Origin of the sequence: Marinomonas sp. CT5 (assembly GCF_018336975.1) — a bacterium.
Classification (GTDB): Bacteria; Pseudomonadota; Gammaproteobacteria; order Pseudomonadales; family Marinomonadaceae; genus Marinomonas.
The window spans coordinates 1,804,716-1,862,386 of record NZ_CP025572.1 but is presented as its reverse complement, the minus strand read 5'-3'; the positions used below and the strand labels follow the sequence as shown (position 1 = coordinate 1,862,386).

Sequence of the window (57,671 nt, the reverse complement as noted above, 5' to 3'; positions counted from 1 at the left end):
ACAGTTAAATATTTTTCAATACGCTAAAAAGTTTATGGAACGATTGTTGCTAAATAAAAAAACAGTGAAACAAGTGAGTCTTTAAGCCCTATTAATTGTATGGAGTATGTTTATGAAAGCGGCAAAGAAAACAGCAATTCGATTGACTCTTTTAGCCAGTATCATCTCAAGCACTTCTGTCATGGCGGCAGATCAGGTGACCTTCCAATTAGACTGGTTACCGGGTGGTGATAAAGCGCCAGTTTATGTTGGTATTCAACAAGGTTTCTTTGCTGACGAAGATTTGGAAGTCAAAATTGCCAGTGGTCGTGGATCGACTGATGCTTTGACCAAGATGGCAACAGGGCAATCGGATATTGGCAGCTCGGATATTGGTGCGTTAATGGCTGCTAAAGCGCAAGCTGATGTGCCTGTAGTCGCCGTTTATCCCTATTTCACCCAAGCGCCACATGCCTTTTTCGTACTCAAAAGCAGCGGCATTAAGTCCATTAAAGATTTGAAAGGCAAAAAAGTCGCTACCTCACCTTTCACCTCATCCAACGCATTTTTACCTTTGGTTTTAAAGCAAAACGGATTGAGCGAAAGCGATATTAAATTAGTGAAATCGGATCCGGGTGCCTTGGCTCCCATGATGATCACGGGTAATGCTGATGCCATTATTGCTTGGGTTACCAATACAGCACTTTATGACGCACAAGCAAAAGGAGCAGGCAAAGAACTCATCGAAATGCCTTGGTCAAACTCGGGTTTATCCCTGTATAGCTCATCTGTTTTGGCCTCTGAACGCTTTTTGAAAGAACGTCCAGACGTCGCAAAACGCTTCATTAAAGCCTTTGCCAAGTCCATTAAATTTACCTACGCGCATCCCGACCAAGCTGGGATCGATTTACATAAAATGGTGCCAGAAGTGGATGCCAGTATTGTCTCTGCCCAAATTAAGAGCATTTACAACTTGGTCTATAACGATGTCACCAAACAAGACGGCTTTGGTAATTTCACCGATGAGCGAATTCAAAAAACCTGGGAGTACGTGGCAGAAGCGAATGGTTTAAGCACAGACGCTATTGACCCCAAAACGGCCGTAAACAGCAGTTTCAAACCGGAGTAGTAAGATGCAAAACAGCGATACTAAAGCAGCTTACGTTAGTATGAAAAATGTGGGTCATAAATATGACCCACATCCAGATACCCCGATGGTTGTGCAAGACATAGATCTGGATATTCATCGTCACGAATTCGTGGCGGTGGTAGGGCCTTCTGGCTGCGGTAAATCAACCCTATTACGCATGGTGGCAGGATTATTGATTCCTTCCCACGGTGAAGTGTCAGTATTCAATTTACCAGTAACGGAACCTCGTGATGACGTGGGCATCGTTTTTCAAAAGGCCAACTTATTGCCTTGGCTAACAGTGCGTAAAAACGTGTTGTTTCCGCTCAAACACAAATACGGCAGCTACTCCGCCAGCGATGAAAAACGCGCCAACGAGTTGTTAGAAATGGCTGGTCTTACTCAGTTTGCCGACAAGATGCCAGACGAATTATCTGGTGGTATGCAACAACGCGTTGGCATTGTTCGCGCGCTCTTGCTCAACCCAGACATTCTTTTGATGGATGAGCCATTTTCGGCGCTGGATGCCTTAACACGAGAGCAAATCGGTTTTGACTTGCTCGATATTTGGAAAAAGAACCCAAAAACCGTGTTGTTTATCACTCACTCAATCAGCGAAGCCGTGTTGTTATCTGACCGTATTTTGGTCATGAGCAAACGTCCCGGCACGGTTTTAGATTTGATCGAGGTGGATTTACCACGCCCACGTTCTTCCAAAACCATTAACTCCCCTCGCTTTGCAGAGCTAACCGATTTAATTAGAGGCTATATTTATGAACCCAACGTACCAGCCTAAATCTTGGCTTACTCAACAGGCCAATCGCTTCGCTCCGGGTTTGTTCTTTATCGGTCTTGTGCTGGTGTGGGAATTAATCTGTCGCGCGGGCAATGTGCCAAATTACATTCTGCCCTCTCCATCCGCGATATTTATGGCGTTTTTTGATGTGGAATTTTCTCGCTGGCTAACACACCTTTGGGCCACGTTACGGGTTGCGCTAATGGGCTTTGCTCTGTCTATTCTCATTGCGATTCCCTTGTCTATTGGCATGATGCGTTCCGAATTGATGAACCGTGTTCTTTATCCCGCTTTGATCGTGATTCAATCGACGCCAGTGGTGGCCGTTGCGCCTTTGATCATTGTCTTGCTGGGCACAGAAGATCCATCTCGCGTGCTAATCACCTGCTTGATCACCTTCTTTCCTCTGGTGGTATCCACCACAACGGGCATGTTAGAAACCCCACCCGAAATGATCGAACTGAGCCAATCTTTACGCGCTCCACGCTACCGAGAAACTTGGCAGATTCGCATTCCTTATGCGATCCCTCATATTTTTAGTGGCCTTCGAGTATCCATCACTTTAGCCATCATTGGTGCTGTGGTAGCGGAATTTGTCGCCGCAGAGGAAGGGTTGGGCTATTTCATTCAGTTCTCCACGTCTTTCTTTAAAATTCCACAAGCTTTTGCTGGACTTATTTTCTTGTCGATTATCAGTTTATTGCTGTTTAAATCGATTCAATGGATTCAGGCGTGGTGGTTTCCGTGGAGCCTTCCTAAGAAGAAATAGTTTGCGATTATTGCGCTCATGACATCGTAAGAACCTCAACTATAGAGACAGATATGACATTAAACACTAAAGACACCGATTTTTTACGCCAAAGCTTTGCGCTTGCCGAGGAAGCCAAACAACAAGGTATTCATCCCTTTGCGGCGATTTTGGTAGACGATAAAGACAATGTACTGATGACCCAAGTCAACGGCTACTTGCCTGATTTCGATATGACAGGCCATGCAGAGCGCAAGTTAATGACGCGCGCAAGCAAAGCGTATCGCCCTGATTTTCTCGTAAAATGCACCATGTATGTTTCCGCAGAACCCTGTGCGATGTGCGCAGGCTCAGCTTATTGGGCGGGACTTGGGCGTCTGGTATACGGGCTAAGCGAAGACAGCTTAAAACAAATCACGGGCAATCACCCAGAAAACCCAACCTTGGCGTTACCTTGTCGAACCGTCTTTGAATCAGGCCAACGACAAGTTGAAGTCATTGGGCCTTGCCTTGAAGAAGAGGCCGCAAAATTGCATGAGGGGGTTTGGTAAATAAAAGCGTTAACCAATCAATAGCAATAACCGGAGTAGAAGCAGTCAGATGTTTTTCAAAAGAAATGCATCAGGTCATTGCTCCATTTTCCACTAGGCAAAACGCCTAGTTATTTTCAACCTAGGAGAATGGGAGAAAACCATGACACATTCATATTCACTTGAAGAACTACAACGCGAAACCACTTTTGGTGGTAAAGGGGAAGACACCAACGACCGAGAAATTCGCATCATAGATATGAGCGATTTTGAAAATCGTCGAGAAGAAATCACCGAACAACTTTGGCTAGCGGCCACGCAAATCGGCTTTTTCCAATTAAGTAATCACGGCATAGATCCGCAAGATATAGACGCCGCCTTCAAAGAATCAGAGCGTTTCTTTAACCTACCAGAAAGCATCAAGAGCCAATATCCTCGCCCCAAAAGCGTCAATGCAGGATGGGAAAGTCGCAGTCAAATCCGCCCTTCTACTGGCACCAAAGACCAAAAAGAATCTTATCAGATTACCCAATACCACATGGATAATTTGTGGCCGACTGAAGACGAGTTGCCAAACTTTCAAGCCAACACTCTACGCTTTGAAAAACAATGCTGGGAAGTGGGCATGAAAGTCCTATCCTGTTTTACAGACAAACTTGGCTTTGCTAGAGACTTTTTTACCCAAGCACACGACCCAAACCAAACCGACTACCAAAGCACATTACGCTTACTGCACTATTACCCAACAGAGGGCGTCAATGAGCAAGGTAATATTTGGCGCGCTGGTGCTCATACCGATTTCGATTGTTTAACGCTATTGTTCCAACACGAAGGCCATGGCGGCTTACAAGTTTGCCCAGGAGCAGAAGCCGATACGCAACGCTGGACCAGCATTCCACCCATTGCCAATGTGATCACCTGTAACATTGGTGATATGTTGATGCGATGGAGTGATGACCAGCTTAAATCCAACCTACATAGGGTTCGCTTGCCACGTATCAATGAATACTGCGGCAGTCGCCATTCTATTGCCTTCTTTTGCCAAGCCAATAAAACGCAGATCATCCAAGGCCCAGCCAAACGCTACCAACCCATCAGTGCAGCAGACTTTTTGACCCAACGTATTCAGGCTAATTTTGTAGATAAATAACCGCCAAGAGGCCATCATAAAATCCCTATGATGGCCTTTTTAAATAAGGTTTGATTCAAAATATCAAATAACAATATCTTCTTGGCTGTTGAATTGTATTAAGGCATTTTCAAACTCAGAAAGCGCATTTTCAAAATCAACTCTTGAATTAAAGCCACCTAAAGACACTCTAAAAGAATTAACCGAAGGTAAGGACGCAGTAGGACAACGAAACAAATCGGCGGTTCTGACTTTGATATTTTTTGATGCAAAAAAATTATTCAGTTGGTTCACATTAATATGACTTGGTAACGTCAACCAAGCATTCAAACCGCCAGTCCGAGAGCGCAAACCATGCTTTTCAACCAGTGCATGAAAAGCGTCTTGCCGATAACGCATCTCACCTTCTAGAAGGGACTGATTATGTTGAAAATTTTCACTTCTTAAGAAACGAGTGGCCAATTCGAAGTTTAGTGTCGATACCATCCAACACTGACTATGAATGCTCATATTAAAGGCTTGTTGCCATTGTTTAGGAACCAAACAAAAAGCAATTCTTAAACCACCCGCCACATATTTAGAGAGACTGGAAAGATAGAATATTCGATCTGGGGCTTGCTGCTGTAACGGCACTTTCCAATTTTCTGGTAGGCAATAATTCACATCATCTTCAATAATATAAAACTGATATTTCTCACTTAACTTAACTATTGCCCTTAGCTGCGTTTCTGAGTACTGAATATTAGTCGGATTTTGAATATTAGGTGTGATGTACAGCACTTTTGGGCGAAACTTCTGACAGTATTCTTCTAATACCACCAAATCCAACCCTTCCGCCGTTAGCGGCACACTTAACGGATTAACGCCGCGGGCTTCTGCTGCTCGAAATACCCCAGGGTATGCTAACTCTTCATGAAGAATGTAGTCATTTTCTTTGGTGAGAATTTGCAGGCAAGTATAAATCCCTTGTTGGGCACCTTGGGTGAAAGCAATGTCATCTTTATCAATTTGAATCTGCTTAGAAGCAAGCCAATCGCTGAATATTTGCCGATGCTTTCGTAAGCCATTTGGCGAATAAGTCATCACCTCTTCTATTGAAATAAGATCTTGCGCCAATTCGTTTAGCGCATTTTTCACCAACATTTGCTGACCTAACATAGGCTGCATACTGGAGGCAAAATCGTATTCCTTAATGGCTGGCACATCACTAGTCACAAAGGAGCTTGGAAGATTTACATAAGTGCCTGCTCCCAACTTTGCGTTCACCAAACCTTTCTTTTCCAGCAAATCATACGCTCTGGTCACCGTGCCATGAGTAATCTCAAGTTTGTCGGCTAACAACCTTTGCGCAGGCAACTTTTGTTTATCAGGTAATTCGCCTGATTGTATCGCCTGCTCAATTATATGAGCCAATGCCTTGTATTTTGGATGCGCCAAACAAGCTTGATCAAATGTATCTTTGCTAATGCCCATAATTGTATTCATAACAATAAATAAATTGCCCAAAATTGTATTCTATGTAAATCTAATTAAAGACAATACAACATAAATTGTATCAATACAATTTAAATCTAAAACTTTCTTTAAAGGAATGGAAATGATCAATAATGCCCTATTGGAAATCACCCCTGCGCTCATTCTTTTTTGCTTAATAAGCACCATAACACCAGGACCTAATAACATCCTATTAGCCAATTCAGGGGCCAATTTTGGTATTAAAAGAACACTACCTCACGTGCTTGGTATTCGCTTTGGCATGACACTACTGCATATACTGATTTTGTTTGGCTTGGGGGAAATGTTTAAGCATTGGCCTTATCTACATAAGGTGTTCGCTTTTGTTGCAGCAAGCTACATCGTTTACATGGCAATCAAAATTGCGCTTGCCAAAAGACACTCTGATAAAAAAGCACTTCAACCCATGGGGATTTTACAAGCCGCCTCATTTCAAGCAATTAACCCTAAATCGTGGGCAAGCCTAATGACAGCAAGTTCTGTGTTCACATTAACAGGGGATCTTTATTGGTCATCGGCTGTGCTGTGCATCATTATGTTTAATATTGCGACGCTACCCGGCACATTTATGTGGATTACCATAGGTAAGCTAGTCTCGAACAGGTTGCAAGAGCCGAAGTTTCACCGCTACTTTAGCGTATCCATGGGGCTGTTACTGCTCACTACCTTACCTATGATCTTTATTTAGAGATCCGATAATCTAAAACCTGCAATCTTATGAACTTCGCTCATGGCTCGGTCAAACTCAGTTTGCCAGTCATTGGGCATTCTGCTTTCGAAGCCCATTAGAATTTGCTCTTTAGTGGCGCCTTTCACGGCCATAATAAAAGGAAAACCAAACTTCTCTCGGTAGGTATCATTCAATTGCAGGAATTGGGTTAATTCTTCTGGTGTGCATTGATCCAGACCCGCTCCTGCTTGCTCGGAGGTGGACTCTTGTGTCAACTGCCCTGCTAGAGCAGCCTTACCGGCTAAATCTGGGTGGGCACGGAGTAAAATCAGCTTTTGCTCATCACTACTTTGTTCGACGATATCGGCCATCGCCAATCGTATCTTGTCGATGCTGTCGAGATAGGTCTCTGGATTCTGGGATTTTTGACGCCATAATGCTTCTGCCACCCATTCAGAATGTTCATAAATACGGCTAAATAACGCGATAAAATCCGCCTCTTCCATTTGGCTGATAACAACTAACGGGTCGTGCATGGTAAGACTCCAAATTCCAACAATTCTACAAAAACAATACTGACAAGTAAAAAACACTCATGGCACAAATATTGATACCCATGAAACACTATTTTCAGACACATTTCATTTATTACTGTGCTCCTTGCAAAAAACAGGCAAGATCACATCACCATAAAAAAATACAGTAAGGAAAAACAATGGGATACCTCACTACCCACATCCTCGACACGACAAAAGGCATTGCTGCTGCTGGCGTAAAAATACACCTTTACCAACTTAATGATGGCCAGCGACAACTTATTCATAGCACCATTTCCAACAATGATGGCCGCTGTGATCAGCCTTTACTGCAAGACGATCAGTTTTCTGTAGGGATTTATGAGCTGGAATTTGCTATCGACGAATACTTTGCTGATACGCTAGAAAACAATCAATCATCTGGGCCCAGCTTTTTAAACACAGTAATTATTCGCTTCGGCATCAATGACGAAAACGCCCATTATCATATCCCTTTGCTTGTCTCACCTTACTCTTACAGCACCTACCGAGGCAGTTAATCTTGCCAATTATACTGGCTTGAATATGAACCAGAATGAAGCAAATCCCATTTCACTCGCACCAAGTTAATCCATTTTCTGTCCTATCGGTCAAAGAAGAAATTTCGCCTTTGTCTTCTTTGACCCAATCCGATGAATAATGCGCCCCTCTAAAACAAAGGTTTCAATAAAAAATTAATAGGCTCACCTGTTTCATGGCACACAAATTGCCATTCATTCCTTTAACGAGACATTAAAAATGCGCGGTTATGCAACGCCATATCAGCGCAAGATTAAAGGAGAATAAGATGAAAGCACTTATTATTGGCGCAGGGATCGGTGGCATGTCTGCTGCTGCCGCACTCAAACATCAAGGCATCGAATGCGATATTTTTGAAGCGGTTAAAGAGATCAAGCCAGTGGGTGCCGCGCTCTCTATTTGGTCCAACGGTGTAAAATGCATGAACCATTTAGGCATGGGCAGCATCATGGATGAGCTAGGTGGCCCTATGCACAAAATGGCATACAACGATGGCATGACAGGCAGTGTGATGACGCAATTTAGCCTTGCTCCACTCGTGGATGCCGTCGGCGAACGCCCTTGCCCAGTGTCTCGTGCCGACCTACAAAGCCAAATGATTGAATGGTGGGGACAGGACCAGATTCAATTTAACAAGCGTATTGAAAAAGTTGAACAAAGCGACACGGAAGTGACTGCCTACTTTACTGATGGAACCACTGCCACAGGGGATTTTATGATAGCAGCGGATGGCACTCACTCCATTGTACGTGCCGATGTGATTGGTTATCAAACCGAGCGCCGCTATGCAGGTTATGTTAACTGGAATGGTTTAGTCGACATCGATGAAAGCCTTGCGCCTGGTGACCAGTGGACCACCTTTGTTGGTGAAGGCAAACGCGTTTCCATTATGCCCATTGCTGGCGGCCGTTTTTACTTCTTCTTTGATGTACCGTTACCAAAAGGTCTAGCCGAAGACAGAAGTACCCTGGTGTCCGACCTATCGCGTTATTTTGAAGGCTGGGCAGAACCTGTCCAAAAACTGATTGCTGCCATTAATCCAGAAACCACCAATCGTATTGAAATCCACGACATTGAGCCTTTTGATACCTTGGTCAAAGGCAATATAGCCCTGCTTGGTGATGCCGCGCACAGTACCACACCCGATATTGGTCAAGGTGGCTGTTCTGCCCTAGAAGATGCGGTTGTACTTGGACAATGCTTTGCTGATCAATTCAAAGAGAAAGACAAAACTGTTTCTGGAGTGTTGGCCGCTTTGAAACAATACGAAGAAGAACGCCGCTTTCGCGTGAAGGATCTTGTACTAAAAGCTCGTAAACGCTGCGATGTAACCCATGGCAAAGACATGCAAGAAACCCAAGCTTGGTACGATGAGCTAAGACAAGAAACCGGTGAAAATATTATTGCAGGGTTGCGTACAACGATTATAGGTGGGCCACTGGCCTAAAAAAACATCGCAATCATGACCGCTTTGTCATCTTGTAAAGCGGTCGTGACTTACTTTTATTCACATTCAATCAATAACTAAAACTTGATAAGAATCATAAATCTCGATATAAAGTCATCAATAGCCGGAGATGACGATGAGTAAAAAGTTCTTATTGCTAACCCCTGAGGATGGCGCGGACGTTCTAAAAAGCCTCGCGGCACCTGCCCGATTGGCTATATTGGCCTTGCTACATGAAAAAGGCCCAATGAATGTCAATGACATTGCCGATCTACTGGAACTCCCCCAATCCTCTACCTCTAGCCATTTGAACTCCCTCGAAAGCGCTGGCCTCATCACCACAGAAAGTCAAAAAGGCCGCAAAGGCAGCCAAAAAATTTGCCGCGCCACACATGAAGAAATCGTCTTATCTTTTAGCAATACCAAAAAAAATCAGAACAACGTCATCGAAGTGGCTATGCCGGTTGGCTTGTATTCTGAATTTGATGTCATGGCCCCATGTGGTTTGTGCTCAGAGACAGGCATAGTGGGTTTTCTTGATAGTCCAGATACCTATCTGTCTCCCGACCGCATGCGCGCTGGCTTATTGTGGTTCACCAAGGGCTATGTGGAATACCAATTCCCTAACAATGCACGCATTGCCGGTCAAACAGTGAAGGAACTAGACCTTATAATGGAACTGTCCTCAGAAGTGCCGGGCACCTCAGAAAACTGGCCTTCTGATATCCATGTGTCCATCAATGGTATCACTGTTGCCATCTGGACAGCGCCAGGGGACTATGGCGATCATCGTGGTAAATTCACCCCCGACTGGTGGAAATTAGCAGGCAGCCAATATGGCCACTTAAAAAGCTTTCGCGTCACAGAAGACGGCACTTACGTTGATGGTATAAGAGTTTCTAACGTCTCTTTAAAAGATCTCGCACTAGAAGAACATAGATCCATTCGCGTGCGAATCTCAGTTCCCAATGACGCAGAACACCCTGGTGGTATCAATATTTTTGGTAAGCAGTTCGGTAATTACGATCAAGATATCGTATTACGCCTTCAATCTTAATCTCACACAACATCCTGTTTTCTGATGTAGACTTTCTGTTGTTGAGTCCTCTCGCCCAAAAGCTCAATAAATTATATAAGTTTTAATAGCTTAGAGACTCGCTAACGATTTCCATCTTTCTTTTTTCGCATCATATCACGCTGATTCATACCAATTTTGGTATTTCATTGAGCAAAAAATAAACGTCTTATTGATTGACCTTAGGCTAAACATGATTTTAATATCCAAATATCCGATAAATAACAAAAATCAAAATACTTAATAAAATCTTAAACCTCTAAAAATAAAGATAAGAAAAAAGGAGTTTCCATGCGAGCCACCGTGACTGCACACAAAGACTATGTGATCGCCAAAATTGATCCCCGCCTATACGGCTCATTCATCGAACATCTGGGACGAGCTGTTTACAGCGGCATTTACGAACCAAGTCACGCAACGGCGGATAAAAACGGTTTTCGCCAAGATGTTATCGAACTCATTAAAGACATTGATGTTCCTGTTACTCGCTACCCTGGTGGCAATTTTGTATCCGCCTACAATTGGGAAGATGGCATTGGGCCAAAAGAGAACCGTCCTACTCGCCTTGATCTTGCTTGGCACACTTCAGAAAGCAATGAAATTGGTATTCACGAATTCGCAGAGTGGGCTGAACAAGCAGGCACAGAAATGATGCTCGCCGTTAACCTTGGTTCCCGAGGTTTGGATGAAGCACGCGCTTTCCTTGAGTATGTAAATCACCCTGGCGGCTCTTATTGGTCTGACCTTCGCAAACAGAATGGCCGAGAAAAGCCTTGGGATGTGAAGCTTTGGTGTCTGGGTAATGAAATGGATGGCCCTTGGCAAATCGGACAGAAAACCGCAGCGGAATATGGTCGAGTCGCGTTTGAAACCGCTAAAGCCATGCGAGCTTTCGACAAAAACATCGAGCTGGTTGTCTGTGGTTCGTCTTCTCCCAAAATGCCGACTTACCCTGAATGGGAAAGCACGGTGCTGGATTACACTTACGATACTGTCGACTACATCTCGCTGCACATGTATTTCGACAACCATGAAAAAAATACAGCGAATTACCTAGCCAAAGCCAGTTTGCTCGATAACTATATCGAGACCATCGCTGCGGTTATTAAAGCAACCAAAGCCAAAAAGCGCTCCAATCACGATGTGTATATTTCCTTCGATGAATGGAATGTCTGGTATCACTCCAACGAACAAGATAAAAAAATTCTCGAAGGCAATGATGGTTGGCCTCATGCACCGGCCCTACTCGAAGACATTTACGACTTTGCCGACACTCTACAAGTGGGCTGTATTTTAAATACCTTTATTCGCCACAGTGATGTGGTGAAAATTGGCTGTTTAGCGCAGTTGGTCAATGTAATCGCCCCGATTATGACGGTCAAAGACGGCCCAGCTTGGCGTCAGTCAACTTACTACCCTTACCTATTTGCATCCCAATACGGGCGTGGCACCGCCCTTAACCTTGCGGTGCAATGCCAAGGCTACACGACCGAATTTGCTGAAGATGTCTCCTATTTGGATATTTCTGCGGTGGAATCCGATAAAGATGGCGCACTGACCTTCTTTATCGTTAACCGTCACCCTGATGAAAACATTGAATTAGCACTCTCTCTGCAAGGTTTTACCCATAACAACATCATTATGGATAAAGAGATGGCAGGCCACGCACTTGACGCTAAAAATGGTCCAGATGCAGAGCAAGTAGTCCCCAAAGATGGACAAGGTGCATCAGTGTCACAACAGCAACTCACAGCAAGCATTGCTCCTATGAGCTATCGCATGATTCGTATTGGGGGTTAATTCCCCCAACAGTTATCCGTTTTAACATTGCTGAGTGAGGAAACTATGTCTGCATCTATCTCTATAAAAAATATAACAAAGCGATATGACAGTGTTAACGTATTAGACGACATCAACTTGCACATTGAAGATGGTGAATTTGTTGTCTTTCTTGGCCCATCCGGTTGCGGTAAATCTACCCTTTTGCGCATGATTGCTGGGTTGGAATCCATTACCGAAGGCACCATCGAAATTGGCCATGAACGCATTGATACCTTGCCGCCAGGTCAACGTGGCGTTGCCATGGTGTTTCAGTCCTACGCGCTCTACCCTCATATGACCACTCGCCAAAACATGGCGTTTGGTCTGGAAAACATCAAAGTCGCACAAGATGACATTGACCGTCGCGTGAATGACGCGGCCAAAATCCTCGAAATTGATCACCTGCTGGATCGCAAACCCGGACGATTATCAGGTGGCCAACGACAGCGTGTGGCCATCGGTCGTGCCATTGTCAAAGAACCCAAAGCCTTCTTGTTTGATGAACCTCTATCCAATTTAGATGCGGCATTACGTGGCCGAACCCGTTTGGAATTGGCTCAACTCCACCAGCGCCTTGGATCGACCATGATCTTTGTTACCCATGATCAAGTGGAGGCCATGACCCTAGCCGATCGCATCGTCATCATGCATAACCAAAAAATAGAGCAAATCGGCACGCCGATGGAGATTTACCAATATCCGGTGAGCCGTTTTGTTGCCGAATTTGTTGGTTCTCCCGCCATGTCGATGCTTCCCATTAGCGCGATTACTCCTGCTGCCGAAGGCGTTTGCGTAGAGGTAGACCAGGTCGGAAAAATAGCCACCAGCGTAACACTACCAGATGACTTTAACCCAAAAGGAGCGGTTCTTGGGGTTCGAGCAGAAGACACACAAGTGGTTGCAGCAACGGAAAATGGTCTCGACTTGACCATCAAAGTGGTGGAACGCCTAGGTGATAGAACCTTGCTTTATGGCACTTTGGCCAATGGAACAGAACTTATTGCAGAAGACTCTGGTCGCTCAAAAGCTAAGGCTGGCGATACCATTCGAATTGCCCTGTCTTCTAACGCCACGCACATTTTTGACGGTAATGGCTTGGCCTATCACGGTCAAAAGGAGGTGTAACATGGCAGAAAGTTATCGTCGTTCCCGTTGGTCAAACAGCTTGTTTGTCGTGCCATACCTGAGCTTTTTCGTCACTTTGTTGGTGTTTCCACTGGGTTGGGGAATTTGGCTTTCTCTTAATAAAGTTGACCTGTTTGGCGGTGAGCGCTTTATTGGTCTCAAAAACTACGCGCGACTTTTTAACGATCCTATTTTTGCACAAGCGGTTAAAAATACGCTGATTTTTGTTGGTGTGTCCGTGCCGACCTTGGTCGTACTCGGATTATTTTTAGCCTTAGCACTCAACAAAACCAGCAAAGGTTCTTCCTTTCTTAGAGGGTTGTTTTTCGCGTCTTCTATTTTGTCCGTCACTATCGTGACCTTAATCTGGCGGATTGTTTTCATCCCGAATGATGGCTTGATGTCATTGATATTTGAGTTCTTTGGCTGGGAGCCCATTGGCTTCCTATCGACCAAAGGCTGGTCTCTTTTCTCGGTGGGCGTCGCAACCGTTTGGTGGTGTATCGGCTTACCCATGATGCTTTTTTTAGCGGCCTTACAACAAATACCCAAGGATCTATACGAAGCCGCCGCGCTTGACAATGCCTCTCGTTGGCGAGTGTTAACTCGCATCACTCTACCATCTATTAAATCCACCATTATGCTCGTGGCTGTCATTCAGGTAGTGATGCAGTTTCAGTTATTTGGGCAAGCCCAACTTATGACCAATGGCGGTCCCGCTGGCTCATCTCGGCCAATTGTCATGTACATATATGAAGTTGGTTTCTTACGCTGGGATATTGGTATGGGGGCAGCGGCATCACAAATTCTGTTCTTAATCATTCTTTGCGCCGCCATGTTGCAGTATTGGATCAGCACTCGTAAAGAGGGGTCAGACACATGAAAACGATGAAGTATTCACCTGAACATTTGACCAGCAACCGTCGTCTGTTTTGGATTGCCGCGGCTCTGGGTGTGATCATGATGGCTCCCGTAGCTTGGATAGTCGGCCTCTCATTGAAAGACAATGGGGAATTACTCAGAGGTACTGAGGCGGTGTTTAATATGCCTTATACCTTGGTCAATTATGCCAATATTCTCGAATCCTCCAGCGTATTTGGTTGGTTTATGAATTCCATGATTGTGGCGGTTGGTCAAACCTTTGGGGTCTTGTTGCTGTCGTCACTTGCAGGGTATGCCTTTGCTAGGCTTGAGTTTCCCTTTCGCAAAACGCTTTTCATCATTGTGTTGTTTGGCCTCGCTGTACCAGAACAAGCGGTGATCATTGCCCGTCATCAAATGTTCAACTGGTTTGACTTGCATAACACGCACATTGGTTTGATTTTGCCCAATTTATCCTCGGCGTTTGGGGTATTTCTCATGACACAGTTTTTCCGTGCCATTCCCAAAGAAATCGATGAAGCCGCCATGCTGGACAATACCTCGACCTTCCGCATTTTTTGGAAAGTCTTGTTACCTCTCACTTTGCCTGCGCAGGCGACCTTGGGCATCTTCACTTTCTTGCAAGCGTGGAACGATTATTGGTGGCCGCTGATCTCGGCGACGAAAGCCGATATGTACACCCTAACGATTGGCATTGCGTCCTCACAATCCAACTTTGCGCAATCTGAAGGTTTAGGCTTTTTAGGCGCGCAAGCGGTCTTCGCGTCTTTACCAGTACTTATCGTGTACATCTTTTTTCAGCGTCACATTGTCACTGCGGTCTCAGGAGGAGCCGTCAAATAGCATTCGTTGAATTATTAATAAGCGTAAGAATAAAACGAGATAGAAAACAAAAATAAAAACGAACAAGGAGAAAAATAATGAAACAGTTACTTCTCGGAACTGCAACAGCAGGTCTTTTGGCATTATCACCGCTTGCCAACGCTACTACGATCGAACTACAGCGTTTCTTTGGTGCGTGTGAAGCCGAATATGGCAATAACACAGATGTGTCTTCAGCAGTTGGCGAATGCGGCATCATTACCTCGTTGGTTAACAAGTTCGAGGCAGACAACCCAGATATTGACGTAAACGTCACCACAGTCGAATGGCCAGGCTATGATCAACTTAATGCCCAACTGGCCTCACGGTCTGCACCAGATGTTGTTTCTATGCATTACTCGGCCATTTCAGATTATCAATCTCGTGGTTTGTTAGTTCCCCTCGATAAGCTTTTAAAAGATCAGAACATCAAGCCTAATGACTTTACAGAAGCAGGCATTTCCAGTGTCACCAAAGAAGATGGCATATACGCTCTACCCTTTGATAACTGGACCATGTTGTTTCATGTAAACAACAACCTTATGAAGCAAGCAGGGTTACTCAAAAAAGATGGCACGCCTATTTTACCAACCAGCCGTGAAGAACTATTTTCTCAAGGCAAACAGTTTCAAGAAGCCACAGGGAAACCCTATCTAATTCAGGTATCAGCTAATGAAACCGCCAGCTTTGCACGCATGTTTTATACCTTGATGATGCAACAGAACAGCGCTTTTTTTGATGACCCTAAACAAATTGACTTAACAGGCGAAGACGCCAAGAAAACACTCACCTTCATGAAAGATATGTTAGATGTCACCGCAAAAAATCTGGACTATGCCGCCGCCGTTTCAGGTTTTTCCAGTGGTGACGCCGGTATTTCTGTCAATGGAACATGGTTAATTGGGTCATATGATAACCAATCCAAAGAGAGTAATAATGCCTTGTCAGGGGGTTACAGTGTGTATCCTATCCCGCAGTTCTTTGATAAGAAAGATGTAACCTATACAGATGGGCATGGTTGGGCTGTTCCTCGTGGCAAGCGTAGTGATGAAAAAATGGCCGCCATTGGTAAATTGTTCAAATTCTTTTATGACAATAACTATCAATGGGCAAGAACGGGTCACTTACCCGTCGTAAAAGCCGTCATCAATAGCGAGAAATTCAAATCACTTCCTCATCGTAGTGATATCGCTAAAATTGCCAAAACAGGTCAAGCTTTGCCTTCAGCCGTGTTAAGACAATTTGCCATTCAAGATATTCTTGGTGAAGAGTTAAGCTCTGCGGTTAATGGCGACAAATCGATAGACGATGCGTTAGAAACAGCGCAATATCGTATTAATGACTTACTAGACAATATCTAATTTATTTATGCAGCTAAGCTTTCTGGGGGCTTTGGCCCCCTTTTATTTGAAAAGGATACTTTCGTGAACCTCGCACCAGATTTAAACCAAGTACAATCGATTACTCTGCAAAACACACACCTTAAAGTGTCTATTTTGACATTGGGCGCGACGATTCAATCCGTTTACTTAAATGGCTATGAGCACTCACTGTTTTTAGGGTCTCCAAAACTAAGCGACTACCTTCAAGGGGCAAAATACTTTGGTGCTGTGGTTGGGCGCGTTGCTAATCGAACCAATAAAGGTCATGCAGTCATAGGTGGAAAAACTTACCAATTACCGCCAACCATACCTGAAGCTCATCATTTGCACGGTGGGCCAAATGGTACCGGCAGCAAAAACTGGTCTATCATCAAGCAAACGAATGACATGGTTCAATTACAAACCACTCTAGCCGATGGTGAAATGGGCTACCCAGGAAACATGGAAGTGAATGTTTTTTATCGCTTAATAGACAGCGCATTAGAAATGGAAATCACTGCGACGACCGATCAACTGACCATTTGTAACTTCGCTGGCCACAGTTATATAAACCTTGATGGTCAAGGCTCGATTCTGGATCATCAACTGAGCATCCAAGCAGACCATTATTTACCTGTGGATGATGGCCTTATCCCAACCGGTGAAGTGACTCAGACCGCTGGCAGTGCCTTTGATTTTCATGAGCTTAGAACCATAGGTCGTGATGATTATCCGGGGTTGGATACAAACTTTTGTCTTTCTCTTATCAGTCATCGACCTCTACAAACGGTCGCCACACTGAAAGCCCCTATCACTGGACTCACACTACATTATCAAACAACCGAACCGGGACTACAGGTCTATGACGGTCGTCATATTCAATTGGAACCCGAATCTAATATTAACCAAGGTGCATTAGAAGCTTACGCGGGTCTTGCTCTCGAAGCCCAACATTGGCCAGATGCAATAAACCAGCCTCATTTTCCGCCAATATTATTAGCCCCCGAAGAGACCTACCAGCAAATCACTCGGTATGAATTTATTTAATGAAAGACATAAGAGCGAAACCTTAAAAACAAAAGCTAAAAACAACAACGCCAGAACCTATTACCGTTCTGGCGTTGTTGTTTAAAATACTGGCTAAAATGCACCTACATATTATTGTTCATTTGCTCTTGAGACTCTTCTGCACTAGAAACGGTCCTTTTCAAGTCTGTAATATGACCATTATCAATACTGTAACACCAACCGTGAACATGTAGCTCTTGTCCATTTTTCCATGCATTTTGTACGATACTGCTTTGGCAAACATTAGCTACTTGCTCGACCACATTGAGCTCACACATGCGATCAAATCGAACATGCTCATCCGCTATTGCATCAAGTTCAACACGATGTAAACGGTAAACATCTTTGATATGACGTAGCCAATTATCGATCATGCCATGCTCTTCGGTGCCCATGGCCGCCTTAATACCACCACAGCCATAATGACCCACCACCATGATGTGCTTTACTTTTAACACATCAACTGCAAACTGAATAACTGATAAACAGTTTAAGTCGGTATGCACTACGACATTAGCGATATTGCGATGAACAAACACTTCACCTGGTAATAAATCAACAATTTGATTGGCTGGAACACGGCTATCAGCACAACCAATCCACAAATACTCTGGTTTTTGTTGCTTAGAAAGGGTCGAAAAAAACTCTGGATCTTCCGCGGTAACCTTAGCAGCCCACTCTCTATTCTTATTAAAAAGGTCATCTAAATGGCTAGACATGACTCACTTCCTTTACATTCTTCCGATACCAGCGAAGCTTTATGTCCGCAGTGAGAGTAATAGAGTCGAACTGCTTTAGAGCTTCTCGACCATCATATGAGGCTTTATGAATATGAGGCGTCATACTTAATAAATCTTGAATTTTTTCCTGCGAATCGAGGGTAAAGGAAAAAGTTTCTTCTTGCTCAGAAACTAAATCAAAGCCAGCGATTCCATCAGAAAAAGTTTGCTTATAGTCATGAATGGATGGGTAGAGTATTTTGCGCAATTCAATAAGATGATTAGGGCCAGACTCAACAAGTAGCATCAAACCATCATCAGTCAATACTCTTGAAAATTCATTAAATACGGGAAAGCCAAATAAACACAATACCGCATCGTAGCGCTCATCGGGGACAGGTAAACTGGCATTACTCCCTACCACCCAACTCACCATTTTATCACGTTTACTGGCAGCAACGATGGCCCATTTTGAAATATCAAGACCGGTAAGTTCTGCTTCAATGTCTTGCTCAGCTAACGACTTTCCCATTTCATTTAAGTAATAACCTTCCCCACAACCTGCATCAAGAATTCGCATTCCATTAACTAAATGCTCTCTCGGCCAGGACGCAAATATCGCGTTAACAATAGGAAAGTAGTGCTGTTGATTCAAAAAGTTTTGCCTTGCGATCACCATTTCTTTGCTATCGCCAGGGTCTTTAGAACGCTTATTTTGCACTGGAAGAAGATTAACATAGCCTGTTTTAGCTAAATCATAAGTATGTCCATATTCGCACGTTAAGCTTCGTTGATCACGCGTTAACGGCGCAGCATCTATAGGACAAGAAAGGTTTTCGAGCGTCGACACAATGTACCTTTAATTTATTAATGGGCGCTTTAGCGAGAAGAATACCGCAATAGTAACAAGCAAAACATTAAAAACTCCTTCACCATAACGAATTCTGCGTTTTAAGCCTCTTCTAAGCTGCGTTCACTCAAATAAACCACAAAATCTTCATTGCTTAAGGGCTTTGAAAAAAGATAGCCTTGCACTTCTTGGCATTGGTACTTATTAAGCACAGCGACTTGTGATCGGTTTTCTACGCCTTCCGCTATGACCTTCAAATTCAAACTACTCGCCATCGCAATGGTGGCTTTAACAATGGCATCATTATCACTGTCTAGCCCCAAATCATTAATAAAAGACCGGTCTATTTTTAATGTTTGTATTGGGAATTTTTTCAAATAAGCGAGTGACGAATAACCTGTGCCAAAATCGTCGATGGAAAGTGTGACACCTAACTCTCTAAAGCTGTGTAGCTTTTCTATCGATTGTTGTGCATCTGCCATTAACATACTTTCCGTTAATTCAAGCTCAAGATATTCTGGATCAACACCTGTTTCTTTTAGCACTCGTTCAACCATATCGACCAAATCTGATTGCATGAATTGGCGACTAGATAAATTAACCGATAATTTAACTGGCGATAAGCCGAGTTCTCGCCACTCTTTTAATTGGCGACAAGCACGGTGAATTACCCATTCTCCCAAAGGAAGAATCAAGCCACTTTCTTCAGCTAAAGGAATGAATTGATCGGGTCTGATCATACCAAGTTCAGGGTGAACCCAACGAATCAAGGCTTCAGCTCCAACGACCTTCTCATCTGGAAGACTGATTTTAGGCTGATAATGCAGAATAAACTGTTCTTCCTCTATCGCCTTACGCAATCCACCACCTAAAGTAAGATGGGCATTAATATTATCTGCCATATAATTTTCGTAGACACAAAATAAATTATGTCCCATCGATTTTGCTCGATACATAGCAGCATCAGCATTTTTCAATAAATTATCCACGTCTGCGGCGTGTTGAGGATAACTGGCAATGCCAATACTAGCCGTAATCATCATTTCCATTTTCGCAACCGGATAGGTTTCACTGGCATTTTGCATAATGCTTTGAGCAATATTCTCCAATTCCTTTACAGACTGAGTATTTTCTAGAACCACTACAAACTCATCGCCACCCAAACGGTATAAACATGAGTTCGGTGGAATACTATCCTGAATACGCTCCGCAACGCGCTGAATCAACTCATCGCCAACACGATGACCAAAGTTATCATTAATGACTTTAAAACCATCCAAATCTAAATACAAAAGACCAAACTGGCGATGGCGCTTACGTGCATTCACCAAGGCACTCTCTAATTGCTGATAAAGTAAGTTTCGATTGGGTAAGCTGGTTAGACTGTCGTAATTATTAAGGCGGTATAAAGCAACTTCATGATCTCTTTCTTCCTGAATATCATGGGTTAGCAAATACACCGTATTGCTGTCGTGTTGGTAGGAAACTTCTATTTTATGCCACCGCACACCATTTTCCGTAGTAAGGCGTATTTCTTGGGATAAATTCTGCTGCTCAGTCATACGGCGAATAAAGCTATTCGCCGCACCAGAAACAGCAAACAAATCACGAGCATGAGTAATATCACCAAATTGCGAGGCAAAATGCTTACTACCTTCAACAAAACGTCCGTTACTGTCAAAAATAGCGAAGGAAAGCGTTTTGAACTGCGTCAATAAATTCTTATCACGTTTATCTGTGACTGGAAACTGAGCTGCTACCTTAGAAATAGAAACGGGATGCGCTTCGACCGATATACCTTTACGACCTTCATCTAAAGAAATAACTGAGCCTTTTATATTGTACTTAACACCATCTGGTGCCTTAAAAAGCCATTTAAAGGGTAAACTTTTACCGTCTCTCTGGTTATTCAAATAAGCGGAAATACGCGACTTGAGCTCTTCCCCAATCACGCGTTGCCCAGATTTAATGCCACCTAAAGAATCAATCAATAGAGCTTCCGCTGCCACATTACACCATGGCACACTAGATTGCTCTATATCTATAACCCAAGCGGCAAGGGGCATTTTTGCTTGTAGCAATGTTGAGAAATCGGTCATTTATTTTAGATACTACTAATAGAATTCAGTTTATACATCTCGATCTTTTATTGTGTCGAACCTTTCACCATGTATCGGGAACAATAAACACATTGCGGTATATTTGATCTGTGGTATTAAAAGTCGGCTTCAAAAGAACATGTTTTGGTCGACTATCAAACAAGAATTCGCCCACAAGATTGTAGGCATATTGCAAAGAATTGAAAGGGAAATTATCACTTATGCATGGTACAGACAACCAATGAGGCTTTTGTAAAATAAAAAAGTCAGAAAAAAATGGCGCTAATAAAGCCACCTGAGACACTCGAATCCAACCACCATGCTCAATCTGATTTAGCCATTCAATCACTTTATCTTTACTATCTAAAGATACATATAAACGACCAAAAATCAGCAAACTCGCCTGTGGATTACGCCCTTCTGCAATAGCCTCAATAGCCGCCGAACCTTCACTGGTTTGTAAAATGATCAACTGATGCTCTCTGGCTCGAGTGACTTTTTTTAACAAGCTGTCATTTTTATTTGGCCCTATCCAATCATGAGGAAAAAGATCCGGTCTTTCCAAATAAAACTTAATCGCTATCTCGAATTGATGAAGCTCACCATCTGGTGTTTCCACCAACATGTCCACTTCACCCAGAGTTTTGCCTTCGCTTTCAATCTGAAAATGTTCCAAGTGTATTTTCAAAACCGACAATTGCTCTATAGCAAAAGAAAACAAGGTTTCAAAATAACTACCAAGGAAATGCGACTTACACGCAGCAAGGGCACTAACAATAGCGTCTGGGTGTTTATCCAGCCATAACAAACGCTCATTCACATCATCGAGCCAATAGGGCTGAAGATCAAAATCACGCTCGATATAATGCCCTTCCACCAGCCAAGCTAGATCTTTAACCAATGGATGATGACATCGATCCGTTATCACAAATGACCACTCAAATGCTGATCAATACGATTCAAACAAGTGACTACGTTGCTGACTTTCGCGGCTGGCTTATCTTTGAACGCTTCCTCAGCCATAGGCGAAATATGACAGCGCACCGGTAAATCGCTTCCCGAGGCTAACATGGCTTTAAATCGTTCAATCATCACATACCTCAACCATTGCTCGAAATTCATCGTATCAATACAAAAGGGTTCTGTACTTTGCAACGCCTCTTCAGATGGCGCCTCACACTCCCAAACCTCGCAATCTTGCATTGCCATTTGCAAGTCCATCAATAAATCCGCCAACACATGATGGGCAGAAAAGGCTTCTTTCAACCTGATTTCTCCTTTGAAAAACGGTAAGATAGCGCAACGTTAAATCACAAATACAAGCATACCTATAACGGCATACACTAGCGCCCTTATCGGCAACAAGAGCCATAACTTTATCATGAACAAAATTGAATCTCTGTCTGACTTATTTGACATGGTCGGTTGTGATGTAAGCTACTATGACATTGGTCGCAACATCACCAAAATCACCCCGCAACAAGCGATCCAATTCGACCGCAAACAACAAACCTACCCATTTCCATTTCGTCAACACGCTTGGTTGGCGTGCCTACTCAACATGGGAAGTGAACAAGGCAGTAAAGCCAAAAAAGAAGACATCATAGAACAAGGTGTTATCTGGTTTATCAAACTACCACTCGACGAAACGGGCTGCCTAAACCTTGGCACGCGAGATCACTTTATCAAAAGTATTGTCGATAAAATATTACACAAAGGCGAAGAAGCAGGCCTATCAGAAGCCCTTGAAGACAACCCTTACGCCTTCAAACCCGATCAAGAACGCATGGCAAGTTTACACGCCATTCTAGGCAAAGACCTTCACAAAGTGCCATCACACTACTTTGATGACGTGGTGACATACCTTTCTTCAGACTTAAATCAAGATGACGACAGCTGGCAAACACTGGGTCTACAAGGCATAGCCGAACTTGCTGCCAGAGTGGATGAAAACAAGTATCAGGCACTGATCCAAAAAGCCATTCAACAAGCGCCCAAACATGTTGTTAGCCCCCTTTGTCACGCCCTTGAACATGAAGTACTCGCTAGCCCGCTGCAAGATACCTTGATCGAGAAACTGCAAACCGAGCAAGATGCCTTGATGCAAGCCAGCTACCTACGTGCCTTATCTAGAGCAGACTTAAACGACCAACTGCTTTTACCCTTGTTTGGCCTACTTGGTAGCTTGACTGAATGCCGCGATGACGACCTTCACCCTATTGCAGCCCTCGCTGCAAAATGCCCCCATTGGTTAGGTCTTAACCCGCAGCTACTGCGCATCATCATGGAAAAACTGGCTCACCGAGAAGACGGCTACATTGCTTTCAAGCAAATCGCCGCAGAGCTAAGCCAGCACCCAGAAACCAAACAACCACTTTGGACACTGCTACGCAGCGGACACGTCAGCCCAAAATTGGCACAAGCCGTGAGTTACCTATTTACACAAACGTCAAGATCAGTACAGTGATTAGGAAGAGCTAGAAGAAGGATTGGAGTCTGAATCGCCTAAACAGACTCTGTTCTTTTTGGAGTGAATAAAGATGGTTTATTGCCACTCCATCTTGAGTTCACGGTGTGACTGCGCACAATCCCTTAAATACAAATTGTATTAAGCTTTGATAAGGAATACCCTTGTCATCCGCTAACGCCTTAAAATACTCAACAGTATCTTCATCAAGCCTTATCGTGACCTGCTTTTTAGCGTAAGGGTTTAATGAATTGGAGGCAGATAAAGAGTACGGGAAGGTTCACCAGATCGCATAGATTATTGTTCAGCCGCTAATATTCCCAATTCTTATATTCTTCATTGTCCAGTTTCATTGATTCATATAACCAAACCATACGATCCAAGTACCAGCTCTTCCCCAAATACGCCAGTGCCGTTCCGAGTATGGCTCCCCAAACGGAGTAATAGATAACCGCCCAAATTGAAAGAATCATTCCCGATGAGGAAATAATATTAAGCAAGGTATACAAGTGGGTTATATGAATACCTGGAATCTTTACTTTGTCTCGATTGAGATAAACTCTTTCTCCAAGTACGGCTTTAGAAGCCCAATTTTTTGTTGATTGGGGTTTATTGAAAAAAATCGGATTAAAGAACATCCATAAAATAGTAATTAAACCTGGAATTAGGCACCACCAGCCTATCCATACCCTACTCCAGAAAGCCAATATAATTAACGGTAAAACAGAATATCTCGTATATACACTCCACGGATTAGCATGTTTCATCCAATTTTCATCCGTTAACTGAAAGACTTTGGCTATTTTTCTTTCCAGTGTCATGTGACTTCCTTTAATGCAGTATGACGATGCGTGCCTTAAACACTAATAATTTATTCTAAAGCTGGCAACTATTCGTTTGTTGTATTTTTTTCATTCAGCTTGATTACAGTTTAGTTAGAAGCCCCTTAATAAGACATAAAGGGAGGGAATAATTCCTTTGGCGCATAAAAAAGGCCCCACTCCCTATGAAGGAAAAATGAGGCTAAGGTAGTAGCTATATCTCTATCGTCAATGACGGGTCTGTTTAGGATCATTCATTTCTCGCATACGTTTGCGATGTTCAACAAATTCGTCGCGGAACTAAGCCAGCACCCAGAAACCAAACAACCACTTTGGACACTGCTACGCGGCGGACACGTCAGCCCAAAATTGGCACAAGCCGTGAGTTACCTATTCACACAAACACCAAGATCAGTCCAGTGATTGGGAAGAGTTAGAAACAGAAGGATTGGAGTCTGAATCGCCTAAAATGGAACGAGACAGACTCCGTTCTTTTGGAGTGAATGAAGATGGTTTATTGCCACTCCATCTTCAGTTCAAGGTGTGACTGCGCACAATCCCTTAAATACAAATTAATTAAGCTTTGATAAGGAATGCCCTTGTCATCCGCTAACGCCTTAAAATACTCAACAGTATCTTCATCAAGCCTTATCGTGACCTGCTTCTTAAGCTTTTTAGCGTAAGGGTTTTTGACTGAATTTGAAAAATCATAATGATCACGCATAGCGAAAATCCTCATATATCTTACGCTCTTGTTTGCCTGCTTTACGTGCAGAAATGATACGAATGCTTTCTGTTTAACTGCTTACAAAACTAAAATCAGCGGGGTAAGAATGAAGGCCATCGAAATCCCCTTTACTCACCGCTAAACCCTTACTTTTAGCGATAGCGTAAACCATCCCCATATGAAAGAAGTAATTAGGCACTATGTATTGATGAATAAAATCTGACTGGCACAGCTGTATTTCTGAAAAACCAGCCTTATCCGTTATGACTTTACTATCATCAAAGTTATGAATTTCAGGAAGCGTGTCTAATAACGCTCTCGTGTCGATGATTTGGCGAATGACGGCGGCTTTGCCCTGCTCATCAGACATCAATGAAATTACCTCCTTCCCTAACAGCGGGTAATATCCCCTTAACACAAAATTGGCGGCTATTTTTGCGTTCACCTCAAGAGAAAACATACCATCAGCTAAAGATTCAGAGAACAACTCGGGGGGTACTTTATTAACAATCGTCTCTAACTGTAATAAATAGCCATTGAATAATTCTTTAATATTACTGCTCATTATCCCCTCTAAATCTCTATGATTAAGTATGATCAGACAAACATTCGCCCAACCGATCATTTAGGTCAGATATGACCAGGAACGAGACGCCATCCCAATTGGTACGCAGTGCTATTTAAAAGTAAACACTTTAATAAGATAAGCTTCTAGACATATTGATTCCCCACAAGGGCTGGCCCCCAATCCCGAGGATTAGAGACCTTAATTAGTGTGTTAACGGCCAAATCATGGAGTAGCAACACGCCTAAAAAGAAGTGAGGACAAAGCGTTTGAATACAACCTGACTGAGTTTAAAAAGCCTTATCGGCATAAATGCCGGCTTAAAAAAATAGGATGTCTGTTTGTCTCATTGTTCACAACAGAGGCTAGGAGTTTGATAACGAAAGAATGGCGTTAGCCCTTAAGCGTATCAAAGACGATGCGTTATTATCTGTTTCAACGAGTTCATTCGCTTGCTGTAATTCATTCAACAAAGCTTGTGTCAACTGTTCAATTTTTTCTGGAGTAGGTGAAGCAAGTAACCAACGATACAATCTACAAAACAAAATATGAATGGTGTCTCTCATAAGATCGTGACGAATTTTTTCTCGAATCAAATAATTATAGCGGTAGCAGGTATCCCAATAGGTATTGATGGAAAAATCTTTTGTAATCATTTTACTCATGTGCAACAAAGTTGCGAGTTCAATTCGGTCATTTGCATCAATTTCCTCAGAAGCCAAACCGGCCATCATCAAAGTTTGAGCTAAAATATTCTGATCGTCTTCAAAGCTTACTCTGTCTGTCGGAATAATGAGTGTGCCAATACCAGATTTCGTTTCCACAAAACGCTCTAGTGCTAATCGATGCAACACTTGGCGAATTGGCGTTCGACTTACTTCAAATTCTTTAGCGAGTTTTTCTTCATACAATGCTTGTCCATCGGCATACTCACCGACACAAATGCGTTTTCGTACCTCATTACATATGTGTTCAAGTCTATGAATATTGGTTGTTTTAGTCATATTTTGCCTTTGCGTTATTAAATCTACAATTGCTCAAATCTATTCTCTTCTGTGTAAGCGCTAAAAATAACTTAAACGTTACAATATAAGCAATGGATGATTTTTAATTCTGAGAAGGTTGCGAATGTTATCTAAATGGTATATAAAATTGATATTAACACACCTGTATACAAGTATATAGGTAATTTAACTCAATACATTCCTTAGGAAATACTATGCTGCATCTGTCTGAAAAAGGAACGAGAACTCTATTATATCAAGGGCTCATGATTGCCTTTATTCTCGTATTTTTTTATATCGCATGCGTCAATATTAATAATAACCTTGCCTCAGTAGGAATTCATATTGATTATGGTTTTTTATTCAGTGAGTCAGGTTTCGATGTAAATGAAAGCCTCATTGAGTACAGTTCTGAAAGCAGCTATATACAAGCACTTTTTGTTGGCTTCCTAAACACGGTTTCACTTTCACTGATTTGTATTATCGGGGCAACATTGTTAGGGGTTGCATTTGGCATACTTCGAGCGAGTCAAAACTGGTTAGGCAGTTCAATTTCCTTTCTCTACATTGAGTTAATGCGTAACCTTCCTAAACTATTAATATTACTAACTTTGTACATTTTATTTATTAATAGTTTGCCTCATGTTAGAGAGGCCTACCCCTTCCTTGGTGTTTTTCATATATCGAATCGAGCTTTATATTTCCCTACCTTAATTTGGCAGGAGCATATGAACACAGTGCTGTTGGCTTGTGTCGCAGCCATCGTTGTTGTGTTTATTTATCGTCGATATGTTCGCCATTATAAAGATAAGACAGGACAGGACTTACCATTCATATGGCCATCACTTCTGTTCATCTGCTTTGTTTTTTTTCTCACTTCTATGCTTCTCGGTGTTCAATACTCTTTTGATTTACCCGCTCTTCAAGGATTTAACTTTGCTGGTGGCGGCCAGGTTTCTGTCCAATTCTTTGTACTGGCATTTACTTTAAGCATTTATCACGGTGGGCAAATTGCTGAGTTAGTCCGTGGTGGTATTCAGTCAATATCAAAAGGTCAGGAAGAAGCCGCCCGAGCCATTGGCCTATCCTATTTACAGACCATGCGTTTGGTTGTGGTACCACAAGCGTTGAGGGTCATTATTCCATCAATGGGTAATCAATATCTCAATATCACAAAGAATACATCAATTGGTTTAGCGGTTGGCTTTTCAGATTTAGTCTCTGTGATGAATACCTCAATAAACCAAACTTTTCGACCGATTGAATTAATGTCCGTTTCCACTTTGATCTATCTCGCTATTTGTCTGGTCGTCTCCATTTTAATCAATGCTTACAACAACTACACACGTCTGGAGAAAGCATGAAAACGGAAGCAGAAAAAATAAACAATGAACTAACGCCAAGAACAACTGGCGCCATGTATAACATTGTCAAACTTGCCAGAAACGCTCGCCATTGGTGCTATTGTCGCTTATTCCGAACGCCTGTCGACATCCTGATTACATGTAGTATTTCTGTGTTACTTATTCAATTTGTGCCAAAAGTGTTTGCTTGGCTAACGTGGAACTCTGTGGTGTTTTGGGGGGACCCTCAATTATGTACAGACGAAGGAGCGTGTTGGCCATTTTTGCGTGAAAAAATACGATTGATTCTCTTTGGAACTTACCCCTTTAGTGAACAATGGCGCCCAGCGCTTGCTTGCATACTTTTATTAAGTTTAGTTGGGTTGAGTTTTACTCGTCTGTTGCGCTTACGATCGACCGTGGTTGTGTGGACCATTGGGAGCATAGCTTTCTTTGTATTAATGCGCGGTGGAAATCTGGGGTTAATTGAGGTGGATTCCATTCAATGGAATGGCTTACCCGTGCTTTTGATGTTATCGATTTTTAGTGTGATTGGCGCTTTTCCTATAGGCATCTTATTAGCACTAGGACGCTTTCAAAAAGAAGATCCCGTATTGAAATCCATGGCAGTGGGTTACATCGAAATTGTTCGCGGTGTACCCATGGTAATGGTGTTATTTATGGGGCTTTTTATTCTTCCTCTTATGCTGCCTAAAGGCATGAATTTGAATTCCCTTTATACCACCCTCATTGTACTCGTTTTTTTTCATGCTGCGTACTTTGCTGAAGGGATTCGAGGCGGTTTACAGGCGTTACCAAAAGGGCAATATGAAGCTGCGCAATCTCAAGGCCTAACCTATTGGCAGACAATGCGTTTCGTCATTTTGCCTCAAGCCTTAAAACGTTCGATGCCAGGAAACATGAACACCTTACTGGGCGCTTATAAAGATACCTCTTTAGTGGTTATTTTAGGGATTCACGACATTATGGCGACAGCCAAAATGGCTTACAGCGAACCCCAATGGCAACAGTATGGTGTCGAAGCCTATTTGTTGGTCGCACTTTGGTATTTTTGTACTTGCCTATGCCTTTCAACTTACAGCAGAAAACTGGAAACCACGGAATCTAAAATAGCGAAGTAATCATTAATTTAGCCAATGTATTAACTCAACTAGGAGCGTTCCCAATGAAAAATGCAGCAAAACTATGCGCGGTTGCAACCGCATTCACGATTACAGCAAGTCAAGTTCAAGCGGGTGCTGTTATGGATGAAATCAAAGCGAATGATGAAGTCATTTGTTTAGTAAACCCTAACTCCCTAGGCTTTTCTGTACCAGACAGCCAAGGTGTATTCCAAGGATTTAATACAGAGTTTTGCCGTATGACTGCAGCAGCTATTTTGGGCGATGCAGACAAAGCTAGCATTCGAGGCATTGGCTTCTCTGACAGTATGAAAACCATTGTCGCGCAAAAAGCCCACATGGCTTCTCGTAGTATCACAAGAACAGGAACACGTGATGCGAATCCAGGTATGAGCTTTGTTGTGACGACTTTCTACGATGGCCAAGGTTTTATGGTTCCAAAAAAACTTGGTGTAAAAAACGCAAGTGAGTTAAGCGGAGCGACGGTATGTGCCGAAGAAGGATCGACCACGTTATTGAATATTGCAGATTGGTTCACTGATAACAACTTGCAATATAAAGTCGAAAACATCAATGACAAAAGTGCTCGCATGCAGGCGTTTTTCTCTGGCAAATGCGATGTTTTGGCGAGCGATTTAACGGCATTAGCATCGGATCGTCAGTTAGCTAAAACGCCAAGTGATTATGCTTTGTTGCCTAACATCATTTCTAACGAACCCCTAACATTGGTTGCTCGTCCTGATAATGCATTTGAAACGGCTATTTTCTGGTCTTTCCAAGTAATGCTAAACGCAGAACATTTGGGCGTGACATCAAAGAATATTGACCAAGTCGTTGCCGATTTAGATAACCAACCTAAAGCCGTAAAACGTTTGTTTGGTAGCGATTCCGCAGCTAGTGAAATAGCGACGTCTTTAGGGTTAGTTGAGGATTGGAGCTATCAGATCATCAAACAAGTAGGCAACTATGGGGAAGTTTACGACAAACATTTAGGTTCGCACACTACATTGAATATCACTCGTGAAGGTACCTTTAATGCGTTAGTGAGTAATGGTGGCTTGTTGTACCCTTATCCTATTCGTTAATCCGAACACATGGCGAATGAAGCTGTGTGATGATTTTTTAACCACCACACAGCTTTTACCCCTTTATATATTCAATCATATCGTTTTTGAAAGCGAGATAAGCATGGCATTTTTTTCTTACGAAATAGACATTGAACGACCAACTCGTTGGACGCTTGTTGACACGCCTGACAAGAAAAAAGGTCATCTTGCTCTAATGGGGTTTCCGGGCTTATTAATTGGAGCTGACAGCCATAGTTACATCGATCCTGGCTGGCTAAGCAGTACGTTCAACAAGCTGTATGAAAATAATTGCCGTAGGTTTTATACCTTCGCGCATCCTGATGACCTACCTAATAGTGCTTACAAACAGGCACAGCAAGCGGCTATTTCGGCAGGTATCCATTTTCAAAGTTTGCCTATTCAGGACTTCGGTATACCAAACCTTTCAATAGCAAGTGAATGGAAAGAAAGCTTGCCTGAAATATTATCTGCTTTGGCAAGAGACGAGCTTATTGCGTTGAGCTGCTTATCTGGAATTGGACGCACAGGAATGATGGCAGCGGATTTATTAACCTACATGGGGATGAATTCGAAAGAAGCCATTCAATGGGTTCGCCAATCAAAACCAGAAGCAATTGAATCCACAGAACAAGAAAACTGGGTTGGAACAAAAACGCCATAAAACCGTTTGGAAGGAAAAAATATTATGACAAAACTTAAAAATGTAGAGGTTCCAGCGGCTAAATTAACGAATATGAATAAATGGTATGGACAATTCCATGCTTTAAACAATATCAACTTAACCGTAAAACCAGGTGAGCGAGTGGTGATTTGCGGCCCTTCTGGTTCAGGTAAATCAACACTGATTCGTTGCTTAAACCGATTAGAAGAGCATCAAAGCGGTCAAATTATCGTTGACGGTATTGAGTTAAATAACAACTTAAAAAACATAAACCAAGTACGTCAAGAGGTAGGGATGGTGTTCCAACACTTTAACTTATATCCACACCTGACCGTTCTTGAGAACTGCATACTTGCGCCTATGCATGTCAGAAAACAACCAAAAAGTGTTGCAATGGAAAATGCGATGACATTTCTCGAACGTGTGAAAATCAGTGAACAAGCGAATAAATACCCATCGCAATTGTCTGGCGGTCAGCAGCAGCGTGTTGCTATTGCTCGTACCTTGAGCATGGGACCAAAAACCATTCTTTTTGATGAACCGACTTCCGCTCTAGATCCAGAAATGATCAAAGAAGTATTGGATGTCATGGTGTCCCTTGTAGAAGAAAATATCACTATGATTTGCGTCACCCATGAAATGGGCTTCGCTAAACGCGTAGCAGACAGAGTTATCTTTATGGACGCTGGCGAAATCATCGAAGAAGGTCCACCTGATACTTTTTTCAATAACCCAAGATCAGCTAGAACTCAGCAATTCTTAAATCAAATTCTAGGTCATTAAATTATCAATATGCTATCCATTTTATTTATTTGCAGTGGCAATACCTGTCGCTCTCCAATGGCGGAAGCCGTGACAAAATCTTGGTTGAGTACAACCTTTAGAACAAACAAAATTAAAGTGTCATCTGCAGGCACCCAAGCCAAACCAAATACCCCTGCTTCACCTGAAGCAGTGATTGCTTTAGCAAGGCACAATATTCACCATAATGGAAAAAGCCAACGTTTAACCGCAGAACTAATCAAAGAACAGGATGTTATCTTTGTGATGACCAATGAACACCTACTCCATACTCAAGAAATCATAGCGAAAAGTAAAACAGATAAAATGCCAATGCTTATGACACTTCATCCTGTTTTAGACCTTCCTGATCCACTAGGCAAAGGCCAACAACCCTACGACGAGCTCGTCAATGAATTTGTTGTATTGATACCTGAAAGGCTAAAACCGTTTCTGACGTTATTGACGGAAAGTGCTTGAAAATGCCTGGGCAACTTCATGTCACTCTTGAAGCGACAGGAATTTATCAGAAAGGCATTGCTAACCATTTGCTCTAGGGTTTCAAGTTTGTGTTATTACCCAGCAAGGCTTAAAAAGTTTGACAAGGCAATTGGTGTGACTCACAAAATAGATAAAGCCAATAGCCTTTTTTTAGCTAAGTTTGGTTTTCAAATGGATTCAAAACGCTGGACATCAGAAGCACCAGAGGTACGTAAGCTGAAATAGCAGACAGCTCTTCTGTTATTAAATCAATAGACAACAATGTGTCGATGTTAGTAAAAGAGAAAGAGAGGCTGACTGAAGAGCTGGATACGCATATTGATAATCCCCCAACGCTGAAAAAGAAAAAACACCTTCTTGAAAGCATTCCCGGTGTTGGTTCTGTTGTATCAAAAGTTGGACCGCCTAATGTTAGAGCCAAAATCTATATGGCCGTTGTTGTCGTAAAACAGCACAACCCTGATGTAAAAGAGCATCTAAAAAGCCGTGGGCAGACTCACATGCAAGCACTTGGAGCAGCCATGAGAAAGCTTGTACAAATTTGTTTTGGTGTTGTAAAGCATCAAAGCGAATACAAGCCTCAAATAGTTTAAGTGACTAAAAAAGCTTGATTGGAAAGATGGTATCCCCCCCTTAGAGGACATAGAGGGAGGGAATAATTCCTTTGGCGCATAAAAAAGGCCCCACTCCCTATGAAGGAAAAATGAGGCCAAGGTAGTAGCTATATCTCTACCGTCAATGACGGGTCTGTTTAGGATCATTCATTTCGCGCATTCTTTTACGGTGTTCGATAAACTCATCGCTTAACATGTAATCGCCCTGCTCGGTATGAGCCAATGCACCACGGTTTACAAGTGCATCTAAGGTTTTCGGCAATACCTTCTGACGCCGCTCCCCTTTGATAAAATAATATTGGTCATCCAATTGGATCAATTTAAAACCTGATTCTAGATACCCAACACATAAGTTTTGAGTTGGCGTTAACTTGAGTTTCATTATTCACCTCACATTGGCTGCCGTCTCTTAAATTTGAATCGATTGATCATTTATCGTTCACATTAACTATAGACTATAGACAATTTTTTCAAGAACGGTAATTTTCTGCTATCAAGATTACAAAAAAATAAAAAAAGAAACCTTTGCCTCAAGTCAGTAACAGAGCGCGGTTAAATGCTTTCAAAAAGCCAAAAAAAAGGAAGGCATCAAGCCTTCCCTTTTCGAAGATCTGGCAGTGTTAACTTTATTCAGCAAATACGACAGTTTTGTTGCCGTGCACTAGAACACGATCTTCCAAGTGATAGCGTAGGCCACGAGACAACACGAGCTTTTCGATGTCTTTACCTAAACGAACCATGTCTTCTGCCGCATGACTATGGCGGACACGAATCACGTCTTGCTCGATAATTGGACCCGCATCTAGGTCTGCCGTCACATAGTGACAAGTCGCACCAATCAATTTCACACCACGAACCGCCGCTTGGTGATAAGGTTTAGCACCAATAAAAGACGGCAAGAAGCTGTGGTGAATGTTGATTACCTTGTGGCGATATTTTTCACATAGATATTCAGGGAAAATCTGCATGTAGCGCGCCAATACAATGGTGTCGGCTTCTGTCGAATCAATGCAGGCTTCAATTTCTTGGAAGGCTGGCATTTTGTTTTCTTTTGGCACGGGAATGCAAAAATAAGGAATTTTGTACCATTCAACCATAGAGCGAAGATCTTCGTGGTTGGCAATGACGCCAACGATGTCACAATTCAACTCGCCTGTGTGCCAACGATGCATGATGTCATTTAGGCAGTGAGACTCTTTCGTCGCTAGCAAAATAACTTTAGGTCGGTCTTCACTGTCCTTCACATACCAACGCATATTGTACTCTTCTGCGATTGGCGCAAATTCTTTACGGAAGGTTTCTACATCAATATTTAAACTTTCTGCATCAATATCGTGACGCATGAAGAACCATTTTTGCTCTAAATCCGTATGGTGACTCGCTTCGATAATCGAGCCCTGACGATCGTTCAAAAATTGACTTACCGCCGCAACAATCCCCACTCTATCGGGACAACTAATCACAAGTCGAAATGTTTTCTTTCTCATAGTAAAACTTATAAACCTTAAAAATCTAGAAGGCTAAACAACAGATTCAGCCTTAAAACGTCGGCGAATTATAATGAATTCGCTTTTTGAGTCACTTATTTATGTTTAATGATATAACACTGATGGATTTTGTCGTTTCGATCAAAATCTGGGTCCAAGGTCTCACGAGTGATATTTTGCACCTCGAACTCTTGCTCTAGCGCTTCGTCTAAAACAAAACGGCGATAGTTATTAGAGAAAATCAGTTCACCACCGTGGGCTAGTCGAGCCATTGCCAAGCGAACCAATTCACCGTGGTCACGCTGAATATCCAACACTTCGGCCATTTTCTTTGAATTAGAGAATGTCGGAGGGTCCATGAAAATCAAATCAAAAGTATCACGGCTTTGTTTTAGCCACTCAATACAGTCTGCACGTTCCACTTGGTGGTAACGGTCTGAAAACTCGTTCAGTTCAATATTACGACGTGCCCACTCAGTGTAAGTGTTTGACATGTCGACACTCAACGAACTGCGCGCACCACCTTGTCCAGCATGAACCGAAGCGGTTGCCGTATAACAAAATAGGTTTAGAAAGCGCACACCATCGGCTTTGTCTTGGATCAATTTACGCACTGGTCGATGATCAAGAAACAATCCAGTATCCAAGTAGTCCTTTAAGTTGACGATGAAATCACAGCCATACTCTTCTACTACCATTTCATGCTTAGACTGATCGAGCTTTTCATACTGCTCTTTACCTGACTGCCTTTGACGTTGCTTCAAGATCACATTGGACTCTGAAATATTCAATGCAGTAGGAATAGCAGACATCACTTCGAATAAGCGTTGCTTCGCTTTTTCTGGGTCTACACTTTTAGGTGCCTGATATTCTTGAACATGTGCCCAATCGCCATACACATCAATCGCAACCGCGTACTCAGGCATGTCGGCGTCATAGATGCGATAACATTGAATTTTATTTTTCGCGATCCACTTTTTCAGCCTCTTAGCATTCTTTTGCAGACGATTGGCAAACATTTGCGCACCAGGCGTCATGACAGATTGCGCCACCACATCTTCTTTGATGCTACCAGCCAATAACGGGAACAAATACGCGCGACATTCAATGCCACCATTGATCACTCGAGTGCTTTTTTCTGGCCTCACTGGGATTTGACGAGCCAAGTGATCGTTGCTGGTAAGCATCATAAACTGCCAACCACGTACGTTATTAACCACCCACTCGCCTAGCTGACGATACAAGGCAATCAATGCCATTTCATCACCAATACGCTCGCCATACGGTGGGTTGGTAATAAGTAGTCCAGGAGCATCAGGCGTAATATCAAATTCATGCTCTTGGAAGGGTGTCATGGACACATCAATCACGCCTGTTAATCCAGCACGCTTAATATTTTCGCGCGCTGCCGCTATGGCTTTTTGCTCTCGATCTGTCCCTTGGAATCGAATACCTAAGGTTGCAGGGTCTTTTTTACGATTCTTGGCAAAGTCCATCAGCTGTTGCCACAGACGGTGATCATGCTGCTTCCAACCTTTGAATCCCCAATATTGGCGACGCAAACCTGGAGCGATATCTAACGACATCAAAGCGGCTTCAACAAGAAAAGTACCAGAGCCGCACATCGGGTCGATTAATTGCGTCAGACCACAATCCGTTCCCCAACCAGCGCGAAGCAAAAGCCCCGCTGCTAAGTTTTCTTTCAGCGGTGCCATGCCACCATGCTGGCGGTAACCACGGCGATGCATACTTTCGCCAGATAAATCGATACTAACGGTGACTACTTCACGCTTGATGCGCAAAGCAATACGAACTTCGGGCTGTTCTTTTTCTACGTTAGGACGTTCGCCAGACAAGGCAACAAAGTAATCGGCAATGGCGTCTTTGGCGCGAACGGCACCGAATTGCGTGTTCCGAATGTGGTGATTCGTGCCATGACAATCAATCGCCATCGTATTGGTTGCTTTCATGTGGTCAGACCACTGGATCGCCTTGACGCCATCATATAGGTCGTCAGCAGACTCCATTTTAAAGCTGGCAATTGGCAACATAACGCGAGTGGCGACACGAGACCAAAGACATGCTTTGTACATACCTTCTAAATCAGTCGTCAACTTCACCTGGGCTTCGCCCAATCGAGTTTGCGTTAGGCCCTCACCATGTAGCTCTTTTTCTAAGACATTTTCTAACCCAAGAGGACAGGTTATTTCTAGTGCATAAACCTGACTTGCTGAATCAGTTGTCTGTAATATCGTGCTCATTTATAAATACTTTTTTAAATTTCAATGAATGTTTCGAAACGCATAAAGAGGGCGGGATTGTGTCCCGCCCTCTTTGTAAACAAGAGATCCAATTAGGTAGTATCTTGTTATCAATTCGATCTTTTAGAGACCAAGATCAAGCTCTCGGTAATAAGCGTCAGTGCTTGCTACGGCTTCCTTAATTAACTCTGGGCCGTGGTAAATAAAACCAGAATATATCTGTACCAAACGCGCGCCCGCTTGCAGTTTTTCGACGGCATCAGCACCACTGGAAATCCCTCCCACTCCAATAATAGGTAAGGTGTCTTTCAGATGTTCAGCTAGCACTCGAACAACATGCGTCGAAGCATCACGGACTGGTGCACCGCTTAAGCCACCGGCTTCATGTTCAAACTCATGACCAACAACAGCATCGCGAGACAAGGTTGTATTGGTAGCAATGATACCATCAATGCCTTGTTCAACCAGTGTATCCGCAACCATTTTAATTTCATCATCGGTCATATCTGGGGCGATTTTTACAGCTAGGGGAACACGCTTGCCATGTTCCGCTTCATAACGATCTCTGGCAGCAGACAATGGCGCGATTAATTGCGCCAAGCTTTCCCCAAACTGCAAACTACGAAGACCCGGCGTGTTAGGAGAACTGATGTTGGCCGTAATGTAATCTGCGTATGGAATAACCGATTCTAAGCAGGCTAAATAGTCAGCGGCCGCATCTTCAACCGACGTGGTGAGATTTTTGCCAATATTGACGCCTAATACACCTGGGTAGCGGTGAGATTTAATACGTGATACCAAATGATCCACGCCTTTGTTATTAAAGCCCATACGGTTAATAATGGCTTCATGTTCAGGCAAACGGAACAAACGTGGTTTTGGGTTACCTGCTTGACCTTTTGGTGTCACCGTTCCCACTTCAACAAAACCGAACCCTAATGCCCCTAGCGCTTCAAAAGCATCAGCATTTTTATCTAAGCCAGCCGCCAATCCAACCGCATTGGGAAAACGTAACCCCATGACATCAACAGGTTTGGTTGCAGGTAATCCACCTAGAAATTTGTTAATTCCCAACCGGCTACTTGCTGCAAGAAGATCCAATGACAATTCATGGGACACTTCTGGGTCCAATTTAAAAAGTAACGAGCGAGCAAGTTGGTACATAATTAAGGCTCCTAGGCTATTTTAAGTCAGGTAAATACTTTTCTCTGAGCTATTTTATCTAATTTTGTTCTATCTAATTTGAGTAACACCAACCAACTTGTTGGTGTCATCAAATTCTACTTCAAAAAAACCGTAAATCCCTTGGTGAGTCAGAAAGCGCTGAAAAGCTGACAAAGGCAGCTGAACTTTACGTCCATCTAAACTGCTCGCAACGAGATTTTTTGCCGCTCCAGAATACATAGCTTCATATTTAGATGCAGGCAAGGCCACATTTAATACAATTTTTGCCATTATTTCGCCCTGTACTTACATTACCCTTACAGAGTTCACTCTGTGCGTAAAGATTTGAATCCGATAAGATGAAGACTATTATATTGCGTTGACACTTTTAATGACAGAAGTATAAGGAACCTTGGTTCAATGGTAACTGTAATTGAGCAATTAAAAGATCATTTAAATCACGCCGTTGTTGGACAACCAGATTTAACCCACGAAATACTTGTCGCTTTAATCGCTAATGGTCATGTACTTCTAGAAGGTCCTCCGGGGATTGCCAAAACCACTGCCGCCAAAGCCCTTGCAGGCGCCATAGACAGCCGTTTCCAGCGCATACAATTCACGCCTGACCTACTACCGGGTGATGTGACTGGCTCCGATATTTATCAGCAAGAAACAGGAAAATTCAGTTTCATCCCAGGCCCAATTATGAATGACATTGTGCTTGCTGATGAGATAAACCGAGCACCGGCTAAGGTACAATCAGCACTGCTTGAAGCAATGGGAGAAGGCCAAGTCACCGTTGGTAATCACAGTTATCCTTTGTCTTCGCTGTTTTTTGTTATAGCGACACAAAACCCAATTGAGCAAGAAGGCACCTACCCATTACCAGAAGCTCAACTTGATCGCTTCATGATGAAAATCAACCTCGGATACCCAAGTGCTGCCAGCGAATTGGATGTGCTCAGATTAGTGCGTCAGCAAGACTTACACAAAACATCAGCTAGCAAACCGCAGCCTGTTTGCAAGCCTGAAGATATTCTCGCTCTCCAACATAAAGCGCTATCTATCTACATGTCTGAAAGCGTCGAGCAATATATAGTGCAACTGGTCATGGCAACTCGTCAGCCTGAGCTGTATTTAGGCGATGCAGGCAAAGGCACAAACCTCATTGAGTTTGGCGCCAGCCCTCGTGGCACATTGGCTCTAGATCGTTGCGCTCGCGCTAATGCATTACTAAATGGTCGAAATTTTGTGACCCCTGATGATGTTCGCGACATTGCTTTACCCGTATTGCGCCATCGTATCATTACGACTTTTGAAGCACAGGCCGCAGGATTATCCGTTGACGATCTATTAAAGCGATTAATTAGCCACGTTCCAGCACTGTAGTTCTTCCAATCGTCATACAAGGCAATAAGTACGATGAGCCCATTATTATCACCCGAATCCCCCGAGCTGGATGACGCCCATTTCGCTCTCTTGGCAAGTTATGCAAAGCATTTGGGGCGCGCTCCTAAAGCCATTCGCTTTGCCACCCATTCAGGAGAGCGGCGCTCACGTAAAAAAGGTCATGGTATGGAGATGCTCGAACTGCGGGCTTATCAAGCCAGTGACGACTTGCGGCATATTGATTGGCGAGTGACTGCACGAACAGGCCAAGCCCATACTCGTCTTTATGCGCAAGAAAATGACCATCAAAGATTATTGTTACTGGACCTTTCTAGCAGTGCTTACTTTGGCACCCGACACACTTTTATCGCGACACGATATGTTCAGCTTGCGGGCATTATTGCTTGGCGGTCTAAGCAGCAAGGTGACACCCTGTCTTATCAACTGGCCTATGGCAATCAAGCACACGCCAGCAATCAATCAAGCACCTCGGCCACATTGCCAACGTTATTAAGCCATTTAAAGGACGCAGCCAAGATAGAAAATAGAGCCAAAGGTCATAATACAAACAGCATTTGGACAAATAGCTTACTCACCAGCAAAGCCCATAATAAAGACGTGATCATACTAACGGACAAACAAACTTGGGAGCAAAACGAAGAAAATGCATTGCTGAAGCTTGCTGAACACAATTCCGTTCACTGGATACAGATCATTGATAGTAATAGCTTTAATTTACCAGCAGGCCAATACCAGATGGCGAATGAAAAGGGAGTTAAACCGGTCACTATTAGTAAACACAGCATGCAAAAAGCAAAAGCCGATTTTTTTACTCAAAACACATTAATGCGCAAAAAACTGGCTTCGTTCGGTATTCGCCATCAGATTTTTGATCTTACTGAGTCCCCTGAAAAAATTGCTCGTTACTTGTTGTCCCAAGGAGCACTCCATTAATGAATGCCCCACAAGCGCCACAGCAAACCATTGATCTACCAAACACCGCTTACATGCTGCCACAGTCCGTTCCTATGTGGCCACCAGCTTGGTGGACTTGGCTTGTTGTAGCCGCGATTGTCATCTTAATCATTGCGTTGATTTTTTTAGCCTTTAAGCGCCATAAAAAACGTGGTTATCGCCGCGAAGCTTTATCCAATATTAACAAGCATTCGCCCGAACTAACGGACAAAGACTGTATTGTACTGTGCCATGAAATGGTTCGACGCTGTCTTATTAGCGAAGACAAAACAGAAATGGCAGCTTTACCAACCAAAGTGTTGTTTGAAGAACTGGATAAGTCATTGCCTACCAAAAAGGCGTTTTCTGCACTTGGTAACAAGTTTGTTGATGGTCCCTACCGCAACCAAGTTGAGCTCACAACAGAACAACGCAGCACTATGATAAAAACCACCTGCTATTGGATAAGGAAACACCATGCTTGAACTTTCTTGGCCTTGGTTCCTTCTTCTCTTACCTGTGCCCTTTCTTATGTACTTTTTACCAAAAGCCAAGCCAAAGGGAGATGGTATTTGGTGGGGAAATACCGAACAGTTAGTTGATCACCAAGACCACAAGGCGATAACAAAGCGCCCAAGCCTACGCTACTTCAGCCTGCTAATATCTTGGATTCTAGTCGTCTTTGCGATGACCCAACCGGTTTGGCTGGGCGAGCCAACCAAGGTAACCCCATCAGGGCGAGACTTACTCATTGCGCTTGATTTATCTGGCAGTATGCAAGTCAGCGACATGGAATTGAATGGGCAACCAGCAAACCGTCTGGAAGCTGCGAAATCGGTCCTATCCGACTTTATCAAAGAGCGTCGCGGTGACCGCATTGGCATCATAGTGTTCGGTTCGAAAGCCTATTTGCAAGCCCCTCTCAGCTTTGATACGAAAACCATTAATCAATTGGTACAAGAGGCTCAGATAGGTTTTGCCGGTGAGCAAACCGCCATTGGTGATGCCATAGGGTTGGGAATAAAAAGACTTGAAGATAAACCGTCTGACAAAAAAGTACTCATTCTTATGACAGATGGTGCAAACACAGCAGGTCGAGTTCAACCACAACAAGCCGCTGCATTTGCCGCCTCGCAAAATGTAAAAATCCATACCATCGGTATTGGCGCAGACCGTATGATTGTACAGAGCTTCTTTGGCCCAAAAGCCATTAATCCATCAAGCGACCTTGATGAAACTTTATTGAAGAATATTGCCGCGAAAACAGGTGGTGAATATTTTCGTGCAAAAAGTACTGAAGACCTAAAAAACATTTATAAAACCCTTGATGCTTTAGAACCAACGCCCGCTGAAGACATTTGGCAACGACCTTTGACAAGTCTGTTCCATTGGCTTTGTTTTGCTTCACTTGTCTTTTTCGGGTTGGCATTACTGACGGGGAAAGAGCTCGACTTGAATATGCCTTTCAAACGTAAGCATAGACGCCACCAAGGAGGTCAATCATGATGCTGTTTGATTTGATTCATATTGACCGCCCCTATTGGCTTATTTTACTACCGATCATCTTGTTGCTGGCGTTTTTCGTTACAGCGAAAGGTTCAAGCAAGAGCGCGCTCAATAAAGTCGTTGATCAACACTTAATGCAGCATTTGGTTTATCAGAACAGCGCCTCTAATCTGAATAAATGGCTGGGCATACTGACAATATCACTATGCTGTATTGCTTTAGCTGGCATCAGTTGGACAAAAGCACCATCAACAATGTTTGAAAATACACAAAAGACTGTCTTGATTGTCGATCAATCATTATCTATGTATGCCACCGACATCCAACCAAATCGACAAACACAGCTAAAACAAACCATCCGTGACATATTGTCCCAAAGCAAAGAAGGTGACATTGCTTTAGTCGCGTTCGCTGGTGAAGGCTTTGTCATCAGCCCTTATAGCCAAGACAGAGAAACCATTACTCATTTCCTTCTCGCCTTAGACCCACTTATTATGCCGATGTATGGCAGCAACTTAACCAGCGGCCTTGAAACAGCGTTATCGCTCAGTAGTGGTGATACTTCACCCGTTCACTTTATCGTATTAACAGATGACCTTAGCGAACAGGACAAATCAGCCATTCCTACACTCTTAAAAGGCAAGAATATTCAATTAGATTTAGTAGCCATTGGCACCAAAAATGCCTCTCTCATCAAACTTCCGGATGGACAAATCCTCAGAAAAAATGGGCATAATGTAACTCCTATCACCCCTATTGAGGGCTTGAAAGCACTAACACAGTCTGTTGGAGGCAGGTTTCATCAAGGACGTTTAAGCCCTCAAGAACTTGCTCAAATCACCAATACCACATTAAGCGACAAACAAACTCAGAAAGCACAAAACAAAAGCATTCATTGGATAGAACAAGGCCAATGGCTCGCCTTACCTTTTCTGCTTTGGTTAGCTTTTCAGTTTCGCAAAGGCATGCTTTTTATGCTGCTGGTTAGCCTATTTTATTTTCCCTCCTCTAACTTACAAGCCTCGCCACTCGACTGGTTTTTAACGCCTGACCAAAAAGGTCAACAGGCCGTTGATCAAGGAAATTGGCAAACTGCGGATCAATACTTTCAGCAACCAAAATGGAAAGCGGCATCATCCTATGCATTAAAAAATTATCCAGAAACCATTCAACAACTGAGCAATGTGAATAGGAATGCAGCAGAAAATTATAATTTGGGTAATGCGTTAGCACTGTCTGGCGATACGGAAAAAGCCATAAAAGCATACGAAAAAGCACTGGAGCAAGATCCTTCCTTAAAGGAAGCTAAAGAGAACTTAGAGTATTTAAAAAAACAGCAAGACCAGCAAAAGAAAGAGCAACAACAAAAACAGCAGGACAAATCTAAGCAACAAGATAAAGACCAGAACCAAGACAAACAGTCTAACCAATCCGATTCGAATGATAAAAACGATTCAAAAGACCCATCTGACTCAAAAAAAGACAATAAAAAGAACGAAAAACAAGACAAAAACAAAACACCTGAGGATAATGAGCAAAACGGAAAAACAGACAAGCAAGAAAAGAAACAACCGGACAAGTCTCAACTAGATAAAGAAAAAACTCAGGCTCTCAATCAGTGGCTAAGACAAATTCAAGACGACCCGGGATTACTACTGAAACGCAAACTCTGGTATTTACACCAAGAAAAACGCAATGAAAATCGATTTTCCCAAGAGGATGGGCAAAACCCATGGTAATAAAGCAACACTTCCTTTCATTAATTTCGCAAAACAAGCTAACTCGCTTGTTTTTCTCACTAATGACCACTCTGCTTTTTATTACATTATCAAGCTCTCTTCACGCCGCAAGCGTCACAGCGTCCCTCGATAAAAATGTCACTACTGAAAACGAAGTTGTTCAGCTTACTTTACGAGCAGACTTTTCCGATACAGGAAATGGGCCAGATTTAACCCCGTTAAAAGACAACTTCGATATTTTAGGAAAGAGTCAAAACAGCCAATTTAGTTTCAATCTGGGTACAACGACAGCCTTAAATTTCTGGGTTGTTTCATTAATGCCAAAATCGGTTGGAACCATCGAAATTCCACCGATAAAAGTAGGTGACTATGCATCTCAGCCAATTAAGTTGGAAGTAAAAAGCTCTCCCCAACTGCTAGACAGCAACGGCAACCCTCCTGTTATGGTAAAGACCGATGTATCAGAAGTAGAACCTTACCTTCAGCAAGAAGTCATTCTAAATGTCAAACTTTATACCTCGGTAGCACTACAAAACGCGAACCGCTCTGTTCCCTCTCATCCAGACCTTGTGATTGAAAGACTTACCGACGATCAAATGAGCTACCAGACGATTAATGGCACTCAATATCAGGTCATTACACGAGAATATTTGGCATTCCCACAACGCAGCGGCCTAATAACGATTCCTCCACAGAACATCAAAGCAATGGTCAATACGTCAACGGGTAGACGCATGATTAAGGTTCAGAGTGAACCACTAAACCTACAAGTTTTACCCATTCCTGCAAGCTATTCCAGTGACACATGGCTGCCAAGCCAAAAAGTTACGGTATCCACTTCACTTAAAAAAACGAGTGAAGCACCAAGAATTGGTGACACACTCCTTTGGACTATTAACATCAAAGCTAAAGGGGCATTACCAGAACAAATCCCAACTCTCGATTTCAACAGCACACGTAATTACAAACTGTATCCAAAACCACCTAAATTCGATAGTCTAAAGACAGTTGATGGTGTAACTGGCGAACAAACCATAACTGTCGAAGTCGTTCCTACCGAAGAAGGCAAACTAACACTACCTGAAATCAATGTTAGCTATTGGAATACGGAATCAAGGACGCTGAATACTGCCAGCGCCACAACCCAAACCATTGATATTGCCCCACTGCCTAATACTTCGGGCCAAGTCAATAACATTAGCAACAACAAGTCTTCTATCAATGATCCGTTACCCGCTCAAACTCGTTCAGTTGCTCCCATATCCTTGGCTAAGCCTACTGCAAAAAAAGAGCCTGAATCGACACAAAACAACCAGATGAACATTGAGCTGACTCAGAACGATAATGGTTTTACTTTAAAACACTACCTTATTGCTGCCCTACTCGTTTTTGCTATTGTGATGCTTAGCACTTGGACTGTTATTAGAATTAAGCAGAAGAAAACACAAGCCGAGTCCAATTTACAGGTTCCAACACTTCAAGAGTTTGCTCCCCTTAGTACAGTTGATGAGCAAAGTGCCTACAAACTTCTCATTGAATGCTGCCTGCAAAATGATTTATCTTCTCTAAGATCTCGTTTGTTGGAATGGGCTCGTCACCGCTGGGGAGACAATGAAATTCACAGCATTGATGATATTAAACGTTTGACATCAGTTCATGTCACACAGCTGCTGATGGAAGCTGAGTTAATGCTGTACTCCAATAATCCATCACATGAATGGCAAGGTGCGCCGCTTGCAGAAGCCTTAGAAGAATACACCAGCGGCCAAGCAAAGCCTTCTCAAGAAAGCCAATTAAAGGCTCTTTACCCAAACTTCTAATTACCGATTAATAAGTAGGACCATTAGGATGACATTATTCCAATCAGGCATTATTGCAGAAGCCTCAAGCGATGCTCTTTTCATAACGCTCAATGTAAATAGAGCAGAAATGACAGCCTTTAAAAGCACTCTATCAGCTACCCCTCATTTAATTAAGCAATTACAACTCCAATTCCCTGATGCCAACCTACATGCAACATTAGGGCTCAGTAGCTTAATTTGGGACGAGCTAGACAGTAAACGACCAAAACACCTCAGCACCTTCCCACACATTGTTGGCAAAGAGACTGAAATCAAGCCAACGGATGTCGATTTTGTGTTACATATTCGCTCTTCCCGCCACGATGTTACCTATCAACTAGGTAATGTGTTGTTTAATGCCTTTGGTAACAGCGTATCATTAGTTGAAGAAGTAAGTTGCTTTAAATATTTAGACAACCGTGATTTAACCGGGTTTGTAGACGGAACAGAAAACCCTGAGGGCGAGCAAAGAAAAAAAGTTGCTCTTGTGAGCGCAGATGAAGACCCAAGCTTTGAGCATGGCTCTTACTTCAATTTAATGCGTTTTGTCCATGACCTAGAAAAATGGGAAAAAGAAGAGCTAAAAACTCAAGAAGATATCTTTGGAAGAACCAAACACACGAACCAGGAATACCCCTCAGCAGAGAAATCCGTACATGCTCACACCAAACGTACTTCTTTAAAAGATGACGACGGTAATTCGTTAGAAATTTTACGTCACAGCATGCCATTCGCTTCACTGACCGAAAAAGGCCTCATGTTTGCCAGCTACAGTAAAACACCAGAGATTTTTAATAAAATGTTAGAAAGCATGGTAAAAGGAGATGAAAATGGCAATACAGATCACCTCATGCGCTACACAAGAGCTACGTCTGGACAGGCCTTCTTTGTGCCATCAAACAAGTGGTTAACCTCATTAAAATAATCGCCCTTGATTAGCAACGAAGAAATCCACTACGAGTAGAAAAACAAAAAAGCCACTCCAAATTGAGTGGCTTTTTTAGCAAAAGCGATTTATTTCTCTATTTTTGCATTATTCTTCAAAAGATCTTGTTGAGCTCGAGTACTGAGTGTGGCCTGTGTCTGATTCAGATATCTCTCATAAGCCAATTTCTGATTTTCAGGTACTTCTGCATTTCCAGAATCAACTTTGTTCAAACGAATCAACACTAAGTCGCCATTTGATAAACCCTTAACCTCAACAACTGGCTTGCCTTCAGGGTGAGGTAAAGAGAAAGCCAACGATGTGATTTCATCTTGGCCTCGCTTCGCATCTTTAACTGATGTCCATACCGTAGAACTAGCATTTTCGGCTGCTTCTGCTTTCTCTCGAAGTGATTTAACCGCCTTTTCTTGAACTACAATAGAAGCAACTTGCTCTTTAGTTTCCTCATACGACTGAAGTGCTTCAGGCTTATGATCATTGAGATGAACCACCACAACTTTATCATCACCCAACTCAATCAAATTACTGTTCTGACCATCCTCAAGAACAGTAGGACCAAAAGCCGCCGCAATTACAGCGGGATTACTAGTCACTTCGTCAGACCCACCATCACGTCCGAAATAAGAGCTCTGAAGCACGTCTACGCCATATTCTTTTGCAATAGCGTCTAACTTATCGCTCGCATAGGCCAAATCAGTAATATCCTCATGGGCCGTCAATAAGGCATCTCTTGCTTTATCTTCCATGAGTTTCTGCTCCAACGCCTCTTTCTCAGAAGCAAAACTCGGAACATCTGGTTTTGAGATATCATCCAATTTAATCAAATGATAGCCATATTGATCTTTAATCGATTTGACTTCGCCTTTCTTCATTGAAAAAAGAGCATCATCAAAAGCATCACCCATTATGCCTTTCTGAATAAAACCTAATTTACCACCATCATTATTCGAACCAATATCATCAGAATACTGCTTCGCTAAGTCGGCGAATTTTTCACCTGATTTCAGTTTAGCTTTGACTTCATCAAGACGTTTTTGAGCCTGTTCATCAGAGCGATCTGAAGTATCAATTAAGATATGGGAAGCCGATCTTTCTTCTTTCGCTAGCGCAGATATTGATGCTTGATAAGCATCTTGCAATTCAGCATCTGTTACTTTCACTTTGTTATTAAAATCGGAAGACGAAATAACAACGTAATTCAGTTTAACTTGCTCAGGTGTCTTAAAGTCTTCAGCGTGTTCTTTATAATAGGCTTTCAACTCAGCATCCGACACACTAGTCTGCTCAGACTCTTTCGCTAAAGAAAAAGAAACATAATCATAAGTTCTTTCTTGTGACTGCAATTCAGCCACACTATTTACCTGATAAGGTAAAACAAACTCAGAGCCAGCAATGGCATTACGTGGCTGTTGAATTAGAACATCTTGTTTAATTCGTTGTTTGAAGGCAAGCGGAGTATAACCAAGAGATCGGATGAAATTTAAGTATTTATTTTGATCAAACTGACCATCTGTTTGAAACTGCTCAGCCTGTAATAAATACGCATCCACCTGAGCATCAGAAACCCCAAGTTCCAATTTTTTCGCTTCATTAGCCAACACAACGCGCTGAATAAGCTCATCAAGAGCTCGACGTTGCAATACATTATCTTCCAACAATCCAGGGTTAATTTGCCCTCCCATCATCGAAATAAGTTGACGACGCTGAGTCTCCGCGCCCTGCAACATTTGCGTTCTAGTTATATCAACCCCATCCACCTCTGCTACTGTGTCAGAAGAGTTAAAACTGGTAACCAAGGCGTCTACGCCAAATAGAGCAAAAGTCACGACGATAAAACCAACGATGATCTTTACCACAATGCCTTGTGACTTATCTCTTATATCCTGGAGCATTACTGCCTCCAAATGAGTTAATTAAATGACAAATAAAAAAGGTGCATTCCGCATGGAATACACCTTTTGTGTCTAATGGCGGAACAGACGGGACTCGAACCCGCGACCCCCTGCGTGACAGGCAGGTATTCTAACCAACTGAACTACTGCTCCAAAAACATTAGTTTACAGCGTCTTTAAGACCTTTACCGGCTTTAAAACCTGGAACCTTCGCTGCTTTAATTTGGATTTCCTCACCAGTTTGAGGATTACGACCTGTACGAGCCGCACGTTCTTTAACTGCAAAAGTACCAAAACCAACTAGTGTAACCTGGTCACCTTTTGCCAAAGCAGCTTCAATTGCTTTTAAAGTTGCGTCAAGAGCATTGCTTGCAGAAGCTTTAGATAAATCAGCAGACGCTGCAATAGCATCAATCAATTCAGATTTGTTCACGTTGTACCCCTTCAGTATTTTCGTGGTTCCTTAGATTTTTTTCGGCGCAGTAATTATGCCTACCGATAAAGCCGAGCGAGCAGTTATACAAGCCCAGCCTACTCCCTGTCAACACAGGATATGCCTTTAATGATGACTTACAGTTTCTTGTTCATCAACAGTTTTTTCACTTGAAGGCAATGTTTCTACCTTTTTTGGTGAAGGAATGTACTCCAAAGCAATATCAAGCACCTCATCGATCCATTTTACAGGTATGACGTCTATGTCGGCCTTGATATTATCAGGAATTTCTTTCAAATCACGAGCATTTTCTTGAGGAATAACGACCGTTTTTATCCCCCCCCTATGAGCCGCGAGAAGCTTCTCTTTCAGCCCACCTATAGGTAACACCTCACCACGCAGAGTAATCTCGCCAGTCATCGCCACAGAGGCCTTAACGGGGACCTTAGTTAGCACAGAAACAATAGCCGTACACATAGCAACGCCTGCACTTGGACCATCTTTGGGTGTAGCGCCCTCTGGCACATGCAAATGAAGGTCTGTTTTTTCATGAAAATCTTCATCAATTCCTAGTCCTGCCGCTCGACTTCTAACGACTGTTAAAGCAGCCTGAATGGACTCTTGCATGACATCCCCCAGCGAACCGGTCTTGACATGACGACCTTTACCACGGACTCCAGCAGCCTCAATGGTTAATAATTCACCACCAACTGAAGTCCACGCGAGCCCAGTAACCTGTCCAATTTGATTTTTTTCTTCTGCTTTTCCATAACTAAATTTATGAATACCAGAAAAATCTTCCAAATTTTCATTGGTAACTTCAACCGCTTTGGATGATTTTTTGCTACCTAGAGCCTGCTTTTTCACCACTCGCCGACAAATTTTACTTAACTCTCTCTCTAAACCGCGAACACCAGCTTCTTTAGTGTAGTAACGGATAACATCCATTAAAGCATCATCAGTAACTTGAATCTCAGTCTCTTTTAGACCAGCCAACTTAATTTGTTTTGGTAAAAGGTAACGCTTTGCAATATTCAGTTTTTCATCTTCGGTATAACCAGGAATGCGAATAACTTCCATACGATCCAAAAGAGGCCCTGGAATATTCATACTATTAGACGTACAAATGAACATTACATCTGATAAATCAAAATCCACTTCAAGATAATGGTCATTGAACGTATGATTTTGTTCGGGATCTAACACTTCCAACAATGCAGAAGCAGGATCACCTCGCTGGTCCATGCCCATCTTATCTATTTCATCCAATAAGAAGAGTGGATTTTTAACTTTCACCTTCGCCAATTTTTGTAGCAACTTACCAGGCATAGAACCAATATACGTTCTACGGTGACCGCGTATTTCAGCCTCATCACGCACACCACCAAGCGCCATCCGAACATACTTGCGGTTAACAGCTTTGGCAATAGATTGTCCCAACGATGTTTTACCAACCCCTGGAGGCCCAACCAAGCACAAAACAGGCCCTTTCACTTTTTTTACTCGCTGCTGCACAGCCAAGAACTCAAGAATACGCTCTTTAACATCTTGCAAACCATAATGATCTTGGTTTAACACTTTTTCAGCATAAGCAAGGTCATTTCTAACTTTACTACGTTTTTTCCATGGTAAAGATGTTAACCAATCAATATAACCTCGAACAACAGCCGCCTCAGCAGACATTGGAGACATCATACGAAGCTTTTTCAATTCAGCTTCAGCTTTATCTTTTGCCTCATCAGACATTCCAACTTCAGTGATTTTTTCTTGCAACTGGTCTAGCTCATTGCCACCATCTTCCATATCACCAAGCTCTTTCTGAATAGCTTTCATTTGCTCGTTCAGATAGTACTCACGTTGACTCTTTTCCATCTGCTTTTTAACGCGACTACGAATACTTTTTTCAAGATGAGCAATATCCAACTCCCCATCCATCAAACCAATTAAATACTCACCACGGCCAGTTAAAGAATCTATCTCTAACACTTTCTGCTTATCTTCAAGCTTAAGGCTCATGTGGCCAGTGATATTATCAATCAACTTAGCAAGGTCATCGATAGATTTTAAAGAAGCCACAACCTCAGCTGGGATGCGTTTACTTCCCGCAACATATTCATCAAGCTGTTTGAGCAGAGCATTACGAATAACGCCATGCTCGGCTTGATCTTCTTCTAGAAGCTCAAGCTCTACAACTTGGCCTAAAACCACTCCATCGGACTCTTCCATTTTTTCAAGACGTGCACGCTTACCGCCTTCGACAAGCACTTTAACTGTGCCATCAGGTAAACGTAGAAGCTGCATAACTTTCGCTGTTGTACCAATTGAGTAAAGATCTTCTAGCGCAGGATCATCTTTAGAAGCATCCTGTTGAGCGACAAGAAAAACTTGTTTATCGCTTTCCATCGCAGACTCTAAAGCCGCAATAGATTTAGCACGCCCTACAAATAAAGGCAGCACCATATGAGGATATACAACCACATCACGAAGAGGCAGCATTGGCAGGAGCAAGGAATCTGACATATTTTCTTCCAATCTGGGCGCATCACGTTAAGCGCACTTTAAATAATTCAACATTGATTAGGAAAGAGATAAGGGCAAAGCTCGAAATTACAAGCTTCTGATACATCTGAACTCAGTCTATACAGAATTAAAAAGCGATACATCATAAAAAAGGCCGAATTTAAGTATAAAAACTCAAAATCGGCCTATTCAACATCTTCAAACCATCTAAAACTAAGCTTTTTTAGCTAACTCTTCGTTTTCAAGTACCATGAGAGGAGCTGAATCACCACGAATTGAACCCGCATCCATCACTACTTTCGCAACATCACTACGAGTAGGAAGTTCATACATACAATCCAATAAAGAGGACTCTAAGATACTGCGCAAGCCACGAGCACCTGTTTTACGCTCCAAGGCAAGTTTAGCTGCTTCACGTAGAGACTCTGGTGTGAATTCCAGCTCAACACCTTCTAACTCAAAAAGATGTTGATATTGCTTAACCAAAGCATTCTTAGGTTGACTTAGAATTGTCATTAAGGCTTCTTCATCCAATTCTGAAAGCGTCGCAACAACTGGTAAACGACCAACAAACTCAGGAATCAAACCGAACTTAACCAAATCCTCCGTTTCTACACGATGAACCGCTTCAGAAAAGGTCTTACCCTCCTCCTTACTTTTCACAGTAGCAGAAAAGCCAATACTACTTTTCTCAGTCCTTTCACTAATAACACGCTCTAGACCAGCAAATGCACCACCACAAATAAACAAGATATTAGAAGTATCTACTTGTAAAAACTCTTGTTGAGGGTGCTTCCTTCCACCTTGCGGAGGCACAGAAGCAACAGTTCCTTCAATCAACTTGAGTAAGGCTTGTTGAACACCTTCACCAGAAACATCTCGAGTAATAGACGGATTATCAGATTTTCTAGAGATCTTGTCTATCTCATCAATATAAACAATGCCACGCTGCGCTTTTTCTACATCGTAATCACAGTTCTGTAATAGTTTCTGAATAATGTTCTCAACATCTTCACCTACATACCCAGCCTCTGTTAACGTGGTCGCATCAGCAATAGTAAAAGGTACATCCAAAACACGCGCTAAGGTCTGAGCTAATAATGTCTTACCACTACCAGTAGGACCAATAAGCAAAATATTGCTCTTACCGAGTTCAATACTGTTATCAGTCTTGCCCTGATGGCGCAATCGCTTATAGTGATTATAGACAGCAACCGCCAACACTCTTTTAGCTTTATCTTGACCAATAACATAATCATCAAGAGCCGCGCTTAATTTAGCTGGCGTCGGTAATTCATCACTTGACTCACCATCTTCACTAATCTGAGACAACTCTTGTGTAATAATGTTGTTACACAAATCAACACACTCATTGCATATATAAACAGAAGGACCTGCAATAAGCTTCTTTACTTCATCTTGGCTCTTTCCACAAAAAGAGCAATACAATAACCGATCGGAGTGGTCGCCACGGCTAAAATTATCATCCGACATTTATTCCACCCTTTATTTTAAACTGTTCGTTTCTGCAAAATATCATCAATCAAACCGTATTCTTTTGCCGTTTCCGGATTCATAAAGTTATCACGATCAGTATCAATAGCAACTTGTTCAATTGGTTTGCCTGTATGAAACGAAATAATTTCATTTAATTTATGCTTTATGCTTAATATCTCACGAGTATGAATCTCGATATCTGAGGCCTGCCCCTGATAACCACCTAAAGGTTGATGAATCATGACTCTAGAATTTGGCAAACAATAACGCTTACCGGCAGCACCAGCGGTTAACAACAAAGCTCCCATGCTAGCAGCCTGACCTATACACATGGTGCTAACATCTGGCTTAATAAACTGCATAGTATCATAAATTGACATACCAGCCGTGACAGAACCACCAGGAGAATTAATATACAAATGAATATCTTTATCTGGGTTTTCTGACTCTAAAAATAACAGTTGAGCCACCACCAAGTTAGCCATGTGATCTTCAACTTGACCAACTAAAAAAATCACTCGCTCCTTAAGCAAGCGTGAATAAATATCAAACGACCTTTCTCCACGAGCAGTTTGCTCTATTACCATTGGAACAAGGCCATTACTTGTGATTGCAACTGGACCGGTAGTTGGATTCGTCAAATTCATTTCACATTCCTTAAAATAAAAAGGTCGACATAGCATTCGCTATGTCGACCTTATTAAAAAAGATAAGACTTGTCTTATGCTTCTTCCCCAGCCTCTTCAGCTTGGGCATTTGGCTTAATAGCGTCTTCATACCCCAATGTTACTTCTGTAACTTGGGCAGATTCTAACAGTTTATCAACAACTTGCTCTTCAAGTACAGCAGATTGAACTTGTGCTAACTGCTCTTTATTCTTTAAATAATAATCGATAACTTGCTGAGGCTCTTGATAAGCCTGAGCCATATCTTCCAAGAAAGCACGAACGCGATCATCATCAACCTTCATATCATCTTGCTTGATGACTTCAGAAATCAAAAGACCTAACTTAGCGCGTTTTTTGGCTTCGTCTTGGAACAATTCTGCTGGTAACTGAGAAGCATCAAACCCCTGACCACCAAATTGCTGAGCAGCTTGCTTACGTAAAGCATCAACTTCTTGATCAATAAGAGCCGAAGGAACCTCAACCTCATTGATTGAAGAAAGACCTTCAAACAAGGCATTTTTAAGCTTAGCCTTAATCGCCTGATTGAGCTCACGCTCCATATTCTTACGAACTTCAACACGCAAAGCATCAAGTGTCGCTTCTTCTAAACCAAACTTCTCAACAAAAGCATCATTTAGCTCAGGAAGAATTTGTTCTGCAACTTCAGACACAGTGATTTTGAAAGTCGCTTCTTTACCTTTCAAATTTTCAGCTTGGTAATCTTCTGGGAAAGTTACGTTAATTGTGCGCTCTTCGCCAGCTTTAGCACCTAGAATACCAGACTCAAAACCAGGGATCATAGTATTGGAACCAAGAACCAATTTATGACCCTCAGCTGCACCGCCTTCAAAAGCCTCGTCGCCTAGATACCCAACAAAATCGATTGTTACTTGATCGCCATCAGCAGACTCACGTTCAACAGCTGCCCATTCAGCATTCTGCTTACGCAACGTTTCTAGCATCGTATCAACATCGGCATCAGTCACATCGGACACAACACGATCAACTTTAATTGCAGAATTATCAGCCAAAGTTACTTCTGGGTAGACTTCTACTTTAACAGTGAATTCAAGATCAACACCTTCAGCAAAATTCTTTGGCTCTATTGAAGGCATACCTGCTGGCTGAATAGATTCTTTTTGAATCGCTTCCACATACGCATCACGCATTATTTGCTCTACAGCATCGATACGAATACCTTGTCCGTAGCGTTTCTTAACAACACTTACTGGAACTTTTCCTTTACGAAAACCATCAATGCGAATTGTTTTCGCTGTTTTAGCCACTTCAGAATTTACTTTTTCGTCAACACGAGCAGCTGGAACACTGATTGTTAGAACGCGCTCGATTGGAGACGTTGTCTCTACAGAAACTTGCATAAAACTTCCTCTCGGGAACTTGCTTTAATTTGTTGGCAGCCTCGTTATCAACGAGACATCTATTCAATTACAGCCAACAAAACCTAAATAAAATTAATTAAAGTAATGGACTGAAATGGTGCTCCGTACTGGATTCGAACCAGTGACCTACCGCTTAGAAGGCGGTTGCTCTATCCAACTGAGCTAACGGAACTAAGGTCATTACATTTCATGTGGTGGGCTATTATAGAGATGGAATAGCAATCGTCAACTAATAGACATAAAAAAGCCCAGTAAACTGGGCTAAAAATGACTATTTGCAACTATGGAACCTAGAATAGCTTAGATCTACTAATCCGCAGCACAAATATCACAAAAGGAACAAGGCGAATAATACAAGTAGAATTCTGATAGCACAAGTACAATGCGCCAAAAGGAGTCGTATTGCACTATGTTTGTGCAATGTGCATAAAAGTGAAGTTTTCAATATTGTACCTTAAGCTGTAATATCATTATATTCACTTTATAGAGTTCAATGATCATGCCTGAACACCTAAGATACCTTACACTCACCCTTAAGCGATATGGACACCTGACCATTGCAAGATTTAAAAAAAGTAATCTTTCACAGAAAGCTGCACAGCTAACCTTATCTAGCCTCCTTGCAGCCGTACCAATTATTACCATTATTGTCGGCATACTAAGCTTTACACCTGCCTTAGAAGCGATGCAATCACAACTATTTTCTCTTATTGAAAAGCACCTAGCCCCCGGAACCAGCGATACAATGCTGCCCTATTTGATCAAATTCTCAACACAAACAAAAAACTTACCTATCGCAGGACTAATCGCCCTTTTTGTAACAGCTCTACTTTTACTAAACAACTTTGAAAGCAGCGTTCAATCTATATGGGAAATAAAAAAGACACGAAAAATCAGAGAAAGATTACTAACATATTGGGCCATTCTGACTCTAGGGCCAATTCTTTTCGCTAGCTCACTCAGTTTATATGGCACTTTAATTTCCATACAAATTTATGACACCCAAACAAATGCATTAATTCACTATTTACTTGAGCTTGGCACCGTCGGATTATATTTTTTAATGCTCTTAACCCTAAACTTCTTAACACCAAATGCGGAGGTTTCAATAAAATGGGCAGCTATTTCCGCCTTAGCTGGGAGCATCGGTCTATATATTCTTAACACTATATTTAGCTCATTCGCACAATTTTTCACAAACTACCAAGTAGTTTATGGCGCATTCGCAGCCATTCCGATTTTTCTTATCTGGTTGCAAAGCTCTTGGTTAATTGTTCTCGCGTCAATATGCCTTTGCGCAACACTACACAATGTAAAAAACTTAGCATCTGGTCAGGATTAATGTAAAATCGCGCAAAATTATACGATAGGGCTCACTATGACGAACACAATCCACAACCTAAACAAAATTTTAGATGAAGCAGATTGCTTAGTCGACGAGGAAAAACTTAACGAAGCCCTTGATAAGATGGCAACACAAATAACAACAGATCTAGCAGATAAGCTCCCTCTTGTTCTTTGTGTGATGAATGGCGGACTCATTCCTACAGCTGCTCTAATAGAACGCTTAAACTTTCCATTAGAGCTTGATTATATTCATGCGACTCGCTATGGAATGGAAACAGAAGGCACATCATTAAATTGGCTAAGCTACCCTCAAACTGAATTAAAAGACAGACACGTTCTGGTTGTTGATGACATTTTCGATCAAGGACACACCCTTCAAGCTATTATCAAATGGCTAGAAGACCAAGAAACAAGTGGTGTCTATACAGCAACAGTGATCAACAAACTACATGACAGAAAAACAGACATGACTCCTGACTACATAGGAACAGATGTCACTGATCGCTTCTTATTCGGATATGGCATGGACTACAAAGGTTTCTTTAGAAACCTAAAGGGCATTTACGCAGTTAAAGACAGCTAATGTCATTTTAGAAACAATAATGCATGGTCCGCCTCGTTATTGCAAATGATATTTTCGATAACGAGGTTGGTTTGAGCTAGATTGTCCTCAAAAAAAACATAGCATTTTCTGCTGTTTTTTATGTCAGGCCTTCAATCTAGTGGTCTGACTGTTCTGTCATCTTTTTTATCATCTGCAAACTCGGGTTATACTCTTATTTCAAACGCTTGTTGTGTCTTTAATACTGACCAAGCTATTCGTACTAACTGATTCGCCAATGCCACCACGGCAACGTTAAAAGGTTTCTTTGCTCGCAACGCCACAATCCACTTCCCAAAAAAATGCCGTCCATTTTTAAATTCGTTCACGTTGGGGATATCCGATAAGCACTGTGCCGCTGTCAGTGTCCCTACACCAGGGATAGACATAAGAAGTTGAGCATAACTATGACTATCAATCAGTTTTTTGAGTTTTTCGTCCTGTCTCGCAACGCGTTCATTTAGGTCGTTATAATATTCATGATGCCCGATTAACTCTTGCATGAGCATGGGAGGCAATGGGGTAATGCTGTTCACTTAAGGGTTGCATTTAATTGAACAGCCTCAGAAAATCCGATTAAGCATGTCTTAATCGGATTTTTTTGTGTCTATTCAACAGCTCTTACTCAGTATTGATGAACTTCATTCCTTCTCGAATCATTCAACTTTCACTCAAAACATACCTGTCAAATGGATTGAATCGGCATTAACGCTTTCTTCAAAAGCAACCATTAGGCGCCGCCGATTACCTGAAGACCAAGTTCTTTGGCTGGTCCTAGGTATGGCTCTTTTTCGAGATGAGTCGATTGAGGAAGTGGCTAGACGATTAAATATATGTTCTGAAGGGCTCTCTTCTGAGCAACTTATTGCTAAAAGCGGGATATCCCAAGCAAGGCAGCGCCTTGGAGCTAGTCCTATGCAATGGCTTTTTCAGCGCACTGGTGAGCATTGGGCTAATGAACGATTTGCTCAGGATGATTGGCAAGGGTTACAAGTTTTCGCTATGGATGGGGTTATTTTTCGTACGCCTGACACGCCCGACCTACAAGCGCATTTTGGTAGTGCCAGCAACGCAACCGTAAAACAAAGTGCTTATCCGCTACTACGTTGTGTCGCGCTGATGAATACACATTCCCATGTCATTTTAGATGCTCAAGTGGGCAACTATCAAACAGCTGAAACACCTTTGGCAGAAGCCATGCTCGATAAAATTCCTGATCGCAGCACCACATTGCTAGACCGGAACTTCTGGAGTGCCAATCTAATGCATACTTTAATGGATGAAGGCAATGAGCGGCATTGGTTGATACCTAAACGCAGTAATACTGTGTATGAGGTCGTCGAAGAATACGGTGACGGAGATGCTTTATGGCGTATGACCGTCTCACCTCAGGCGCGTAAAAAGAATCCCAAGTT

General features: G+C 42.4%; 55 protein-coding genes, 2 tRNA genes and 2 pseudogenes. 33 read left to right on the top strand and 26 right to left on the bottom strand.

What is annotated here, in order from left to right:
- The first annotated feature begins 112 nt into the window (after positions 1-112).
- The 5 genes from C0J08_RS08685 (at position 113) to C0J08_RS08665 (ending at position 4,332) form a co-directional block, all read left to right on the top strand.
- Positions 113-1,108 carry an ABC transporter substrate-binding protein gene (locus C0J08_RS08685; protein WP_212655749.1) on the top strand — a complete coding sequence of 332 codons (996 nt, stop codon included), beginning with the start codon at positions 113-115 and terminating at the stop codon, positions 1,106-1,108.
- 4 nt (positions 1,109-1,112) lie between these two features.
- The gene (locus C0J08_RS08680; RefSeq protein ID WP_212655748.1) at positions 1,113-1,904 is read left to right on the top strand and encodes an ABC transporter ATP-binding protein; all 792 of its coding nucleotides are present in this window, start codon (positions 1,113-1,115) and stop codon (positions 1,902-1,904) included.
- On the top strand, positions 1,882-2,673 hold the full coding sequence (locus tag C0J08_RS08675; protein WP_212655747.1) for an ABC transporter permease: 792 nt from the start codon (positions 1,882-1,884) through the stop codon (positions 2,671-2,673). The genes C0J08_RS08680 and C0J08_RS08675 overlap by 23 nt, the downstream gene beginning before the upstream one ends.
- A gap of 53 nt (positions 2,674-2,726) precedes the next feature.
- Positions 2,727-3,203, top strand: a complete 477-nt coding sequence (locus tag C0J08_RS08670) for a nucleoside deaminase (RefSeq protein ID WP_212655746.1) — start codon at positions 2,727-2,729, stop codon at positions 3,201-3,203.
- A 142-nt stretch (positions 3,204-3,345) separates the two neighbouring features.
- Positions 3,346-4,332 (top strand): isopenicillin N synthase family dioxygenase, encoded by a 987-nt coding sequence (locus C0J08_RS08665; protein WP_212655745.1) that lies wholly within the window; start codon positions 3,346-3,348, stop codon positions 4,330-4,332.
- A gap of 63 nt (positions 4,333-4,395) precedes the next feature.
- Here C0J08_RS08665 and C0J08_RS08660 read toward each other — a convergent pair whose 3' ends face one another.
- A complete protein-coding gene (locus C0J08_RS08660) occupies positions 4,396-5,796 on the bottom strand; it encodes an aminotransferase-like domain-containing protein (RefSeq protein ID WP_212655744.1) in 1,401 nt (466 codons plus the stop codon).
- A 112-nt stretch (positions 5,797-5,908) separates the two neighbouring features.
- Here C0J08_RS08660 and C0J08_RS08655 point away from each other — a divergent pair, with 112 nt between their 5' ends.
- Complete coding sequence (locus tag C0J08_RS08655; protein ID WP_249344596.1) at positions 5,909-6,514, top strand: LysE family translocator; 606 nt, start codon at positions 5,909-5,911, stop codon at positions 6,512-6,514.
- On the opposite strand, the gene uraD is transcribed toward C0J08_RS08655, so the two are convergent.
- A complete protein-coding gene (uraD, locus tag C0J08_RS08650; protein WP_212655743.1) occupies positions 6,511-7,032 on the bottom strand; it encodes a 2-oxo-4-hydroxy-4-carboxy-5-ureidoimidazoline decarboxylase in 522 nt (173 codons plus the stop codon). The two genes, C0J08_RS08655 and uraD, sit on opposite strands and share 4 nt — an antisense overlap.
- A gap of 179 nt (positions 7,033-7,211) precedes the next feature.
- Here uraD and uraH point away from each other — a divergent pair, with 179 nt between their 5' ends.
- The 9 genes from uraH (at position 7,212) to C0J08_RS08605 (ending at position 17,209) form a co-directional block, all read left to right on the top strand.
- The gene (uraH, locus tag C0J08_RS08645; protein WP_212655742.1) at positions 7,212-7,571 is read left to right on the top strand and encodes a hydroxyisourate hydrolase; all 360 of its coding nucleotides are present in this window, start codon (positions 7,212-7,214) and stop codon (positions 7,569-7,571) included.
- Between the two features lie 287 nt (positions 7,572-7,858).
- Positions 7,859-9,037, top strand: a complete 1,179-nt coding sequence (gene hpxO / locus C0J08_RS08640) for an FAD-dependent urate hydroxylase HpxO (RefSeq protein WP_212655741.1) — start codon at positions 7,859-7,861, stop codon at positions 9,035-9,037.
- A gap of 136 nt (positions 9,038-9,173) precedes the next feature.
- Positions 9,174-10,094, top strand: a complete 921-nt coding sequence (locus tag C0J08_RS08635; RefSeq protein WP_212655740.1) for an ArsR/SmtB family transcription factor — start codon at positions 9,174-9,176, stop codon at positions 10,092-10,094.
- 309 nt (positions 10,095-10,403) lie between these two features.
- Positions 10,404-11,912 (top strand): arabinosylfuranosidase ArfA, encoded by a 1,509-nt coding sequence (gene arfA / locus C0J08_RS08630; RefSeq protein WP_212655739.1) that lies wholly within the window; start codon positions 10,404-10,406, stop codon positions 11,910-11,912.
- Between the two features lie 45 nt (positions 11,913-11,957).
- Positions 11,958-13,058 (top strand): ABC transporter ATP-binding protein, encoded by a 1,101-nt coding sequence (locus C0J08_RS08625; RefSeq protein WP_212655738.1) that lies wholly within the window; start codon positions 11,958-11,960, stop codon positions 13,056-13,058.
- 1 nt (position 13,059) lies between these two features.
- Positions 13,060-13,941: a carbohydrate ABC transporter permease gene (locus C0J08_RS08620; protein WP_212655737.1), complete on the top strand. Its 882-nt coding sequence runs from the start codon at positions 13,060-13,062 to the stop codon at positions 13,939-13,941.
- The gene (locus C0J08_RS08615) at positions 13,938-14,783 is read left to right on the top strand and encodes a carbohydrate ABC transporter permease (RefSeq protein ID WP_212655736.1); all 846 of its coding nucleotides are present in this window, start codon (positions 13,938-13,940) and stop codon (positions 14,781-14,783) included. Before C0J08_RS08620 ends, C0J08_RS08615 begins: the two co-directional genes overlap by 4 nt.
- A gap of 77 nt (positions 14,784-14,860) precedes the next feature.
- The gene (locus C0J08_RS08610; RefSeq protein WP_212655735.1) at positions 14,861-16,162 is read left to right on the top strand and encodes an extracellular solute-binding protein; all 1,302 of its coding nucleotides are present in this window, start codon (positions 14,861-14,863) and stop codon (positions 16,160-16,162) included.
- A gap of 63 nt (positions 16,163-16,225) precedes the next feature.
- Complete coding sequence (locus C0J08_RS08605) at positions 16,226-17,209, top strand: aldose epimerase family protein (protein WP_212655734.1); 984 nt, start codon at positions 16,226-16,228, stop codon at positions 17,207-17,209.
- A gap of 104 nt (positions 17,210-17,313) precedes the next feature.
- On the opposite strand, the gene can is transcribed toward C0J08_RS08605, so the two are convergent.
- The 5 genes from can to C0J08_RS08580 all read right to left on the bottom strand — a co-directional run bounded on the left by can (position 17,314) and on the right by C0J08_RS08580 (position 22,164).
- Entirely contained in the window at positions 17,314-17,949 is a 636-nt protein-coding gene (gene can / locus C0J08_RS08600) for a carbonate dehydratase (RefSeq protein WP_212655733.1), read from the bottom strand.
- Positions 17,942-18,799, bottom strand: coding sequence for a putative RNA methyltransferase (locus C0J08_RS08595; protein ID WP_212655732.1), 858 nt, complete (start codon positions 18,797-18,799; stop codon positions 17,942-17,944). Before C0J08_RS08595 ends, can begins: the two co-directional genes overlap by 8 nt.
- Before the next feature lie 101 nt (positions 18,800-18,900).
- The gene (locus tag C0J08_RS08590) at positions 18,901-20,898 is read right to left on the bottom strand and encodes a putative bifunctional diguanylate cyclase/phosphodiesterase (protein WP_212655731.1); all 1,998 of its coding nucleotides are present in this window, start codon (positions 20,896-20,898) and stop codon (positions 18,901-18,903) included.
- A gap of 64 nt (positions 20,899-20,962) precedes the next feature.
- Positions 20,963-21,826 (bottom strand): DUF1853 family protein, encoded by an 864-nt coding sequence (locus tag C0J08_RS08585; RefSeq protein WP_212655730.1) that lies wholly within the window; start codon positions 21,824-21,826, stop codon positions 20,963-20,965.
- Entirely contained in the window at positions 21,823-22,164 is a 342-nt protein-coding gene (locus C0J08_RS08580; RefSeq protein ID WP_212655729.1) for a YqcC family protein, read from the bottom strand. The genes C0J08_RS08585 and C0J08_RS08580 overlap by 4 nt, the downstream gene beginning before the upstream one ends.
- 115 nt (positions 22,165-22,279) lie before the next feature.
- On the opposite strand from C0J08_RS08580, the gene C0J08_RS08575 reads away from it, so the two are divergent.
- Positions 22,280-23,365, top strand: a complete 1,086-nt coding sequence (locus C0J08_RS08575) for a DUF3549 family protein (protein ID WP_212655728.1) — start codon at positions 22,280-22,282, stop codon at positions 23,363-23,365.
- 100 nt (positions 23,366-23,465) lie between these two features.
- Here the strand turns inward: C0J08_RS08575 and C0J08_RS08570 are convergent.
- The 5 genes and pseudogenes from C0J08_RS08570 to C0J08_RS08545 all read right to left on the bottom strand — a co-directional run.
- A pseudogene (locus tag C0J08_RS08570) lies at positions 23,466-23,591 on the bottom strand (CopG family antitoxin); the annotation flags it as partial.
- An 85-nt stretch (positions 23,592-23,676) separates the two neighbouring features.
- Entirely contained in the window at positions 23,677-24,186 is a 510-nt protein-coding gene (locus tag C0J08_RS08565) for a DUF6653 family protein (protein ID WP_212655727.1), read from the bottom strand.
- 514 nt (positions 24,187-24,700) lie between these two features.
- Complete coding sequence (locus C0J08_RS08555; protein ID WP_249344592.1) at positions 24,701-24,910, bottom strand: BrnA antitoxin family protein; 210 nt, start codon at positions 24,908-24,910, stop codon at positions 24,701-24,703.
- Positions 24,911-24,983: 73 nt separating this feature from the next.
- Positions 24,984-25,478, bottom strand: a complete 495-nt coding sequence (locus C0J08_RS08550; RefSeq protein ID WP_212655725.1) for a DUF1993 family protein — start codon at positions 25,476-25,478, stop codon at positions 24,984-24,986.
- Between the two features lie 365 nt (positions 25,479-25,843).
- On the bottom strand, positions 25,844-26,482 hold the full coding sequence (locus tag C0J08_RS08545) for a GntR family transcriptional regulator (RefSeq protein WP_212655724.1): 639 nt from the start codon (positions 26,480-26,482) through the stop codon (positions 25,844-25,846).
- A 215-nt stretch (positions 26,483-26,697) separates the two neighbouring features.
- Here C0J08_RS08545 and C0J08_RS08540 point away from each other — a divergent pair, with 215 nt between their 5' ends.
- From C0J08_RS08540 to C0J08_RS08510, 7 genes are all read left to right on the top strand, one after another.
- Positions 26,698-27,846 (top strand): amino acid ABC transporter permease, encoded by a 1,149-nt coding sequence (locus C0J08_RS08540; protein WP_212655723.1) that lies wholly within the window; start codon positions 26,698-26,700, stop codon positions 27,844-27,846.
- The gene (locus C0J08_RS08535; RefSeq protein ID WP_212655722.1) at positions 27,843-28,967 is read left to right on the top strand and encodes an amino acid ABC transporter permease; all 1,125 of its coding nucleotides are present in this window, start codon (positions 27,843-27,845) and stop codon (positions 28,965-28,967) included. The genes C0J08_RS08540 and C0J08_RS08535 overlap by 4 nt, the downstream gene beginning before the upstream one ends.
- A gap of 44 nt (positions 28,968-29,011) precedes the next feature.
- The gene (locus C0J08_RS08530; protein WP_212655721.1) at positions 29,012-30,052 is read left to right on the top strand and encodes a type 2 periplasmic-binding domain-containing protein; all 1,041 of its coding nucleotides are present in this window, start codon (positions 29,012-29,014) and stop codon (positions 30,050-30,052) included.
- A 103-nt stretch (positions 30,053-30,155) separates the two neighbouring features.
- Positions 30,156-30,716: a protein-tyrosine phosphatase family protein gene (locus C0J08_RS08525; protein WP_212655720.1), complete on the top strand. Its 561-nt coding sequence runs from the start codon at positions 30,156-30,158 to the stop codon at positions 30,714-30,716.
- Between the two features lie 24 nt (positions 30,717-30,740).
- Positions 30,741-31,499: an amino acid ABC transporter ATP-binding protein gene (locus C0J08_RS08520; protein ID WP_212655719.1), complete on the top strand. Its 759-nt coding sequence runs from the start codon at positions 30,741-30,743 to the stop codon at positions 31,497-31,499.
- 9 nt (positions 31,500-31,508) lie between these two features.
- Positions 31,509-31,976 carry an arsenate reductase/protein-tyrosine-phosphatase family protein gene (locus C0J08_RS08515; protein ID WP_212655718.1) on the top strand — a complete coding sequence of 156 codons (468 nt, stop codon included), beginning with the start codon at positions 31,509-31,511 and terminating at the stop codon, positions 31,974-31,976.
- A 284-nt stretch (positions 31,977-32,260) separates the two neighbouring features.
- Positions 32,261-32,590, top strand: a complete 330-nt coding sequence (locus C0J08_RS08510; protein ID WP_212655717.1) for a hypothetical protein — start codon at positions 32,261-32,263, stop codon at positions 32,588-32,590.
- Between the two features lie 142 nt (positions 32,591-32,732).
- Here C0J08_RS08510 and C0J08_RS08505 read toward each other — a convergent pair whose 3' ends face one another.
- From C0J08_RS08505 to C0J08_RS08485, 5 genes are all read right to left on the bottom strand, one after another.
- Positions 32,733-32,993 carry a formyltetrahydrofolate deformylase gene (locus C0J08_RS08505; RefSeq protein WP_212655716.1) on the bottom strand — a complete coding sequence of 87 codons (261 nt, stop codon included), beginning with the start codon at positions 32,991-32,993 and terminating at the stop codon, positions 32,733-32,735.
- Between the two features lie 244 nt (positions 32,994-33,237).
- A complete protein-coding gene (gene purU / locus C0J08_RS08500) occupies positions 33,238-34,098 on the bottom strand; it encodes a formyltetrahydrofolate deformylase (protein WP_212655715.1) in 861 nt (286 codons plus the stop codon).
- 95 nt (positions 34,099-34,193) lie between these two features.
- Positions 34,194-36,359 (bottom strand): bifunctional 23S rRNA (guanine(2069)-N(7))-methyltransferase RlmK/23S rRNA (guanine(2445)-N(2))-methyltransferase RlmL, encoded by a 2,166-nt coding sequence (gene rlmKL / locus C0J08_RS08495; RefSeq protein ID WP_212655714.1) that lies wholly within the window; start codon positions 36,357-36,359, stop codon positions 34,194-34,196.
- A 123-nt stretch (positions 36,360-36,482) separates the two neighbouring features.
- A complete protein-coding gene (locus C0J08_RS08490) occupies positions 36,483-37,523 on the bottom strand; it encodes a quinone-dependent dihydroorotate dehydrogenase (protein WP_212655713.1) in 1,041 nt (346 codons plus the stop codon).
- A gap of 69 nt (positions 37,524-37,592) precedes the next feature.
- The gene (locus C0J08_RS08485; RefSeq protein ID WP_212655712.1) at positions 37,593-37,814 is read right to left on the bottom strand and encodes a DUF2835 domain-containing protein; all 222 of its coding nucleotides are present in this window, start codon (positions 37,812-37,814) and stop codon (positions 37,593-37,595) included.
- A gap of 129 nt (positions 37,815-37,943) precedes the next feature.
- On the opposite strand from C0J08_RS08485, the gene C0J08_RS08480 reads away from it, so the two are divergent.
- The 7 genes from C0J08_RS08480 to C0J08_RS08450 are packed head-to-tail and all read left to right on the top strand — an operon-like array spanning position 37,944 to position 45,877.
- Entirely contained in the window at positions 37,944-38,912 is a 969-nt protein-coding gene (locus C0J08_RS08480; protein ID WP_212655711.1) for an AAA family ATPase, read from the top strand.
- A 33-nt stretch (positions 38,913-38,945) separates the two neighbouring features.
- The gene (locus tag C0J08_RS08475) at positions 38,946-39,866 is read left to right on the top strand and encodes a DUF58 domain-containing protein (RefSeq protein ID WP_212655710.1); all 921 of its coding nucleotides are present in this window, start codon (positions 38,946-38,948) and stop codon (positions 39,864-39,866) included.
- Complete coding sequence (locus tag C0J08_RS08470) at positions 39,866-40,351, top strand: DUF4381 domain-containing protein (RefSeq protein WP_212655709.1); 486 nt, start codon at positions 39,866-39,868, stop codon at positions 40,349-40,351. The genes C0J08_RS08475 and C0J08_RS08470 overlap by 1 nt, the downstream gene beginning before the upstream one ends.
- Positions 40,344-41,372 carry a VWA domain-containing protein gene (locus tag C0J08_RS08465; RefSeq protein ID WP_212655708.1) on the top strand — a complete coding sequence of 343 codons (1,029 nt, stop codon included), beginning with the start codon at positions 40,344-40,346 and terminating at the stop codon, positions 41,370-41,372. Before C0J08_RS08470 ends, C0J08_RS08465 begins: the two co-directional genes overlap by 8 nt.
- A complete protein-coding gene (locus C0J08_RS08460) occupies positions 41,369-43,111 on the top strand; it encodes a VWA domain-containing protein (RefSeq protein ID WP_212655707.1) in 1,743 nt (580 codons plus the stop codon). The genes C0J08_RS08465 and C0J08_RS08460 overlap by 4 nt, the downstream gene beginning before the upstream one ends.
- On the top strand, positions 43,105-44,931 hold the full coding sequence (locus C0J08_RS08455) for a BatD family protein (protein WP_212655706.1): 1,827 nt from the start codon (positions 43,105-43,107) through the stop codon (positions 44,929-44,931). The genes C0J08_RS08460 and C0J08_RS08455 overlap by 7 nt, the downstream gene beginning before the upstream one ends.
- Before the next feature lie 28 nt (positions 44,932-44,959).
- A complete protein-coding gene (locus C0J08_RS08450) occupies positions 44,960-45,877 on the top strand; it encodes a Dyp-type peroxidase (RefSeq protein WP_212655705.1) in 918 nt (305 codons plus the stop codon).
- Between the two features lie 89 nt (positions 45,878-45,966).
- Here C0J08_RS08450 and C0J08_RS08445 read toward each other — a convergent pair whose 3' ends face one another.
- The 8 genes from C0J08_RS08445 to C0J08_RS08410 form a co-directional block, all read right to left on the bottom strand.
- Complete coding sequence (locus C0J08_RS08445) at positions 45,967-47,790, bottom strand: SurA N-terminal domain-containing protein (protein ID WP_212655704.1); 1,824 nt, start codon at positions 47,788-47,790, stop codon at positions 45,967-45,969.
- A gap of 76 nt (positions 47,791-47,866) precedes the next feature.
- Positions 47,867-47,943, bottom strand: a tRNA-Asp gene (locus C0J08_RS08440).
- A 7-nt stretch (positions 47,944-47,950) separates the two neighbouring features.
- Positions 47,951-48,223 (bottom strand): non-specific DNA-binding protein Hbs, encoded by a 273-nt coding sequence (gene hbs / locus C0J08_RS08435; protein WP_012069435.1) that lies wholly within the window; start codon positions 48,221-48,223, stop codon positions 47,951-47,953.
- Between the two features lie 126 nt (positions 48,224-48,349).
- On the bottom strand, positions 48,350-50,743 hold the full coding sequence (gene lon / locus C0J08_RS08430) for an endopeptidase La (RefSeq protein ID WP_212655703.1): 2,394 nt from the start codon (positions 50,741-50,743) through the stop codon (positions 48,350-48,352).
- Between the two features lie 213 nt (positions 50,744-50,956).
- Entirely contained in the window at positions 50,957-52,237 is a 1,281-nt protein-coding gene (gene clpX / locus C0J08_RS08425; RefSeq protein ID WP_212655702.1) for an ATP-dependent protease ATP-binding subunit ClpX, read from the bottom strand.
- A gap of 17 nt (positions 52,238-52,254) precedes the next feature.
- Positions 52,255-52,887, bottom strand: coding sequence for an ATP-dependent Clp endopeptidase proteolytic subunit ClpP (clpP, locus tag C0J08_RS08420; RefSeq protein ID WP_212655701.1), 633 nt, complete (start codon positions 52,885-52,887; stop codon positions 52,255-52,257).
- Positions 52,888-52,961: 74 nt separating this feature from the next.
- On the bottom strand, positions 52,962-54,287 hold the full coding sequence (tig, locus tag C0J08_RS08415) for a trigger factor (RefSeq protein WP_212655700.1): 1,326 nt from the start codon (positions 54,285-54,287) through the stop codon (positions 52,962-52,964).
- A 116-nt stretch (positions 54,288-54,403) separates the two neighbouring features.
- Positions 54,404-54,480 (bottom strand) — tRNA-Arg (locus C0J08_RS08410).
- Positions 54,481-54,807: 327 nt separating this feature from the next.
- On the opposite strand from C0J08_RS08410, the gene C0J08_RS08405 reads away from it, so the two are divergent.
- Positions 54,808-55,650: a YihY family inner membrane protein gene (locus tag C0J08_RS08405; RefSeq protein WP_212655699.1), complete on the top strand. Its 843-nt coding sequence runs from the start codon at positions 54,808-54,810 to the stop codon at positions 55,648-55,650.
- Positions 55,651-55,686: 36 nt separating this feature from the next.
- Positions 55,687-56,238: a hypoxanthine-guanine phosphoribosyltransferase gene (locus C0J08_RS08400; protein ID WP_212655698.1), complete on the top strand. Its 552-nt coding sequence runs from the start codon at positions 55,687-55,689 to the stop codon at positions 56,236-56,238.
- A gap of 185 nt (positions 56,239-56,423) precedes the next feature.
- On the opposite strand, the pseudogene C0J08_RS08395 reads toward C0J08_RS08400, so the two are convergent.
- A pseudogene (locus C0J08_RS08395) lies at positions 56,424-56,777 on the bottom strand (transposase); the annotation flags it as partial.
- Between the two features lie 82 nt (positions 56,778-56,859).
- Between C0J08_RS08395 and C0J08_RS08390 the strand changes: the two are divergent.
- Positions 56,860-57,671: IS4 family transposase (locus C0J08_RS08390; RefSeq protein WP_212655696.1), on the top strand; the 812-nt coding region annotated here is incomplete at its 3' end.

Excerpts from the sequence above, each read along its gene's own strand:
- C0J08_RS08555 (WP_249344592.1), bottom strand. The coding sequence starts at position 24,910 with ATGCGTGATCATTATGATTTTTCAAATTCAGTCAAAAACCCTTACGCT.
- C0J08_RS08545 (WP_212655724.1), bottom strand. The coding sequence starts at position 26,482 with ATGACTAAAACAACCAATATTCATAGACTTGAACACATATGTAATGAG.
- C0J08_RS08675 (WP_212655747.1), top strand. The coding sequence starts at position 1,882 with ATGAACCCAACGTACCAGCCTAAATCTTGGCTTACTCAACAGGCCAAT.
- rlmKL (WP_212655714.1), bottom strand. The coding sequence starts at position 36,359 with ATGAGCACGATATTACAGACAACTGATTCAGCAAGTCAGGTTTATGCA.
- C0J08_RS08405 (WP_212655699.1), top strand. The coding sequence starts at position 54,808 with ATGCCTGAACACCTAAGATACCTTACACTCACCCTTAAGCGATATGGA.
- clpP (WP_212655701.1), bottom strand. The coding sequence starts at position 52,887 with ATGAATTTGACGAATCCAACTACCGGTCCAGTTGCAATCACAAGTAAT.
- can (WP_212655733.1), bottom strand. The coding sequence starts at position 17,949 with ATGTCTAGCCATTTAGATGACCTTTTTAATAAGAATAGAGAGTGGGCT.
- C0J08_RS08520 (WP_212655719.1), top strand. The coding sequence starts at position 30,741 with ATGACAAAACTTAAAAATGTAGAGGTTCCAGCGGCTAAATTAACGAAT.
- purU (WP_212655715.1), bottom strand. The coding sequence starts at position 34,098 with ATGAGAAAGAAAACATTTCGACTTGTGATTAGTTGTCCCGATAGAGTG.
- C0J08_RS08460 (WP_212655707.1), top strand. The coding sequence starts at position 41,369 with ATGATGCTGTTTGATTTGATTCATATTGACCGCCCCTATTGGCTTATT.
- C0J08_RS08550 (WP_212655725.1), bottom strand. The coding sequence starts at position 25,478 with ATGAGCAGTAATATTAAAGAATTATTCAATGGCTATTTATTACAGTTA.
- C0J08_RS08590 (WP_212655731.1), bottom strand. The coding sequence starts at position 20,898 with ATGACCGATTTCTCAACATTGCTACAAGCAAAAATGCCCCTTGCCGCT.
- C0J08_RS08455 (WP_212655706.1), top strand. The coding sequence starts at position 43,105 with ATGGTAATAAAGCAACACTTCCTTTCATTAATTTCGCAAAACAAGCTA.
- arfA (WP_212655739.1), top strand. The coding sequence starts at position 10,404 with ATGCGAGCCACCGTGACTGCACACAAAGACTATGTGATCGCCAAAATT.
- C0J08_RS08470 (WP_212655709.1), top strand. The coding sequence starts at position 39,866 with ATGAATGCCCCACAAGCGCCACAGCAAACCATTGATCTACCAAACACC.
- C0J08_RS08635 (WP_212655740.1), top strand. The coding sequence starts at position 9,174 with ATGAGTAAAAAGTTCTTATTGCTAACCCCTGAGGATGGCGCGGACGTT.
- C0J08_RS08565 (WP_212655727.1), bottom strand. The coding sequence starts at position 24,186 with ATGACACTGGAAAGAAAAATAGCCAAAGTCTTTCAGTTAACGGATGAA.
- clpX (WP_212655702.1), bottom strand. The coding sequence starts at position 52,237 with ATGTCGGATGATAATTTTAGCCGTGGCGACCACTCCGATCGGTTATTG.
- C0J08_RS08505 (WP_212655716.1), bottom strand. The coding sequence starts at position 32,993 with ATGAAACTCAAGTTAACGCCAACTCAAAACTTATGTGTTGGGTATCTA.
- lon (WP_212655703.1), bottom strand. The coding sequence starts at position 50,743 with ATGTCAGATTCCTTGCTCCTGCCAATGCTGCCTCTTCGTGATGTGGTT.
- C0J08_RS08445 (WP_212655704.1), bottom strand. The coding sequence starts at position 47,790 with ATGCTCCAGGATATAAGAGATAAGTCACAAGGCATTGTGGTAAAGATC.
- tig (WP_212655700.1), bottom strand. The coding sequence starts at position 54,287 with ATGCAAGTTTCTGTAGAGACAACGTCTCCAATCGAGCGCGTTCTAACA.
- C0J08_RS08670 (WP_212655746.1), top strand. The coding sequence starts at position 2,727 with ATGACATTAAACACTAAAGACACCGATTTTTTACGCCAAAGCTTTGCG.
- C0J08_RS08625 (WP_212655738.1), top strand. The coding sequence starts at position 11,958 with ATGTCTGCATCTATCTCTATAAAAAATATAACAAAGCGATATGACAGT.
- C0J08_RS08525 (WP_212655720.1), top strand. The coding sequence starts at position 30,156 with ATGGCATTTTTTTCTTACGAAATAGACATTGAACGACCAACTCGTTGG.
- C0J08_RS08450 (WP_212655705.1), top strand. The coding sequence starts at position 44,960 with ATGACATTATTCCAATCAGGCATTATTGCAGAAGCCTCAAGCGATGCT.
- C0J08_RS08665 (WP_212655745.1), top strand. The coding sequence starts at position 3,346 with ATGACACATTCATATTCACTTGAAGAACTACAACGCGAAACCACTTTT.
- uraH (WP_212655742.1), top strand. The coding sequence starts at position 7,212 with ATGGGATACCTCACTACCCACATCCTCGACACGACAAAAGGCATTGCT.
- C0J08_RS08490 (WP_212655713.1), bottom strand. The coding sequence starts at position 37,523 with ATGTACCAACTTGCTCGCTCGTTACTTTTTAAATTGGACCCAGAAGTG.
- C0J08_RS08540 (WP_212655723.1), top strand. The coding sequence starts at position 26,698 with ATGCTGCATCTGTCTGAAAAAGGAACGAGAACTCTATTATATCAAGGG.
- C0J08_RS08660 (WP_212655744.1), bottom strand. The coding sequence starts at position 5,796 with ATGAATACAATTATGGGCATTAGCAAAGATACATTTGATCAAGCTTGT.
- C0J08_RS08680 (WP_212655748.1), top strand. The coding sequence starts at position 1,113 with ATGCAAAACAGCGATACTAAAGCAGCTTACGTTAGTATGAAAAATGTG.
- C0J08_RS08610 (WP_212655735.1), top strand. The coding sequence starts at position 14,861 with ATGAAACAGTTACTTCTCGGAACTGCAACAGCAGGTCTTTTGGCATTA.
- C0J08_RS08655 (WP_249344596.1), top strand. The coding sequence starts at position 5,909 with ATGATCAATAATGCCCTATTGGAAATCACCCCTGCGCTCATTCTTTTT.
- C0J08_RS08685 (WP_212655749.1), top strand. The coding sequence starts at position 113 with ATGAAAGCGGCAAAGAAAACAGCAATTCGATTGACTCTTTTAGCCAGT.
- C0J08_RS08515 (WP_212655718.1), top strand. The coding sequence starts at position 31,509 with ATGCTATCCATTTTATTTATTTGCAGTGGCAATACCTGTCGCTCTCCA.
- C0J08_RS08480 (WP_212655711.1), top strand. The coding sequence starts at position 37,944 with ATGGTAACTGTAATTGAGCAATTAAAAGATCATTTAAATCACGCCGTT.
- C0J08_RS08535 (WP_212655722.1), top strand. The coding sequence starts at position 27,843 with ATGAAAACGGAAGCAGAAAAAATAAACAATGAACTAACGCCAAGAACA.
- C0J08_RS08620 (WP_212655737.1), top strand. The coding sequence starts at position 13,060 with ATGGCAGAAAGTTATCGTCGTTCCCGTTGGTCAAACAGCTTGTTTGTC.
- C0J08_RS08400 (WP_212655698.1), top strand. The coding sequence starts at position 55,687 with ATGACGAACACAATCCACAACCTAAACAAAATTTTAGATGAAGCAGAT.
- C0J08_RS08465 (WP_212655708.1), top strand. The coding sequence starts at position 40,344 with ATGCTTGAACTTTCTTGGCCTTGGTTCCTTCTTCTCTTACCTGTGCCC.
- C0J08_RS08485 (WP_212655712.1), bottom strand. The coding sequence starts at position 37,814 with ATGGCAAAAATTGTATTAAATGTGGCCTTGCCTGCATCTAAATATGAA.
- uraD (WP_212655743.1), bottom strand. The coding sequence starts at position 7,032 with ATGCACGACCCGTTAGTTGTTATCAGCCAAATGGAAGAGGCGGATTTT.
- C0J08_RS08575 (WP_212655728.1), top strand. The coding sequence starts at position 22,280 with ATGAACAAAATTGAATCTCTGTCTGACTTATTTGACATGGTCGGTTGT.
- C0J08_RS08615 (WP_212655736.1), top strand. The coding sequence starts at position 13,938 with ATGAAAACGATGAAGTATTCACCTGAACATTTGACCAGCAACCGTCGT.
- hpxO (WP_212655741.1), top strand. The coding sequence starts at position 7,859 with ATGAAAGCACTTATTATTGGCGCAGGGATCGGTGGCATGTCTGCTGCT.
- C0J08_RS08475 (WP_212655710.1), top strand. The coding sequence starts at position 38,946 with ATGAGCCCATTATTATCACCCGAATCCCCCGAGCTGGATGACGCCCAT.
- C0J08_RS08530 (WP_212655721.1), top strand. The coding sequence starts at position 29,012 with ATGAAAAATGCAGCAAAACTATGCGCGGTTGCAACCGCATTCACGATT.